Source organism: Longimycelium tulufanense (assembly GCF_014645795.1).
In the GTDB taxonomy this organism is placed as follows: domain Bacteria; phylum Actinomycetota; class Actinomycetes; order Mycobacteriales; family Pseudonocardiaceae; genus Longimycelium; species Longimycelium tulufanense.
Genome location: NZ_BMMK01000019.1, coordinates 1 through 56,359 on the forward strand (window position 1 = coordinate 1; position 56,359 = coordinate 56,359).

Annotated in this window: 66 protein-coding genes, 1 tRNA gene and 1 pseudogene (1 of these 68 cut by a window edge); 54 read left to right on the forward strand and 14 right to left on the reverse strand. The window is 67.2% G+C overall.

From position 1 onward, the window contains the following. The first annotated feature begins 396 nt into the window (after positions 1-396). Both IEY55_RS33035 and IEY55_RS19000 read left to right on the forward strand, forming a co-directional pair. Entirely contained in the window at positions 397-699 is a 303-nt protein-coding gene (locus IEY55_RS33035) for an HNH endonuclease (protein WP_189059734.1), read from the forward strand. Positions 700-963: 264 nt separating this feature from the next. After that, positions 964-1,383, forward strand: a complete 420-nt coding sequence (locus tag IEY55_RS19000) for a phage terminase small subunit (RefSeq protein ID WP_189059736.1) — start codon at positions 964-966, stop codon at positions 1,381-1,383. A 75-nt stretch (positions 1,384-1,458) separates the two neighbouring features. Here IEY55_RS19000 and IEY55_RS19005 read toward each other — a convergent pair whose 3' ends face one another. Continuing rightward, positions 1,459-2,040 (reverse strand): thioredoxin domain-containing protein, encoded by a 582-nt coding sequence (locus IEY55_RS19005; protein ID WP_189059738.1) that lies wholly within the window; start codon positions 2,038-2,040, stop codon positions 1,459-1,461. Between the two features lie 88 nt (positions 2,041-2,128). Next, positions 2,129-2,533, reverse strand: a complete 405-nt coding sequence (locus IEY55_RS19010; RefSeq protein WP_189059740.1) for a beta/gamma crystallin domain-containing protein — start codon at positions 2,531-2,533, stop codon at positions 2,129-2,131. Positions 2,534-2,748: 215 nt separating this feature from the next. Between IEY55_RS19010 and IEY55_RS19015 the strand changes: the two genes are divergently transcribed. From IEY55_RS19015 to IEY55_RS19110, 20 genes are all read left to right on the forward strand, one after another. Then, a complete protein-coding gene (locus IEY55_RS19015; RefSeq protein ID WP_189059742.1) occupies positions 2,749-3,708 on the forward strand; it encodes a GH25 family lysozyme in 960 nt (319 codons plus the stop codon). A 72-nt stretch (positions 3,709-3,780) separates the two neighbouring features. Then, positions 3,781-3,852 (forward strand) — tRNA-Trp (locus IEY55_RS19020). Between the two features lie 28 nt (positions 3,853-3,880). Then, positions 3,881-5,557, forward strand: a complete 1,677-nt coding sequence (locus IEY55_RS19025) for a terminase large subunit domain-containing protein (protein WP_189059745.1) — start codon at positions 3,881-3,883, stop codon at positions 5,555-5,557. Then, entirely contained in the window at positions 5,554-6,945 is a 1,392-nt protein-coding gene (locus IEY55_RS19030; protein WP_189059746.1) for a phage portal protein, read from the forward strand. The genes IEY55_RS19025 and IEY55_RS19030 overlap by 4 nt, the downstream gene beginning before the upstream one ends. Next, complete coding sequence (locus IEY55_RS19035) at positions 6,942-7,733, forward strand: VG15 protein (RefSeq protein ID WP_189059748.1); 792 nt, start codon at positions 6,942-6,944, stop codon at positions 7,731-7,733. The genes IEY55_RS19030 and IEY55_RS19035 overlap by 4 nt, the downstream gene beginning before the upstream one ends. A 41-nt stretch (positions 7,734-7,774) precedes the next feature. Then, positions 7,775-8,299, forward strand: a complete 525-nt coding sequence (locus tag IEY55_RS19040; protein WP_189059750.1) for a hypothetical protein — start codon at positions 7,775-7,777, stop codon at positions 8,297-8,299. Between the two features lie 16 nt (positions 8,300-8,315). After that, positions 8,316-9,320 carry a phage major capsid protein gene (locus tag IEY55_RS19045; RefSeq protein ID WP_189059752.1) on the forward strand — a complete coding sequence of 335 codons (1,005 nt, stop codon included), beginning with the start codon at positions 8,316-8,318 and terminating at the stop codon, positions 9,318-9,320. A 253-nt stretch (positions 9,321-9,573) separates the two neighbouring features. After that, entirely contained in the window at positions 9,574-9,978 is a 405-nt protein-coding gene (locus IEY55_RS19050) for a Gp19/Gp15/Gp42 family protein (RefSeq protein ID WP_189059754.1), read from the forward strand. Continuing rightward, the gene (locus IEY55_RS19055) at positions 9,975-10,328 is read left to right on the forward strand and encodes a hypothetical protein (protein ID WP_189059756.1); all 354 of its coding nucleotides are present in this window, start codon (positions 9,975-9,977) and stop codon (positions 10,326-10,328) included. The genes IEY55_RS19050 and IEY55_RS19055 overlap by 4 nt, the downstream gene beginning before the upstream one ends. Continuing rightward, the gene (locus IEY55_RS19060) at positions 10,325-10,621 is read left to right on the forward strand and encodes a DUF5403 family protein (protein ID WP_229686537.1); all 297 of its coding nucleotides are present in this window, start codon (positions 10,325-10,327) and stop codon (positions 10,619-10,621) included. The genes IEY55_RS19055 and IEY55_RS19060 overlap by 4 nt, the downstream gene beginning before the upstream one ends. 12 nt (positions 10,622-10,633) lie before the next feature. Continuing rightward, positions 10,634-11,047, forward strand: a complete 414-nt coding sequence (locus tag IEY55_RS19065) for a phage tail termination protein (protein ID WP_229686538.1) — start codon at positions 10,634-10,636, stop codon at positions 11,045-11,047. Between the two features lie 8 nt (positions 11,048-11,055). After that, positions 11,056-11,646, forward strand: a complete 591-nt coding sequence (locus IEY55_RS19070; RefSeq protein ID WP_189059758.1) for a phage tail tube protein — start codon at positions 11,056-11,058, stop codon at positions 11,644-11,646. A 72-nt stretch (positions 11,647-11,718) separates the two neighbouring features. After that, entirely contained in the window at positions 11,719-12,078 is a 360-nt protein-coding gene (locus IEY55_RS19075; protein WP_189059760.1) for a phage tail assembly protein, read from the forward strand. 68 nt (positions 12,079-12,146) lie between these two features. Beyond that, positions 12,147-12,467 carry a hypothetical protein gene (locus IEY55_RS19080; RefSeq protein WP_189059762.1) on the forward strand — a complete coding sequence of 107 codons (321 nt, stop codon included), beginning with the start codon at positions 12,147-12,149 and terminating at the stop codon, positions 12,465-12,467. Between the two features lie 172 nt (positions 12,468-12,639). Continuing rightward, a complete protein-coding gene (locus tag IEY55_RS19085; protein WP_189059764.1) occupies positions 12,640-15,411 on the forward strand; it encodes a phage tail protein in 2,772 nt (923 codons plus the stop codon). Further along, the gene (locus IEY55_RS19090; protein ID WP_189059766.1) at positions 15,408-16,292 is read left to right on the forward strand and encodes a hypothetical protein; all 885 of its coding nucleotides are present in this window, start codon (positions 15,408-15,410) and stop codon (positions 16,290-16,292) included. Before IEY55_RS19085 ends, IEY55_RS19090 begins: the two co-directional genes overlap by 4 nt. After that, positions 16,292-18,763, forward strand: coding sequence for a hypothetical protein (locus IEY55_RS19095; RefSeq protein ID WP_189059768.1), 2,472 nt, complete (start codon positions 16,292-16,294; stop codon positions 18,761-18,763). Before IEY55_RS19090 ends, IEY55_RS19095 begins: the two co-directional genes overlap by 1 nt. A gap of 2 nt (positions 18,764-18,765) precedes the next feature. Then, a complete protein-coding gene (locus IEY55_RS19100) occupies positions 18,766-19,446 on the forward strand; it encodes a hypothetical protein (protein ID WP_189059770.1) in 681 nt (226 codons plus the stop codon). Positions 19,447-19,463: 17 nt separating this feature from the next. Next, positions 19,464-19,742 carry a hypothetical protein gene (locus IEY55_RS19105; RefSeq protein WP_189059771.1) on the forward strand — a complete coding sequence of 93 codons (279 nt, stop codon included), beginning with the start codon at positions 19,464-19,466 and terminating at the stop codon, positions 19,740-19,742. A gap of 8 nt (positions 19,743-19,750) precedes the next feature. Further along, complete coding sequence (locus IEY55_RS19110) at positions 19,751-20,005, forward strand: hypothetical protein (protein WP_189059773.1); 255 nt, start codon at positions 19,751-19,753, stop codon at positions 20,003-20,005. Positions 20,006-20,067: 62 nt separating this feature from the next. Here IEY55_RS19110 and IEY55_RS19115 read toward each other — a convergent pair whose 3' ends face one another. From IEY55_RS19115 to IEY55_RS19140, 6 genes and pseudogenes are all read right to left on the reverse strand, one after another. Continuing rightward, entirely contained in the window at positions 20,068-20,685 is a 618-nt protein-coding gene (locus IEY55_RS19115) for a hypothetical protein (protein WP_189059775.1), read from the reverse strand. A 1,383-nt stretch (positions 20,686-22,068) separates the two neighbouring features. After that, positions 22,069-23,676 (reverse strand): recombinase family protein, encoded by a 1,608-nt coding sequence (locus IEY55_RS19120; protein ID WP_189059777.1) that lies wholly within the window; start codon positions 23,674-23,676, stop codon positions 22,069-22,071. Next, on the reverse strand, positions 23,673-23,849 hold the full coding sequence (locus IEY55_RS19125; RefSeq protein WP_229686539.1) for a DUF4244 domain-containing protein: 177 nt from the start codon (positions 23,847-23,849) through the stop codon (positions 23,673-23,675). The genes IEY55_RS19120 and IEY55_RS19125 overlap by 4 nt, the downstream gene beginning before the upstream one ends. A 77-nt stretch (positions 23,850-23,926) precedes the next feature. Further along, on the reverse strand, positions 23,927-24,649 hold the full coding sequence (locus IEY55_RS19130; protein WP_189059781.1) for a type II secretion system F family protein: 723 nt from the start codon (positions 24,647-24,649) through the stop codon (positions 23,927-23,929). Positions 24,650-24,872: 223 nt separating this feature from the next. Further along, a complete protein-coding gene (locus IEY55_RS19135) occupies positions 24,873-25,691 on the reverse strand; it encodes a type II secretion system F family protein (protein WP_189059783.1) in 819 nt (272 codons plus the stop codon). Beyond that, a pseudogene (locus tag IEY55_RS19140) lies at positions 25,691-26,272 on the reverse strand (TadA family conjugal transfer-associated ATPase); the annotation flags it as partial. The gene IEY55_RS19135 and the pseudogene IEY55_RS19140, both read right to left, overlap by 1 nt. A gap of 22 nt (positions 26,273-26,294) precedes the next feature. Between IEY55_RS19140 and IEY55_RS19145 the strand changes: the two are divergent. Continuing rightward, on the forward strand, positions 26,295-27,734 hold the full coding sequence (locus IEY55_RS19145) for a recombinase family protein (protein ID WP_189059785.1): 1,440 nt from the start codon (positions 26,295-26,297) through the stop codon (positions 27,732-27,734). 134 nt (positions 27,735-27,868) lie between these two features. Here the strand turns inward: IEY55_RS19145 and IEY55_RS19150 are convergent, their stop codons facing one another. The 3 genes from IEY55_RS19150 to IEY55_RS19160 form a co-directional block, all read right to left on the reverse strand. Continuing rightward, positions 27,869-28,015 (reverse strand): hypothetical protein, encoded by a 147-nt coding sequence (locus IEY55_RS19150; protein WP_189059787.1) that lies wholly within the window; start codon positions 28,013-28,015, stop codon positions 27,869-27,871. A gap of 62 nt (positions 28,016-28,077) precedes the next feature. Then, complete coding sequence (locus tag IEY55_RS19155; protein ID WP_189059789.1) at positions 28,078-28,572, reverse strand: ImmA/IrrE family metallo-endopeptidase; 495 nt, start codon at positions 28,570-28,572, stop codon at positions 28,078-28,080. Between the two features lie 33 nt (positions 28,573-28,605). Further along, on the reverse strand, positions 28,606-29,091 hold the full coding sequence (locus IEY55_RS19160; protein WP_189059790.1) for a helix-turn-helix domain-containing protein: 486 nt from the start codon (positions 29,089-29,091) through the stop codon (positions 28,606-28,608). A gap of 185 nt (positions 29,092-29,276) precedes the next feature. Between IEY55_RS19160 and IEY55_RS19165 the strand changes: the two genes are divergently transcribed. The 16 genes from IEY55_RS19165 to IEY55_RS19240 all read left to right on the forward strand — a co-directional run bounded on the left by IEY55_RS19165 (position 29,277) and on the right by IEY55_RS19240 (position 42,121). Continuing rightward, complete coding sequence (locus tag IEY55_RS19165; RefSeq protein WP_189059792.1) at positions 29,277-29,522, forward strand: helix-turn-helix domain-containing protein; 246 nt, start codon at positions 29,277-29,279, stop codon at positions 29,520-29,522. Beyond that, positions 29,519-30,418 (forward strand): YqaJ viral recombinase family nuclease, encoded by a 900-nt coding sequence (locus IEY55_RS19170; RefSeq protein WP_189059794.1) that lies wholly within the window; start codon positions 29,519-29,521, stop codon positions 30,416-30,418. Before IEY55_RS19165 ends, IEY55_RS19170 begins: the two co-directional genes overlap by 4 nt. After that, positions 30,415-31,230 carry a recombinase RecT gene (locus tag IEY55_RS19175; protein WP_189059796.1) on the forward strand — a complete coding sequence of 272 codons (816 nt, stop codon included), beginning with the start codon at positions 30,415-30,417 and terminating at the stop codon, positions 31,228-31,230. The genes IEY55_RS19170 and IEY55_RS19175 overlap by 4 nt, the downstream gene beginning before the upstream one ends. Beyond that, positions 31,227-31,568 carry a hypothetical protein gene (locus IEY55_RS19180; protein ID WP_189059798.1) on the forward strand — a complete coding sequence of 114 codons (342 nt, stop codon included), beginning with the start codon at positions 31,227-31,229 and terminating at the stop codon, positions 31,566-31,568. Before IEY55_RS19175 ends, IEY55_RS19180 begins: the two co-directional genes overlap by 4 nt. 177 nt (positions 31,569-31,745) lie before the next feature. After that, entirely contained in the window at positions 31,746-31,904 is a 159-nt protein-coding gene (locus IEY55_RS19185) for a hypothetical protein (RefSeq protein WP_189059800.1), read from the forward strand. Beyond that, positions 31,901-32,638, forward strand: coding sequence for a hypothetical protein (locus IEY55_RS19190; RefSeq protein ID WP_189059802.1), 738 nt, complete (start codon positions 31,901-31,903; stop codon positions 32,636-32,638). Before IEY55_RS19185 ends, IEY55_RS19190 begins: the two co-directional genes overlap by 4 nt. Beyond that, positions 32,635-33,957, forward strand: coding sequence for an AAA family ATPase (locus tag IEY55_RS19195; RefSeq protein WP_189059804.1), 1,323 nt, complete (start codon positions 32,635-32,637; stop codon positions 33,955-33,957). Before IEY55_RS19190 ends, IEY55_RS19195 begins: the two co-directional genes overlap by 4 nt. Continuing rightward, positions 33,954-34,388, forward strand: coding sequence for a RusA family crossover junction endodeoxyribonuclease (locus IEY55_RS19200; protein ID WP_229686540.1), 435 nt, complete (start codon positions 33,954-33,956; stop codon positions 34,386-34,388). The genes IEY55_RS19195 and IEY55_RS19200 overlap by 4 nt, the downstream gene beginning before the upstream one ends. Beyond that, a complete protein-coding gene (locus IEY55_RS19205; protein ID WP_189059806.1) occupies positions 34,388-34,900 on the forward strand; it encodes a WhiB family transcriptional regulator in 513 nt (170 codons plus the stop codon). The genes IEY55_RS19200 and IEY55_RS19205 overlap by 1 nt, the downstream gene beginning before the upstream one ends. Before the next feature lie 50 nt (positions 34,901-34,950). Continuing rightward, a complete protein-coding gene (locus IEY55_RS19210; RefSeq protein WP_189059808.1) occupies positions 34,951-35,802 on the forward strand; it encodes a hypothetical protein in 852 nt (283 codons plus the stop codon). A gap of 107 nt (positions 35,803-35,909) precedes the next feature. Then, on the forward strand, positions 35,910-36,668 hold the full coding sequence (locus IEY55_RS19215) for a DNA-methyltransferase (protein WP_229686541.1): 759 nt from the start codon (positions 35,910-35,912) through the stop codon (positions 36,666-36,668). Positions 36,669-36,689: 21 nt separating this feature from the next. Then, positions 36,690-37,184, forward strand: coding sequence for a helix-turn-helix domain-containing protein (locus IEY55_RS19220; protein WP_189059810.1), 495 nt, complete (start codon positions 36,690-36,692; stop codon positions 37,182-37,184). Further along, positions 37,177-38,433 carry a PBSX family phage terminase large subunit gene (locus IEY55_RS19225; RefSeq protein WP_189059812.1) on the forward strand — a complete coding sequence of 419 codons (1,257 nt, stop codon included), beginning with the start codon at positions 37,177-37,179 and terminating at the stop codon, positions 38,431-38,433. Before IEY55_RS19220 ends, IEY55_RS19225 begins: the two co-directional genes overlap by 8 nt. A 22-nt stretch (positions 38,434-38,455) precedes the next feature. Beyond that, on the forward strand, positions 38,456-39,976 hold the full coding sequence (locus IEY55_RS19230) for a phage portal protein (protein WP_229686542.1): 1,521 nt from the start codon (positions 38,456-38,458) through the stop codon (positions 39,974-39,976). 22 nt (positions 39,977-39,998) lie between these two features. Continuing rightward, positions 39,999-41,933 (forward strand): phage minor capsid protein, encoded by a 1,935-nt coding sequence (locus IEY55_RS19235; protein WP_189059814.1) that lies wholly within the window; start codon positions 39,999-40,001, stop codon positions 41,931-41,933. After that, positions 41,930-42,121, forward strand: coding sequence for a ribosome modulation factor (locus tag IEY55_RS19240; protein WP_189059816.1), 192 nt, complete (start codon positions 41,930-41,932; stop codon positions 42,119-42,121). Before IEY55_RS19235 ends, IEY55_RS19240 begins: the two co-directional genes overlap by 4 nt. On the opposite strand, the gene IEY55_RS19245 is transcribed toward IEY55_RS19240, so the two are convergent. Next, a complete protein-coding gene (locus IEY55_RS19245) occupies positions 42,109-42,351 on the reverse strand; it encodes a hypothetical protein (protein ID WP_189059818.1) in 243 nt (80 codons plus the stop codon). The genes IEY55_RS19240 and IEY55_RS19245 overlap by 13 nt on opposite strands. After that, on the reverse strand, positions 42,348-42,524 hold the full coding sequence (locus IEY55_RS19250; RefSeq protein WP_189059819.1) for a hypothetical protein: 177 nt from the start codon (positions 42,522-42,524) through the stop codon (positions 42,348-42,350). The genes IEY55_RS19245 and IEY55_RS19250 overlap by 4 nt, the downstream gene beginning before the upstream one ends. Before the next feature lie 120 nt (positions 42,525-42,644). Here IEY55_RS19250 and IEY55_RS19255 point away from each other — a divergent pair, with 120 nt between their 5' ends. From IEY55_RS19255 to IEY55_RS19275, 5 genes are read left to right on the forward strand one after another with little or no spacing between them, the layout of a single operon-like run. Beyond that, entirely contained in the window at positions 42,645-43,262 is a 618-nt protein-coding gene (locus IEY55_RS19255; RefSeq protein WP_189059820.1) for a hypothetical protein, read from the forward strand. 3 nt (positions 43,263-43,265) lie between these two features. After that, complete coding sequence (locus tag IEY55_RS19260; RefSeq protein ID WP_189059823.1) at positions 43,266-44,147, forward strand: major capsid protein; 882 nt, start codon at positions 43,266-43,268, stop codon at positions 44,145-44,147. Continuing rightward, entirely contained in the window at positions 44,144-44,395 is a 252-nt protein-coding gene (locus IEY55_RS19265; protein ID WP_189059825.1) for a hypothetical protein, read from the forward strand. Before IEY55_RS19260 ends, IEY55_RS19265 begins: the two co-directional genes overlap by 4 nt. A gap of 3 nt (positions 44,396-44,398) precedes the next feature. Next, positions 44,399-44,806, forward strand: a complete 408-nt coding sequence (locus IEY55_RS19270) for a hypothetical protein (protein ID WP_189059827.1) — start codon at positions 44,399-44,401, stop codon at positions 44,804-44,806. Between the two features lie 23 nt (positions 44,807-44,829). Beyond that, positions 44,830-45,153 carry a hypothetical protein gene (locus tag IEY55_RS19275; protein ID WP_189059828.1) on the forward strand — a complete coding sequence of 108 codons (324 nt, stop codon included), beginning with the start codon at positions 44,830-44,832 and terminating at the stop codon, positions 45,151-45,153. Positions 45,154-45,221: 68 nt separating this feature from the next. Here the strand turns inward: IEY55_RS19275 and IEY55_RS19280 are convergent, their stop codons facing one another. Then, positions 45,222-45,779, reverse strand: a complete 558-nt coding sequence (locus tag IEY55_RS19280) for a hypothetical protein (protein ID WP_189059830.1) — start codon at positions 45,777-45,779, stop codon at positions 45,222-45,224. A gap of 66 nt (positions 45,780-45,845) precedes the next feature. Here IEY55_RS19280 and IEY55_RS19285 point away from each other — a divergent pair, with 66 nt between their 5' ends. The 10 genes from IEY55_RS19285 to IEY55_RS19330 form a co-directional block, all read left to right on the forward strand. Next, positions 45,846-46,214 carry a hypothetical protein gene (locus tag IEY55_RS19285; RefSeq protein WP_189059832.1) on the forward strand — a complete coding sequence of 123 codons (369 nt, stop codon included), beginning with the start codon at positions 45,846-45,848 and terminating at the stop codon, positions 46,212-46,214. Next, complete coding sequence (locus IEY55_RS19290; protein ID WP_189059834.1) at positions 46,211-46,645, forward strand: minor capsid protein; 435 nt, start codon at positions 46,211-46,213, stop codon at positions 46,643-46,645. The genes IEY55_RS19285 and IEY55_RS19290 overlap by 4 nt, the downstream gene beginning before the upstream one ends. Positions 46,646-46,656: 11 nt before the next feature. Further along, positions 46,657-47,160 carry a phage tail tube protein gene (locus tag IEY55_RS19295; RefSeq protein WP_189059836.1) on the forward strand — a complete coding sequence of 168 codons (504 nt, stop codon included), beginning with the start codon at positions 46,657-46,659 and terminating at the stop codon, positions 47,158-47,160. Continuing rightward, positions 47,153-48,094 (forward strand): adenine nucleotide alpha hydrolase family protein, encoded by a 942-nt coding sequence (locus IEY55_RS19300; RefSeq protein WP_229686543.1) that lies wholly within the window; start codon positions 47,153-47,155, stop codon positions 48,092-48,094. Before IEY55_RS19295 ends, IEY55_RS19300 begins: the two co-directional genes overlap by 8 nt. Beyond that, complete coding sequence (locus IEY55_RS19305; RefSeq protein ID WP_189059838.1) at positions 48,094-48,585, forward strand: DUF7426 family protein; 492 nt, start codon at positions 48,094-48,096, stop codon at positions 48,583-48,585. The genes IEY55_RS19300 and IEY55_RS19305 overlap by 1 nt, the downstream gene beginning before the upstream one ends. Positions 48,586-48,785: 200 nt before the next feature. Then, a complete protein-coding gene (locus IEY55_RS19310) occupies positions 48,786-51,584 on the forward strand; it encodes a phage tail tape measure protein (RefSeq protein ID WP_189059840.1) in 2,799 nt (932 codons plus the stop codon). Then, positions 51,585-52,454: a hypothetical protein gene (locus IEY55_RS19315; protein ID WP_189059842.1), complete on the forward strand. Its 870-nt coding sequence runs from the start codon at positions 51,585-51,587 to the stop codon at positions 52,452-52,454. Continuing rightward, positions 52,451-55,723, forward strand: coding sequence for a hypothetical protein (locus IEY55_RS19320; RefSeq protein ID WP_189059843.1), 3,273 nt, complete (start codon positions 52,451-52,453; stop codon positions 55,721-55,723). Before IEY55_RS19315 ends, IEY55_RS19320 begins: the two co-directional genes overlap by 4 nt. Next, positions 55,720-56,325 carry a hypothetical protein gene (locus IEY55_RS19325; RefSeq protein ID WP_189059845.1) on the forward strand — a complete coding sequence of 202 codons (606 nt, stop codon included), beginning with the start codon at positions 55,720-55,722 and terminating at the stop codon, positions 56,323-56,325. The genes IEY55_RS19320 and IEY55_RS19325 overlap by 4 nt, the downstream gene beginning before the upstream one ends. A gap of 32 nt (positions 56,326-56,357) precedes the next feature. Further along, positions 56,358-56,359, forward strand: a 2-nt sliver of a protein-coding gene (locus IEY55_RS19330) for a hypothetical protein (RefSeq protein WP_189059847.1). Its footprint extends 319 nt past the window's final position; a 2-nt sliver of its 321-nt coding sequence is all that appears in the window; only part of the start codon is in view: it crosses the right edge, with 2 bases visible at positions 56,358-56,359; the stop codon falls past the right edge of the window.

The following is a 56,359-nucleotide window of genomic DNA, read 5'->3' on the forward strand; positions in this document are numbered from 1 at the left end:
GTCGGTGAAGCCGAACCCCTCGACCGGCTTCCACACCGAGGGGTCGAACAGCTCCGAGACCTGGAACTCTGACATTCCGGTAAGGGTACGTGAGTGACCTCGGCCACAAAGGACGTTCGGGTGGCGCAGCGGCCCGTGTGCGTCACCCATTTACTTATGAGGGAGATTGAGAGGGAGCGGAAGCGACCGATCAAGCGACCGAATCAGCTTTGCCTGGCAGCGCTTCCAGGCGCTGCCAGAGACCAGGACCTACAGGTTTGGGAGCCGCCCCGAAGCGGCTCCCTGAACAACCACTTGTTATGTCTGTAGAGCCAGCTCTGGGAGGCTGGCTCATGAACTAACTAATGAGGGAGACCGGCCTTCAAGAGCCGGTCTCTTGTTATTAGGGGTGTCACCGTGCCGTGGGAGGGATCCCGACGGGCCGGTGAGCTTCCGGAGGACTGGTTGTGGAGACGGCAGCAGATCCTCCGGAGGGACCGGTACCGCTGCCAGCTTCGATGGGACGGTTGCCTTGGTACGGCTACCGAGGTGGATCACGTCCGTCGAGGGAGCGACCACCGGCCGACGAACCTTCGGGCCGCGTGCCGAAGTTGCCATGCGAAGAAGAGTTCGCGCGAGGGCAACGCGACGCAGGCACGGCTCCGCCAGCTCCGGTTTCGGCCCCGGGAGCAGCACCCGGGCCGACATGCTCAGCCTTAGCTGAGTGGTGGGAGCGGAGGAGCTTCGTCGTCAAGCTCACCTCGAATGATCTTGATGACGACGTAGCCGTGGCAATCGAGGCACGTGAACCACTGAAGTTGGTTCACGTCGAGCACGTAGAGCAGGGCTTGCGCACCGCAGCGCATGCACCTGGCGTCATCGGTCCCTGGTTCCACGAGCCCGCTTGCTGGTTCACGCATGAACGGCGCGCTCATCATGTCCGCACCGTAGAGGCACGGTGCTGAGGTTGAGAGGAGGGGTCACGTGGGCACTCGTGGCCCCGTTCCCAAGCGAAGTGATCAGCGTGTGCGACGGAATAAGGAAGACGTTCCCGTCGATCGCGTGACCGCGATTGGACGTGTGGAACAGCCTCCGCTGGATCTTGACGACCCTCATCCCCTCGTTGTCGACTTTTACGACTCGCTTCGTGACAGCGCTCAGGCTCGCTATTACGAGCCGTCGGACTGGCAGTACGCGCGGCTGGTCCTGTGGACCGTCGATCGCTACCTGAAGTCCCGGAGGCCGAGCGCGCAACTGTACGCGGCCATCACCAGCAGCCTGACTGACCTTCTCGTGTCGGAGGGGGCGCGGCGTCGCGTGCGGCTGGAGGTGGAGCGAGAGCAGGCGACGGGCGGGCAACTGGCGGACGTGGCGGCGTTGTTCCGCGAGCGTCTGGCCCAGTAACCCGGGCTCGGCCTGGCTGGGTTGAGCGCGCTTCTGTGGCGCGGCTCCCCGGCCAGGCCGCTCTCAGCCGTTTGGTCAGGAGGACACGTCTGAAAGCATCTCTTGAAGGGTGTTGGAGGCTGGGCTGACATCGATCTGATGACCGTTAGCGACGACGGTGGGTACGAACACGGCCCCGTTGGGGTCAGCCCACTGTTCGCGGAGTTCCGCGAAGTTCGCCTCGATTGCGTCTCGGTAAGCGGTAGTGGCTACCTCGTGGGTGAAGTCGCCACCAGTAAGACTGACCTGGCTGGCGAGATGGGGCACGATCTCGGGGTTCATGGTCACGCGGGCCTGCCTGATCTCCGCGGGAGCGTGGTCGAGTAGCGCACGGCGAAACGTGACGAGCTGGCCCCGGAGGGCCGCCGAAACGAGCGCGGAAGCCGCCTGTAACGAGTACCCGGGTGGGTTGGATCGCGTGGCCATCATGTGAACCGGCTTGTAGTGCACGACCGCAGCGCCTGCGGCGCAGGCCCTGGTGAGGCGGTCGCGGTGTCGGCGGTCCCATGTTGCGCAGGCTGGGCAGAGGTAGTCCTCGTAGATGGTGATGCTCAAGGGTGCATCGGGGTTGCCGATACGGAGAGCATCGGTGAGGGCGGTGTCGGACAGACGAGGCACAGGCTCCCCCTCGATGGGTGCGGGCCAACGCTGGCCAAGCTCAGCATGCATGGCTTGGCCAGCGTAGCCGACGACGAAGCGAGGCGGGCTAGTAGATTTCGACGAACGCCACGCTTACCGGCGGGTGGAAGTGCTTCACCTGCCACTTTTCAAAGAAGACGCCGCCGCAATGGCCTTCGTTAACTACCCACAATGCTCCCTTATTGTTACCCGCGCTTAGGTAATTGATGTGGATACCCGCTAATCCCATGCTTCCAGCATTGGCGAAGCAAAACTCATGACCCTTTGGGGTGCGAAGCTTGAGAAAGTCGTTGCGGTTGCCACAGAGTGGGGTATCGATGGGTAGTAGCCCCGCCTCGGCGCGGGCGGCAGTAGACGGGTTATCCACACCAAGGGTGCAGGCTGCCTGCGCTGGCAGTCCCGCGAAAAGCAATGCCGCAACGGTCGCCACGCCGACAAAGAGGGCGCGTAAGTGTGCCTTTAGCAATGACACGCGAGGGTTCCCCTTCTCTCCATCGTGTCGGTGACTTTCCGACACATGCAGGAGCTTGCACGAGAGGTCCGCTTTTGTTGCACCTGCGCGCGGGCGAACTTTGATCACTCCAAATGTGCTAGCCCGGGTGGTGTAACACCGAAGAGGCTGTAGTAGCCACGGCGTTGCTCCACGGGTATGACAAGTTTTCTGGAGTATGAAACGGTGGGGAATTCTTGGATTACGGCATTGACATCTCATCTTGGCAGGGCACGAGCATCAACTGGGGTGCGGTGCGGGACCACAACATCAGCTTTACTTCGGTGAAGGTCACCGAGGGGACTGGCTATGTGAACCCGTGCGCCGATGCTCAGGTGGCCGGTGCTCGGTCGGTGGGGATCGCGGTGGGCGGCTATCACTACGCGCATCCGGGTTCCGTCACTGTCCAGGTCGACCACTTCGTTGCCCAGCTCGACGCTCGAAGGCTGCTGGGCTCGGGGTCGCTGTGGCCGATGCTGGACATGGAGGAGAGCGGTTTCGGTGACCCGAACCCCTTCATCTCCGAGTTCATTCGGCTGTTCCGTGAGCGCACCGGGCGGCCGTTGTTGGTGTACGCCAACCTGAGCTGGTTCACCGCGCGGCTTCGGCCTGACGAGTGGGTAGGCGACAACGCCCTGTGGCTCGCGCTGTACAACGGCGATCCGGCGAACACCGAGGGCTATGCGCATCCGCGGCTGGCGCTGCATCAGCACACGTCCCAGGGCAACGTCAACGGTTTCCCGGGTTTTGTGGACCGCAACGTCACTGTGGGCGGCTGGTCGGTGGGTCAGCTGGTGCTGGACGGCACGGCCCCCACCCCGGTGCCGGAGCCTCCTCCGGCCCCGCGGCCGGTCGGCTGGGTGGATTACCGGGTGCAGCCCGGCGACACGTTGTCCGGGATCGCGGCAGCGCGACGAGCGAGTTGGCAAGAACTTCAGCGGGTCAACGGTATCCCGAACGCTGATCTGATCTATGCTGGCCAGGTCATCCGCGTGCCCGCGGGCGGCCAGGGTGGTGAGCGCTACCAGATCCGCCCGGGGGACACGCTGTGGGCGTTGGCGCAGCGCTGGGGAACCACGGTGGACGTGATTGCCTCGCGTAATGGAATCGCAAATCCTGACTTCATTCGGGCTGGCGACTGGTTGACCCGGCCCTGATTCACACGTGAGACCCCGGTGTTCTGGGGTCCTTTGGCTGGGACCGCGCACAGAGTCTTGCGGGTCCCCTCAGCAGGCGTAGCTCAAGGCAGAGCGCCCCGACTCCAACTCGGGGAGGTGCAGGTTCGACTCCTGCCGCCTGCGCTGACGACATACGACATCGAGGAGCAGCGTGGATGAGTCCGGTCTGCTCCCCGTCCCGCCGCATGTCATCGGGCCGACGTGGCGCAAGCGGACTTCCGGTGAGTGGTATCTGCCGGAGTACACGCTCGCTGACGATGTCGTGAACTGGATGTTCGCGTATCTCACTCAGCCATCGGGGCCGAGGGCGGGTGAGCCGTTCATTCCGACGTTTGAGCAGTTTCGGTTTCTAACCTGGTGGTATGCGGTTGACGAGTCCGGACGGTTCCTGTATCGGAACGGCACTCTGCGCCGCCTGAAGGGCTGGGGCAAGGACCCGTTGCTGGCGGCGATGAGCCTTGCCGAGTTGTCCGGGCCGGTGGCCTTCTCCCACGTGGAGAAGGGCAAGGCGGTGGGGACGCCGCGGGCGTCGGCGTGGATTCAGGTTGCAGCAGTCTCGCAGGATCAGACGCGGAACACGTTCAGTCTCTTCCCGGCGATGGCCTCTAGGCGGCTCCGGGAGGAGTACGGCCTGGAGATCCACCGGACGCTGGTGTACTCCGAGGCTGGTGGCGTCATCGAGGCGGTGACGTCCTCCCCGTTGGCGTTGGAGGGAAAGCGGCCGACGTTCGTTGTTCTCAACGAAACGCAGTGGTGGCTGGAGTCCAACGCCGGCCATGAGATGGCCGGGGTCATCAGCGGAAACGTGGACAAAGCCGCGTACGGAGCCTGCCGTTCGCTGAGTATCTGTAACGCGCACCGGCCCGGCGAGGAGTCCGTGGCGGAGCGGGACTACGAGGCGTATCTGGCGATCCAGGCCGGCGAGGCCGTGGATAACGGGATGCTCTACGACAGCCTGGAGGCACCGGCGGACACGCCGGTCTCCGAGCTGGCGGCGCTGGCGGAGGACCCCGAGGCGTATGCGGAGGCGCTGAACCGGCTACGCCGAGGTGTCGAGATCGCCCGGGGTGACGCGGAATGGCTCGATGTCGACACCATCATCTCCTCCATCCTGGACATCCGGAATCCGGTCACCGAGTCCCGCAGGAAGTTCCTCAACCAGGTTAATGCGGTGGAGGACTCCTGGATCGCGCCCCGTGAATGGGATGCCTGTCGAGAGCTGTCGCTGCGCCCGTTGGAGAAGGGCGACAGGGTGACGTTGGGCTTCGACGGATCGAAGTCCAACGACTGGACGGCGCTGGTGGCCTGCCGGGTCGAGGACTCTGCCCTCTTTGTGCTGCGGGCGTGGAACCCGGAGCGGCACGGCGGCGAGGTGCCGCGAGAGGACGTGCACGCTGCGGTGGTGTCCGCGTTCGCCACCTATGACGTGGTGGCGATGCGGGCGGATGTCAAGGAGTTCGAGGCGTACGTGGATTTGTGGGGCGAGCGCTTTGGTCGCAAGCTCAAGCTGAAGTCGGATGCCAAGAACCCGGTGCGGTTCGATATGCGAGGCAGGAAGAAGGATTTCGCACTGGCGGTTGAGGCGTTCTATGACGCCGTGGTTGAGCGCACCGTGGTTCATGACGGTAACCCGATCCTGCGCCGCCACATCGTGAACGCCGTGCGCCGCCCCACGAACTACGAGGACCTGTACACGATCGGTAAGGCCACGAAGGACAGCAAGCGCAAGATCGACGCTGCGGTGTGCGCCGTGTTGGCGTTCGGAGCGCGCCAGGAGTTCGTGACCTCCAAGAAGAACCGAGGCCGAGGGGTGGTGATCCTGAAGTGACATCGGTCGGGGAGCACGTGGACCGGTTGTCCCACCTCATCACCTCGGCGAAGCCGAAGCTGACTACGAACGAGCAGTATTACGAGGCGGAGCATCGGCTGAAGGCCCTCGGCGTCGCGACACCGCCGGAGATGCGGCACCTGGTGGCCGCCATCGGGTGGCCACGCATGTACGTGGATTCAGTGGAGGAGCGCTTAGACGTCGAGGGGTTCCGGCTGGCGGGCCGCTCGGATGGGGATGAACGTCTGTGGTCCTGGTGGCAAGCGAACGGGCTCGATGAGGAGTCGGGTCTCGGGCACCTAGAAGCACTGATCCACGGACGGGCCTACGTCACGGTGGCGGCTCCGGACCCCGGTAGCGCCGAGGCCGACCAGGACGCCCCGGTAATCCGGGCCGAGTCGCCCCTGACCATGATCGCGGAGACCGATCCCCGGACACGGCAAATCACCAGGGCGCTCCGCCTGTATCGATCGCCGGACGCACCCTCCGACGACGCAGCAACGCTGTACCTGCCTGACGAGACCCTGTTTCTCCAGCGTGACTCCCCTGCAGGCCGGTGGTCCATCGTGAACAGGGTCGCGCATCAACTGGGCGTCGTGCCGGTGGTGCCGCTGGTCAACCGTGCACGGCTGGCGGATCGCGCAGGGCAGAGTGAGATCACCCCCGAGATCCGGTCGGTGACAGACACGGCGGCACGGATCGCGATGGACATGCAGGCCGCCGCCGAGCTGATGGCCGTGCCACAACGGCTCTTGTTCGGTGTCAGCCGGGACGAGTTCACGGCCGACCCGGACAACCCAGGTGCGGCCCTGGAGGCGTACTACGCGCGAATCATGGCGTTTGAGAACGAGGCGGGCAAGGCCCTCCAGTTCGCCGCCGCAGACCTCCGGAACTTCACAGAGGTCTTGGGCGAGTTAGCGAAGCAGGTCGCGTCCTACACCGGCTTGCCACCTCAGTACTTGTCGTTCTCGTCGGACAACCCCGCCTCGGCGGAGGCGATTCGCAGCAGCGAGGCCCGGCTGATCAAAAAGGCCGAACGCAAGGCCCGGTTGTTTGGGGGTTCCTGGGAGCAGGTGATGCGGCTGGGGATGCGCATCATGGGCGACTCGGTGCCCGAGGATGCGTATCGGCTGGAAACGGTATGGCGTGATCCCGCGACACCGACCTACGCGAGCAAGGCGGACGCCGCATCCAAGCTGTACGCCAACGGGATGGGAATCATCCCGTTGGAGCGTGCCCGCATCGACATGGGTTACACCTCCGAGGAGCGGCGGGAGATGCGCCGCTGGGACGCTCACACCCCCACGAGCCAGCTCGCCGCGCTCATGCAGCCCCGCTCACCTGGTGCGGGTGAGGACGGGGGCCAGGAAGGTGAGCACGCCGCGTGACTGTGGAGGAGTACAGCGAGGCCCAGCGTGCCATCACGGCCGCGGTGGTGGCGCTCGTGCTGCGTGTGCTGGAGCCGTTTCGGCTGCCGCTGCTGACGGTGCGGGACTGGGGCGCGATCCTCGCGGCGCTCTACCCGACGGTGGAGCGGGCACGCCGCGACACCGCCGAGCTGGCCCGCCGGTTCTACGACGCGCAGCGAGCGCAGCACACCGACGCCGAGGCGCGCCACGACATGCTGCTCCCGAGGTACCGACCGGAGTGGTTTGAGGAAGCCCTGCGCCCCGCACGGGACCGGCTGCGCCAGTCGAACTCCACAGACGGTGTTGTCGCGCAGCTCGCGATGCGGGTTGCCAAGGAGATCGAACAGGCGGGTCGGCGCACGGTCCTGCACGCGGTGGGCTGCGACCCACTCCGGCCGGGATGGGCACGAGTCGCCACCGGCCGGGAGACCTGTGCGTTCTGCCTGATGATGATCAGCCGCGGTCCGGTGTACTCGCGGGCCGAGTACGCGGGCCTGGATATCGAGGACTCCACGGCGATTCAGTTGTGGCGCCGCCAGGACCTCACCGCGATCGATGAGCTGATGAACCGCTGGCATCCCGGCTGCGACTGTAAGGCCGTCCCTGTGTTCTCGCGCCAGAACTGGTCGGGCCGGGACGCCTACCTCGCGGCCGAACGACTGTGGGCGCGAGTCACGAAGGGCTATTCCGGAAAGGACGCGCTGAACGCTCTGCGTCGAGCCCTGGACGCGGGCGAGATCGATCCCGCCGACTTCGCTGCCGCATAGACCACCAATCTGAACGTCTTCAGAGCGCCCCAGGTGGGCGCTTGTTTTGTGCCCAGGGGGCTGTTGTGTCTGAAAACGTTGCTACCACCGCGACCACCGAGTCGACTGAGACCGAAACGGACAATGAGCTGCCACAGTGGGCTCGGGACCAGATCACCGAGGCCAACAACGAGGCCGCCCGCTATCGCGTCCGGGCCAGGGAAGCGGCTGACAAGGCGCGGGCCGAGGTTCGACAGGAGTTCGAGCCCCAGGTTTCCGCGCTGGAGGACGAGAAGGCGGCACTGGCAGCCGATCTCGATGCCGCCCGGCTCGACCTGGTGAAGCTCAAGGCGGCACTGAACGCTGGGATTCCTGGCGAATCCGCAGCGGAGTTCGCCGAACTGCTCAAGGGCTCCACCGAAGAGGACATCACCGCGCACGCCGAGACGGTCAAGGCCATGTTTTCCGCGGCCGGCTCCGTTCGGCCTCCGCGCGCGGTGGACCCCTCACAGGGGCTTGGCCTCGATTCGACCACGAGCCCGCACGACGCGTTCGGCGCGTTTCTGCTGAGTAAACTCGATACGTAAAGGTTCGCAACTTCCAGTGGCTCTGATCAACGAGCTTGCCCCGAATTCGCCTAAGAATCATCAGGGGCGACTTGCGCACGTTCCGTCCGACCTGCTTCCCAAGGAGCTGGTCGGCCCGATTTTCGATAAGGCCCAGGAAACCAGTCTGGTGCTCCGGCTGGGGAGTCAGATCCCGGTCGCCTACGGCGAGACCGTGATCCCGACGACCACCAAGCGGCCCGAGGTCGGCCAGGTGGGCACCGGCACCTCCAACGCCGAGCGTGAGGGCGGCACCAAGCCCTTGAGCGGCGTCGGGTGGGGCACCCGGTCGTTCTCTCCGATCAAGCTGGCGACGATCGTCACCGTCAGCGAGGAGTTCGCCCGGCGCAACCCCATGGGTTTGTATAGCCAGATCCAGACCGACATGGCCTATGCCATCGGCCGGGGTATCGATCTTGCTGTGCTGCACGGCCGTCAGCCCCTGAACGGTCAGCCGCTTCAGGGCATTGACACGGCGAACGTCCTGGCGAATACCACCAATCACGTCAATTTCGCCGCGGACCCGAAGACGAGCATCTATGACGACCTTCTCACGGGCTATGAGCTGGTGGTGACCGATCGCCACGAGTTCGATGGGTGGGCGGTTGACCCGCGTTTCCGCGCCACGCTCGTGCGCGCGGGTGCCGTCCGGGATGTCAACGGCAATCTGGCCGACCCGCGGTCGATCAATTTGGCGGCTCAGACCGGGGACATTCTCGGGTTTCGGGCCGAGTACGGGCGTGCGGTGGGCGGTGATCTGGGTGAGGCCGCCGACAGCGGGATTCGGATGGTCGGCGGTGACTTCAGCCAGCTCCGCTATGGCTACGCCGACGAGGTGCGGATCAAGGTCAGCGACACCGCGACCCTGACCGATGGCAGCCAGTCGATTTCGATGTGGCAGACGAACCAGATCGCCATTCTGATCGAGGTCACGTTCGGTTGGGTCGTGGGTGATTTGGGTGCGTTCTGCAAGTTCACCAACACCGCGCCGTCCGAGGCGTGACGCTCGCGGGCAGGCCACCGTCTGCGGCGGCCTGCCCGCCCTCCGGCTGTCGCTTTATTCCGTTGATCCGAAAGGTTTGTTGATGGTGGTACGGATGCGGGCACCGTGCGGCACGGTGGTCGAGGTTGCCCCGGGGAAGGCGGAGAGGTTGACCGCGCTCGGATACCGCGTGGCACCCGAAGAAAAAGCTCCTGTTCCGACGCGTGGCCGTTCTCGCAAGACCGGCCCGGCCCGGGAGTGAGGTGGCGGTGTCATGGCCTACGCCTCACCTGCCGACGTGCAAGCGCGTCTTGGACGGCCTTTAGCGGACAGTGAGCGCCAGCTGGTCACCACACGCCTGGACGATGCCGAGCGGCTGATCCTGACCCGGATTCCTGATCTGGCCGCCAAGGTGACCGAGGGGGTGCTGGATTCGGAGCTTGTGGCCCAGGTTGAGGCCGATGCGGTGCTGCGGCTGGTCCGCAACCCCGAGGGCGTCCAGTCCGAATCGGACGGAAGCTACTCCTACACGCTGGCCGAGCGTGTGGCGTCGGGTCTGCTGGAGATCCTGCCGGATGAGTGGGCACTGCTGGGTGTGCGGGCGGGCGCGTTCACGATCCGCCCCCACGTGGATGTGCCGTTCACGCGGTGGCCGCCCGATTTGTGGTGGCCCGCGTGAGCCTGCTCGATCGCGGGCAGGAGACGGTGACCGTCTACCAGGAGATCGTCGTGACCGACGAGGACGGCAACATCCGCACCATGCCCGGCACCGAGGGCGTGACCACGGTGGCATCGGTGCAGCTGCGCGCCCAGAGCGGCACCAGCGCGAGACGCAACGAACAAGACAATGAGGGCTTCGAGACCGAATCGGTCTACCGGCTGCGTTTGCCGCGAAGCTTCCCGTTCGTCCTCGGCGCGCAGGCCCGGGTGAAGTGGCGTGGCGTCTTCTGGTCGGTGATCGGCGACGCCCAAGTGTTCACCGGCTCCCCCCGCACTGCCCACGTGGAGTACACGATCCGGCGCACATGAAGATCGACCTCGACAGCCAGAAGAAGATGAACCATGTCCTCAAGGACCTGGAGGGCGTGCAGCTTGCCGTCTCCGGCAAGGCGCAGACGTTCGGGGGACGCGCAAAGATGCGGCTCGCCCCGCACCGTGACCGCGGCGACGCGAAGGTTGTGGTTCGCCGAGGACACGTGGACTCCTACGTCATCCTGGATGATGAGGCCGCGATGTCCATCGAGTTCGGCCACTTCCACAACGTCACCGGCGAGTGGGTGGAGGGCCTGTACATCATCACCGGAGCCACGGGCTTGATCTAAGGAGTGTGGTTGGTGGTTGTGCGGCGCATGCCGCGCATCCACGAGGTCATCATCCCCGTACTGCGGGAGAAGCTTCCCGAAGTCATGGTCACGTCCTGGGTGCCCGATGTGGATTACCGCCAGTGGCCGATCCTCAACGTGCGCCGCCTGGGAGGCTTGGCGCGCGATGTTGAGTGGTTGGACCGGCCGGTCATTGAGCTGACGGCGTACTCGCGTGATGGTCTCGTGGCGTGTGAACGGCTGTTCTTGGATGCGCGGCAAGTCCTGTGGGGCATGGTTGAGAACCAGACGCTGACGGAGGCGGGTTACCTGCACTCGATGCGGGAAACGATGGGGCCGACGCAGTTTGATTCACCATTTGATGACTCCTGGCGGGTACAGGGCCTGATTCAGCTCGGGCTCCGGCCTGCCAGGATGGGGGAGTAAACGTATCCATGGCACTGAATGATCAGGCGGTGCTGACCCCGGCACGGGGGTTTGTGTATCTGGCTCCGGTGGGCACGGCCGCCCCCTCGCCCGCCGATGTGGCGAAGTTCAGCCCGGACACGGCGCTTGCCGGGTGGGAGTCTGTAGGCCACACCGCACGGGACGAGCTGCCGACCTGGGGGTATGACGGTGGTGAGGTCGAGACCCGAGGGTCGTGGCAGTCGGCCAGCCTGCGTGAGGTGGTGACCGCGGCCGCCACGGACTACGTCCAGTTTCGGCTGCACCAGTTCGACAAGGGTTCGCTGGGCCTGTACTACAGCGTGTCCGATCCGGGCGACACGCCGGGCGTGTTCGCGGTGAAGCAGTCGCCGACCAAGCCGCTGGAGCGGGCACTGCTGATCGTCATTATGGACGGTGACGTGTCGATCGCGTTCTACGCGCCCCGGGCGAGTGTTCGACGGGATGAGTCCATCGAGCTATCGATTGACGAGTTCGCCGCGTTGCCGGTGCGGGCCACGTTCCTGACCCAGCCGGGGGTGTCCCTGTTCGAGTGGATCAGTGAGGCGACTGGGGTAAATCCGGCGCCACCGGCTACCTGATCCCGGCGGGCGGTAGGTGATGTGCCGCTGCGCCCCCTGATGTGGTTCGAGTGTCGTGACTGAAGGGCTGTCGTGTCCAACAACGTGTTCACACTGGACGATTTGCGGGCGGAGATTGAGCGGCAGTACGCGCCGTTGTCGTTCTCAGCTGACGGCGAGGAGTTCGTTCTGCGGTCGCTGCTGCGGATCGGCAAGAAAGACCGGGAGGCGATCTTAGGCAAGCTGAAGACGCTGGAGGATACCGACGAAAGCACCTTCAGCGAAGCCGAACTGGTCGAGATCTTGAAGTTCGTTCTGGGGGCCGTAGTTGCCGATGGCAAGGGGCCTCGGCTGTTGACGATCCTGGGGGACGACCTGTTGCTGCTCCGGGGCCTGATGGAGCGGTGGACTGAAGCCACACAGCCGGGGGAAGCGCTGCCCTCGCCCGCCTAACGGACCGGTGTGGCGAGGAGCTTCTTGCCGATTTCCACGCCCACTACGGGCTGGATCTCGTTGCGGTCTTGGCTGAGGGCTCGGGGTATTCCCCTCGCCGGATCTTGGCGTTGATTCGCCAGCTTCCGCCGGAGTCCCGCACGGTCGCGGCCCTGCGTGGTGGTGCCCAGTTCACTGGTTGGGGGGTGGACCGCTACCTGCTGGCCTCCGCCGTGGACGCGATCCGTGAGACCACCTACGCGGTCGTCGCCGCCAACTCGCAGCGCAAACCGAAACCCCCGAAGCCCGTTCCGCGACCGGACACGAATCCGGGCCGCAGCACGAAGAACCGATTCGTCGCGATGGCGGGTGCACAGATCGCGGCTGTGAAACAAGCACGAGGAGAGTGACGTGTCGGGGCCGAATGCCCGCGTCGTCGGCCGCGTTGCGATCAAGGTCATTCCGGACACCTCCCGGTTCCGGCGCGAGCTGCACCAGCAGCTCCGGCAACTGGGCAACCAGGCCACCGTGTCCGGCACGGTCGAGCTGGACACTCGCCAGGCGACGACCGCGCTGCGGCGGTTGCGCCGCAACCTGGTCTCGCTGCGCCGCCTGTTCTCGGTCAACCCCCGGACCTTGTTCGTCGATCAGTTGGTCAGCGGGCTGCGGCGCTCCGCCCAGCGGGCACGGCAACTGGTGGCCCAGGTCCGCACCTCAGCCACGGAATCCCGCCGCTTCGTCCGGTCGACCATCCGGGTTCGGGCGCATTGGGAACGGCTGCGCTGCGCGGCCGAGGGCGTGTCCACGGTGCTCGCGCGCATCCACGCGCGGGGCCTGGTGACCGCCAACCGGGCGGCGATTGAGACCACACGCCAGGTTCAGCGGTTGCGTACCGCGGTTCTCGGCCTTCCCGCCGTGTTCGCTCGGCTGCGGGCTCAGGGTCTGCTCGGGACGGCCCGGCACGGTGTGGACGGTCTGGCCCGCGGGCTGCGCCGCACGGCGGGTGCGGCCCGCGCGCTGGGGGGCCAGCTTCGGGACTCCGATTCTGCGGTCCGTCGGCTTCTGCGCTCCACCGTGAGCTTGCGGGGGCACTGGGAGCGGATGCGGGCGGCGGCCAGCGGCCTGTCGTCGGCGTTGACCCCCGTTCGTGGGGGCGGTCTGTTCCGGGTCGCCCAGCGGGGCCTGACCGACGTGGCCAAGGGCGCCCTTGGCGCCACCCGGGGCGTGGAGCGGTTTGCCCATGCCGCGGTCGCGGCCCCCTTGGGGATTTTCAGGAAGACCCTGGGCCTGACCACCAAGGCGTTCGGCGGGTTCGTCAAGGGCGCCTTCAATGCGGTGCGCGGGCTCGCGCGGCTCAGCCACGGCGCACTGATCGCGATCGCGGTCCTGGCGTTGATGAGCCCGGTGGTGGCCCTGGTCGCCGGGCTGCTCGCGGGGATCCCCGCGCTGGCGACGGCCGGTGGGGCGGCCCTCGCAGCGATCGTCCTGGGCCTGGACGGCATCAAGCAGGCGGCGGGCGTTCTCAAACCGTCGGTTGACGGTCTCAAGAAGTCGCTGTCGGAGACATTCGAGTCCGGGCTCACTCCTGTTTTTCGACAGCTCAACACGGTCATGCCGACCGTGACCACGGGGCTGAACCACGTCGCTAAGGGCCTGATTCCGCTGGCCCAGGCATTCACCGACGTGGTGACCTCGGCCAGTGGCATGGAACAGCTCGGCCTGCTGCTGGAGAACACGGGCAAGTTCGTCAGTGATCTCTCCCCGATGGTGCGGGACTTTACCGCCGCCTTTCTCACCTTGGCCGCCGAGGGATCAAAACAATTCGGTCTGCTCGCTGGAGTTCTGAACGGGTTCGCCGCGCAGTGGCGCGAGATGGTGGACCGGATCGTCGCCAACGGGGCCTTCGCGAAGGCGATCGAGGGCCTGTCCCAGCTCACCAGCGGATTCCTGTCCTCCTTTACCAAGCTCTTCGAGGCCGGCATGGTCGCGATGGGCCAGCTCGGCGCAACGATGGGGAATTTCCTCAACGACTTCGCCGACGGCGCTGTCGCCCTGATGCCCATTCTGACGGCACTGTCGAAACTGCTCTTCGAGGTCGTGGGTGCCGCGCTCCGGGTGCTCATCCCCTCGCTGGAGGCATTACAGCCCTCGCTCACGGAACTAGGGCGCGTCCTTGGCCAGGTCCTCGTCGGTGCGCTGACATCGCTGGAGCCGATTCTGACCGCCCTGGCGAAGATCCTCGGCGAGCTGATCCTCGCGGCACTGCGCGCCCTGGAGCCGATCCTCGGCCCGCTGGTCGACTTCTTCACCCAACTCGGCGTGATTCTCGCCGACTTCTTGCTCCAGGCGTTCGCGGAGCTACGGCCCTTGCTGGAGCAGATCGCCCAGTTTTTCGTCCAGCTCTTTGAGGCGGTCCAGCCCCTTCTGCCGCAGCTGCTCGATCTGGCGAAGCTGATTTTCGACCAGGCGATTCGGGCGCTGCAACAGGTGATGCCGCCCGTGCTCGAATTGGCCGAGAAGGCGTTTCCTGCACTCATTGGCATCGTCGAGCAACTCGCCCCGCACCTGGGTGAGATCATCCGTTTGGCGGCGGGGCTGATTCCACCTCTAGTAAATCTCGGACTAAAGATCCTGGAGATCTGCATTCCCGTGATGCAGGGCTTCCTTGACGTGGTCAAGGCAGTGTGGCCGGACATCCAGCAGATCATCATGGGCGCCCTAGAGGTCATCAAGGGAATTCTCGTGCTGGCGATGGCGATCGTGACCGGAGATTGGGAAAAAGCCTGGTCGGGAATGAAGCGGATCTTCTCCGGAGCCTGGGAGATGATCAAGGGCGCGGCGAAAGCCGGGCTCCACGGGCTCGTCACGTTTGTTTCGGAAATCCCAGGGAAGCTCCTGGCCGCCCTTGGCGACCTAGGCGGTCTTCTCCTCGATGCGGGAAAGGCCCTCATCGGCGGGCTGATCGAGGGCGTCAAATCAATGATCAACAAGGCGAAGAACGCCGCGAAAAGCGTCGTCCAGGCCATCCGGAACTTCTTCCCCTTCTCGCCCGCGCGCACCGGACCATTTTCCGGGCGCGGCTACACCTCCTATTCCGGTCGTGCGCTGGTGGAGGACTGGGCCGCAGGGATCGAGTCGCGCACACCAAAAGCGATTCAGGCCGTGGAGGACATGATGGCCGCCACCAACACCGCCGCCACCGCGGAATGGCAGGGGCACATCACTGCCGAGAACTTCGGTTTTCTCGGGGATCGGATCGCGGAGGCACTGGCGGGCTGGACCGTGCAGATCGACGGCGACGGACTGGCGCGAATGGTCAACAAGCACAACGCATTGCGGGCGAGGCGGCGATGACCGAGGAAGCCACCTGGTATCTGGGGCCGCGAGGTGCCCTGCGGGCACTGCCCGCCCCCGAGCCCGGCGTCGTCGCCACCCTCACCCGGCACGGCGGGGTGCATCAGGCGATCAGCGGTGCCCGCGTCATGGACGTGACCGGGCACCGCCACGAGTACACGTTGACGTGGAACTACCTGGAAGAACACGAATGGCAGTGGCTCCAGGCACTGCACACCCGACTCGTGCCGGGGCCGCACTTCCTGGTGAACCCGTTGCGGACAAACCGGCTGTCGGTGCAGTCCTCCACCGGTAAGGGGGTGCTCACCGCCCCCGGGGCCGCCGGGGGGACACGGTCGACCGCGCCGGGGTTCATGGCCTCCAACCCGCACTGGATGCCGGTCCGAGACTGGCCCGAGGGGGCGGGGCCGCTGGGCTCGCACTGCATCCACCACCCCGGCCACACCCGGGGTGGCGCCCACGTCGTGCGGTTCGACTACTACACCGGGGGAACACCAGTCTTTGCTGGGGAAGCGCTCAGCGCGTCGATCTATCTCAAGGCCGAGGACCGGCGCCCGCTGTCCTTGGTGGTCGACTGGTACGACTCCGCCGGACAACAGACCGGCGCCTCCGAGGTGCGGACGATCCGGCTCACCAGCGCGTGGACGCGGTGGCTGCACAAGGCCACTGTCCCCGAAGGCACGGCCACCGCGGTCTTCGCGCTCATCGTCCCCGCCGATCCGACCGCCTTCTTCTTCGCCGCACCACAACTCCAATCCGGCCCCCTGGCCACCTCGTGGGAGATCGGCGGTGGGACCGCCCGCGTCGTGGTCGACCAATTGCAGACCTCCTCACCCCGCTACCCGCTCACCGACTGTTCCCTGACCCTGCTGGAGGCATAGTGCAAACACAGGGCGGCGACGCTGCCGAGAAGGCCATCACCGCACCCGAGCGCCGGTTTGTGGTCTCCCTCGTGGTGGACTGGGACGGCACTGGCCGCTTCGACCACCCGCTGTCCGACCTGAGCGCGTGTGTGTCCGCGGTCAGGACCGACCGGGCGCTGCGGGGCAGCGCCCCCGAGGAAATCCTGATCATCGAGGGGTCCAGTGCGGCCGAGCTGACCCTGACCTTGTCCGGAACGGTCGACGGCACATCGCTGGCGCACCTGTTTTCGCCGTTCAACGAGCAATCGCCATTCTACCAGCAGGATATCGCCGGCCGGGAGATCACCTACGCACTCGGCGTGGAAACCGCGGTCGGCACCGTGTGGTACCCGCAGTTCGTGGGCGTCGTCCAGGAGATCACCCCGGACCGAGTGGCGGAGACGGTCGAACTTCGCGCGCTGGACCGGGTGGAGCTGCTACGCCGGCCGGTGCGGCTGCCTCCCGCCGCGATCTCTGAGGAACACGTTGCCTATGGGGAGCGAGACTCCCAACTCGCCCGATCCCACTGGGTCATCGATACCGCGCTCCGCCAGTGCGGGGTCTCACCCACCCCCTACCGGCCACCGCTCAAAGAGGACACGCCCACGCTGCTGGACCGGGGAGATGACTGGTTCGAAGGGTGCCAGTTCTACGTCACCGGCAACGGAAGCTGGTGGCCGACAATCGGCTACATCGACAACCCCAACGCCAGTAGCTTCCCCAACCCGGGCGTACCGATGTTCGCCGACACCGCCCCACGCCACCCTGATGTCGACCCGAACGGGCCGCGCCCGCAAGCTCTTCACGGCCTGGGCACACCGGTCTCCCACGAATACGGCCAGCGGCACCACCAGGGCATCATCCGCTACTGGTGCAACGACGCCACCTGGCTGTACTCGACCGGGATGCACTACGCCGGGTTCACCCTGAACACCACCGGCCCCAACCCGGACCGGTTCCAGTCGGTTGACCGGCACAACGCGATGCAGATCCAGGCCGGACACTACTGGGTTCTCACGATCGAAATCGACAAGGGCAAGGTCCGCGGTCGCGCCTCCTACACCCGCACGAGCTGGCAGGACCGCATCACCACCGAGTGGGTACCGATCCCCGCCGGGCAGGACCACGTCCAGATCTTCGTGCAGTGGGACAACTCCACCGGCACCGGCAGCCGAATGTATGTCCAGGCCGGCAGCAACTCCAACGGAGAGCTGAAGCAGTACACCGCACCGGTCTTCGAGGACTACTACGTCGACCCCCTCTCCGGTCGGATCACCCTCGGCCAGGCGCTCAGCATGAGCGACATCTTCTACAGCAACCGCAACTATGTGGCCAAGGGAATCGACATCGAGGAGGGACGGCGCCCGGCACGATACGCAGCCGTCCTTGATCACGGGCTCAATCGCCTGAGCTTCGCCCCAGCACGCAACGGCGAAGCCTGGGACACCATCACCGACGTCGCCGCGGCCGAGTACGGATCCGTGTTCTGGGACGAAAACGGCATCTTCCGGTTCTGGACCCTGGACACCGTGCTCGCCAAGCAACAGCAGGTCGTGCGCACCCTCACCATCGACGACATCACCGGACTGAAATTCACCACCACCCTGGAGACGGTCCGCAACACCTTCTCCATAAAGGTCAAGAAGAAAAAGGCAACGTGGAGCGGGGCCATGTACAGCTCCCGCGACCCCTGGGAGTTCTACGTCCCCGGCGGCAGCCGCATCGCCAAGCGCTTCCGGGTCGCCACCGACGATGCCCTCAGCCCCCTCTCCTATGGATTCAGGAAACGCTCCAGCACAGGCGACGGCGGGTGGCCACACTGGACCGACGACGTCACCCACGGCTACGTACCCCAGTACTTCATCGACGGCCAGTGGAAAGAAGACAACACCCGCCACGACCTCGCCGAGGGTGTCACCGACAACATCAACGTCTTCTGGGATGGCTACGGCAACCTCCAGATCCTGGTGCACAACCCCTGGAAGGAGGACATGCGCTTTGCCACCGACAGTGGACAACCGGCGTTCCGCATCTCCGGCACCCGCATCCTGGACGAGACACCCAAGACCGTCATCGTCCGCGACCCGGAGTCGGTGAGGCGCTACGGCCCGCGGCTGCTACGACTGTCCGGGGACTGGTACCAGGACGACTACGGGGCACGAGCCATCTTCGATGTCCTCACCAAACGCACCACCCGCCAAGCCCCCATCACCGACGCCGTCACCATCCCCGGCGACCCCCGCCTGCAACTCGGCGACACCCTGACGATCCGCGACCGGGGAGGCTTCGGCGAAGAATTCCACATCCAGATCTACGGAATCCGCCGCGAGTACAGCGCCGACACCGGCCTGACCGACACCCTGATGGTCGAGGTCACCAGCACCGCCCATCCCGGAACCTGGGACGCCCCCTCCTACGGCCGCTGGGACCGCTCACTCATCTGGAGCTAGCCGTGCCCATCCAACCGATGGACGACGCCGTACCCGGCGAGATCGCCAAGGCAGCCGAGTACAACAAGGCCGTCAGCAACATCCGCGATCTCGACACCCGACTATCCAACCTTGAGGGGCGGGAAAGCCCCCTCGGCGACACCGCCATCACCGCCCCCTTCGACGAAGCGATGTTCGGCGACCGACTCAGCTACTGCCCACGCCGGGAAGCCCTCTGGACCACCGAACTGAACAACGGCGGCCTCGCCATCGTCGCCGCGTTCGCCTCACCCCGCAAGGTCGACGTCTCCCAACTCCGCTTCTGGGTTGAGGGACCCGCCTCCGGCGTCTCCCTCTTCCAGGTCGCCGCATACCGCGGAGACCCGAAAAACCTGACCCGATTCTCCACACACCAGGAGCCCAAACTCCCCACCACCCAAGGGCTGAAGACACTCCACTTCCCACGCCAGACCATCAACGTCGGCGAAATCCTGGCCTGCTACTGGCGACTCGTCGCCAACGGATCAGCCCACATGGCCAGCCTCCCCCGGCACTTCGCCAACCAAGGCCGAGTGAGCGCGGGATTCTTCGGAATCTGGGCTCGACACCGGCCAGGAACCCAGTTCACCTCACCCCCCGACCACCTCAACCTGGAAACCGACCTCGCACTAGCCGCCGAACGCTTCTGGTTCGCCCTCGCATAAGCCCCAAGGAGAGCCCCATGGGCGAGGAGCCGCCCGGCTACACCATCGGCATCCCCGAGGTCTACGCCGAGATCCGCGGACTGAGCACCCAGCTCACCGCCTACATCAACCGCCAAGACCTCGCGATGAACTCCGTGCAGCACAACCTCCGCGAGGCCCAACGCGACATCGAGGAGCTACGGGCACGGCTGGACGCCGAACAAGCCCGCCGCACCACGACGAACCGTCAGGTCGCCCTCGCCATCCTGACCTCGTTCGCGCTCCCGATCCTCGTCTGGTTCCTAACGACAAAGTGAGAGACCCAATGTCTAACCGACTGACAGCCTGGCTCCGCACCGTCGTCCCCGCAGCCTGGTCCGCCCTCATCACCTGGCTCGTGGCCCTCGGAGCCCCCGAGTGGTTGACCACGCCCCTTGGCGCAGCGTCCGAACCCGTAATCGTGCCCATCGTGCTCGGCGCGGTCTACGCCGGCCTCCGCTGGCTAGAGCCACACCTGCCCGCCTGGCTGGTCACCATCCTGGCCGGCTCCCACCGAACCCCTAGCTACGACAACCACTAGCAACTGCCCCCTGCCGGTTCACCGCTGGCAGGGGGCTTTCGTCGTTTCCAGCTATCACGTGACTAATTGTCCCAGAACGGCGTCGCTTGTTGAGCGGCATTGACAATCCTGGCACCGTCGATAGAGCGTCGAGTAACTGGGATTCCAACAGTTGGCCACTCCACCACGAGGTCGAATGGCTCAGCAGGGGGCAAAGGTTGCATCCAGAGATGCTCATTGATTTGAAAGAGAGTGTCACCGGCAGAGGCTACATGGCCACGCATGGGTACGAGCAGAAGATTTGGAGACTTGCTGCGGTCTTCCTCTTCCACAGAAGATAGATTTTGGGTAAGACTTGTTACTTTCCGGCCATCTCGAAGCTGGACACCGATCCGCAGGAGCTCGGCGGGCAGTTCCTCTGATGGGTAGTCGCCAAGCAGGGCTGAGCCGATCTTATTCGACTGGCTAGACCACTGCTGGTCAGACATATCACCGCGGCGGGCCACCGCATTGATTTCTAGAACGCACCCCTGCAGGAAAGATCGAATTTCAACTAACACAATCTTTCCGCGGTCGCTCTTGGCGATAACTTCCTGCAAGCCAACAATCCCAAAGAAGGTGCCTTTGGGTGGTTGAGGCCGCTTCGATGGATTACTTCCCCCTGGCGGAACACTGGGCCGTTGAGGTGGCTCGAAGAACATGACTGCCAGTGTAGGCCACTTTAGTACACGACGCACCCAAGGTCGGGAGCCTGCTGGCTCCAGACCGAAAACCGGGCAGTGTGGCTTCTCTCCCACCCTCTTGGAGTAGTGGAATAGGCTTAATCTCCCATCGTTACAGCGGCACAAGATGGTGATAACCGCCGAACAGGCGTCAGCTAGGCGGGTGACGTGTGGTCCATCGGCAGGCTTTCCTGAAAGGTTCTTGCAAGGAACTCGGTAGCGCACTTGTGTGCCTTGCTTTTCTCTTTAAAGTTTTCTTCGAGCCGACGCGGGAGCCTTACGAGGTTTTCCTCGCGGCACCGCAGGCGAGAAGTTTCCTGTTTGCGTCTATTGGAAGGAACACATGAAGCTGATGAGCCGCCTAGCGGCGGTCTGTGCCGCGTTGGCAATGTCCCTTGGTATTGCGGGTACGGAAGCCTATGCTGCCCCGAAGCCTGCTCCAATTCCTGTTGACGCTCGAGCTTGCCGGGACGAGGTGCCCAAGCAAATCAGGCTTGTCTTGGGCCCTGGGGCGGTAATCTGCTACGGCGGGACTGTCGGCAGCATGTACGTCGACCACATCTACGCTAAGGGCCTCGCAGCAGGGGACTACACCGGGATCGCCTGGTGCGGCGAAGAGGGCCACCAATTCTACCCTGGTGGTTTTGTCCGCCTTGAGTGCGTTGTTAACGCAATGGAAATCCTCCCCGGCGACTGGAACTAGTCCAATTTAGGCCAGCCCGTCTTCTACTGGTGTGGGTACCAGATACGAGAACTGGCGATCTTCTTACCTTTTTCCTTGTTCTACGATGAATTGGGTGACTAATGTTAGTTAGGCGACTAACGACTATTTTTGTGAGTATTACTGCCCTGCTTACTGTCTTCGCAGGAACTAGCTACGCAACCGAGCGCGCAACTTGCAGTCCTTGGGGCGACTTCCTTCGAATCTACCAGGGCATGCCCCAGTGGCATGAATGCTATGCTGATGCCGGCGATTTAGAGGTTCACATCCCAAACGCGACTTTCATGACGTCCGGAGATAATGCTGGTTTCATTAGATACGTGTACCGTGGTAGAACTGTCCGGCTGAACTTTGGGAAGCATGAAGAGCACCGTCTTGCGAACCCTAACGAGGCTAGAGTAATTTTCATTCACATAAACTAGATCGATACAGTGTACGCTCCACTACGAGGGCAGCCGCTCGCCCCCTGCCGGCTCGGCAGGGACCCCGAGCTACACCCCCGCCCAACTGATCCATAACACAGCCCCCTACCCAGCTGCGACGGCTGGGTAGGGGGCTTCTCTGCGTTCTAGCGGGTCCGGTCCTGGACGGCTTCCCGAATGACTCCGGTGTGTGTCAACACTCCAGGAACCAGCTGCATTTCACTTCCCACTGATGGCAGAGATAATTTCCGCGTAAGACATGTCTGACGAGATCAGACCAGCTCTTTCTGGATTGACTTCCCGCACCATTTCCATGATGTCGCCGAACTTCAGATCCCACTCCGGGTAGCCCTTGTCCTTGCGGACCCTCAGCCGAACAGACATGCGACGAAGATAAGCATTCTTCTCGTCTGGCGTAAGACCTTCCCAATGATCAGAAAACTTCTTTCCAGTCGGCTCGTACCGGTGTCCCGCAGCGCGGAACGGAAGACCTCTCAAACCCTCCTGGCGACGAGCCAATTCGTCAATCCGCTGGTCCAGCCGCTCTCGCTGGGGAGTTCCTTTTCGGTACGCTGGCGTGCCAATCAATCCGGTAAGGTCCATTAACTCGCTGTCAATCTCTGCAAGCTCGTTTGCGTGATCCGTCCCAGGGTCCCAGACTTTTTCCATGTGCTCGCCATCTCCCAGCAGCTCCAGGAGACTTTCAGCGACCAACACATCCGCCTCGTCGATAGCAACGCTGCGATTACCGCAGGTCTCTCGGTACTGGGCCGACGAGCAGCGGTAGTAATCAAAATTCCTACCTCGCTGCCGATACATCGGTCGGTCGCAGACACCGCAGAATATGACTTGGAGCAGGAGAGAGGTTGGATTCTTCCGCCTCTTCGGCGGAAGACTGCGTTCCCTGAGTTCCTTTTGCAGACGATCGAAGGTTTGCCTATCAATGAGCGGTTCGGTCCGAACAATTGGCCGTCCGGCATCGTCCCGAACTACCTGTTCGGCCCCGTAGACCTTCTTTGCATTCTTTCTGATCGGTCTTCCATTAGCGTCTAGCAGTGGCTCACGCACAACTGCGTGACCAAGCATCGCAGGCGATTGAAGGGCGCGCTTGATCGCATTGATTTGCCATTCGGTGCCCTCCGACTCCTTCCCCTGAAGGCTACGGAAATGGTCACGCGGAGAGGGAACGCCGCGCTCCACCAGGTTGACGCGGATAGACCGCAGACTCTCCCCTTTCAGGAACCGGCCAACGATCTCCCGGATGATCGGAGCCATAACCGGGTCCTGTACATAACGCCACTCGCCGACATGTGGACAAGGCGTAGACCCCCCTTCTTGCTTGCAGGGCCAGCAGATATCTTTCACCTTCTCCGGCATGTAACCAAGCGGTGGAACACCGCCCCGCCACTTGCCCTTCCTATAGTTGTGTGTAAATGCACTCTGATTCCGCTCTCGGATGGCTTCTAGCTCGCCCTCGGCCACACCAGCAATCACGTTCGCCACCATCCGACCGACCCACGTAGAGAGGTCGAAGTTCTCGGTGACCGAGACAAGGGCCTTGCCGTTCTCCGAGCACCAGCCCATCACCTTGTTCAGGTAAATAGACCCAGTAGCAATCCGGTCCAGCTTCCAGCAGGCCACGATGTCCCACGCCTCGACCTTCTCGGGCTCGTTGAACCAGGGGCCAAGCTTCGGGGCGTTGAGCGGATCGATTGAGCGCGACACGTCCAGGTCTACAGCCCAGCCGACCACCTCATGACCGTTCGCGTCGGCCCACTGTTCGATAACCGCACGTTGCCGCTCCGGCGACGTCGTAGCGTCCGTCACCCGCGACAACCGCACGCGCCCAAGTACTCTTGCCATGTCCATCCTTCGTGCTTGACCAGCAGGAACAGCCTAGCGAGCTGGTAGTAAACACGAACTTGCGCGTATTCGGCTGTGCTCATGCCGTCGTCGTTGCGGGCGGCGGCAATGAGCCGGTCCCTGATGCGCTGCAACATGGTGTCCTCCTTGATTGGTGTGGTGTTGTGGTTTTGGTGTTTCTCCGTCAGCTGGCGGAGAAGCCCGAGTTGTGTTTTCACCATGCCTCTGTGAGTTGCGTGGCCAGGCCGATCACGACCGGCACGATTCCGAGGCAGAGGAAAGCTGGAAGGAAGCAGAGGCCGAGCGGCCCGGTGACCAGCACTCCGGCGCGTTGGGCACATGCCTCGGCGTTGTGTCTGGCCTCGGTTCGGAGTTCCGTGGCGAGCGTGCTCGCGGCGTCCGCGAGGGCGGACCCGGAGCGAGCGGTGCGGCGGGCGGCGCGGGCGAGCTGGGTGGTTGAGGGGTGCTCGAGGGCACTTGCCCAGGCGGAGACCGGGTCTGAGCCGAGCGCGAGCAGTTCGGCCACACGCCGCAGGACTCCCGCGGTTGGTGGGGGTAGTTGAGGGGTGACGGCTCGGACTGCGGCGGGTACGGGTAGGCCCGCTTGCAGGCAGGCGGCCAGGACGTCCCAGCTTGCGGCGAGCTGCATGGGGTCTTCGGTTTCGGCGCCGGTGGCCCGTCGCGCAAGCTTGGGCCACAGGAGCGCGGTGCCGGCAGCGCTGACGAGCCCGACCACGAAGCCCGTCGGACTGGACAGCACGGCTGCGATAAGCAGGCCGACGGTGGCCGAGACGAGTGGGCGAAGCCAGGTCGTCCCGCGGGGATGCTGCGGCTGAGGCCGAGCGGTCAGTGACGCAAGCCGGGCGCGAACGGCAGCAGGTCCGGGTGCGACGAGCAGCGCAGCGGCAAGTAGTGAAAGGGAAAGCGACGTGGTCATCGCACAACCACCTCCTGGGCAGGGAAGTGGGTCCGGGCGCGGCCATTGCTCCCGGCAGGGCGTGCGAACCGACGGACGAGAACGTGGCGGAGGCGGGTGTGGGTGGGTGTGATTCCTTCCCGGCGCCAGGCAGGCAGCTGCGCCTCCGAGGCCGGGTCATTCGGAAGGTGGAACAGGTCGGGTGTGCGCAGGGCAGCGGGACCTGGCGCGGACAGGGGCGGAGTCATGACATGCCCGCCTTTCCGGTGAGGTGGGCGGTCCAGATGAGTCCGGCGCAGGCGAGGCAGGCTCCGATGGCGAGGAGGATCTGGCCCGGTGCGGTCTCGCTGAGGATGTGCCAGGGCCCGGCGCCGATGGCTTCGCCGAGGAGGAGTCCGAGAAGCGGGAGGGCGGCCAGCACAGCCGCGGTGGCGCGAGGTCCGGCCATGCTGGCATGTACCTGCTGGGCGAAGCGGACGCGGTGCTCGAGATCGGCGCAGGCTGCGTCGAGGAGGTCGGCCAGTGGTACGCCGCATCGCTCGGCGAGTGCCCAGGCGCTGGTGACCCGGTCGATTGCGTCCGAGAGGGCGGGGCTGCCGGTGGCGGCGGCGCGCAGGGCGTGGGTGACCTCGCCACCAAGGCGTGCCGTGGCGGCGAGGGTGGTCAGGATGCGGGCGGGCAGGGGCTCGGCGTCGGCTGCAGCGCCTTCGGCAGCGGTCGCGGGATGGGCGCCGGTTCGTAGATCGGCCACCATGAGGCGGAGCGCTCGGGCGAATCCGGCGGTGGCGAGGAGCCGGGAACGTTCATTCCTTCGGGTGCGCCAGCGGGTCCAGGCGGTCGCCGTGGAAACCGTTCCGGCAACTGCACCACCGATGCCGGCGAGGAGCAGACCTGCCAGTGCGCCCGCGGCGACGACCAACGGCGTCGACGGGGACGGTCGCCAGAGCCGCCGAGCGGCAGACCGTGTCCTTGCCCCTGGCAGGGATGGCAGGGCGCGGAGTCGCTGGCGGGCGGGGGCGAATGGCCAGGTGAGGAGCGCGGCGGCGAGCAGGAGAGGGCTCATCAGCATGGTGGGCGCACTCCTCGCTGTGCGAAGAGGATCCGGAACCGTTCGCGGCCCGGCCCCCATCCGGTGCCGCGTTCCCAGGCGGGGACGACCCGCACCCACTCGCCGTTCCGTTCCAAAACGCCCACCGCGGAGAGCGCGCGCCGCCCGGTTGGTTCCCGGCGCATGTGGAGGACAAGTTGGAGGGCGGCCGCCAGCTGGCTGTGCAGGGCGTCCCGGGACAGGCCGCCGAGGGCGGCCAGGGCTTCCAGCCGGGCCGGGACCTCGGCCGGGGAGTTGGCGTGCAGGGTGCCGGCTCCGCCGTCGTGCCCGGTGTTCAGGGCCGCGAGCAGTTCGCAGACCTCGCCTCCGCGGACCTCGCCGACGACCAGGCGATCCGGCCGCATACGCAGGGCTTGGCGGACGAGGTCCCGGAGGGTGACTTCGCCAGCGCCCTCGACGTTGGGTGGTCGGGCGACGAGACGGACCACGTGCGGGTGCACTGGGCGAAGTTCGCCAGCGTCTTCCACCGAAACGATCCGTTCGGTCGGTGGGACGCAGCCGAGGAGCGCGGCGAGCAGGGTTGTCTTTCCGGAACCATGGTTGTGACACCTTTCGATCATGACCAGGAAGGCGATCATTTACGTCCGGATCAGCCAGGACAGGGAAGGCGCCGGGCTTGGCGTGGAGCGCCAGGAGGCGGACTGCCGGGAGTTGGCCAATCGGCTGGGGTGGACCGTCGTTGACGTGTGTAAAGACAACGATGTGTCGGCGTACTCCGGCAAGCCGAGGAAGGGGTACCGGCGACTGCTGGCGGACCTGGAAGCGGGGAAGGCCACGGGCGTACTGACGTGGCACACGGACCGACTGCACCGCTCTCCGGCTGAGTTGGAGACCTACATTGACGTGTGCGAGGGACGCGGCATCGTGACCCACACGGTGAAGGCTGGGTACTTGGACCTGTCGACGCCCTCCGGTCGGATGGTGGCCCGGCAGCTTGGCGCCGTCGCTCGGTTCGAGTCCGAGCACAAGGGCGAACGCATCCGGAGAGCGCGGCGGCAAGCGGCCCAGGCAGGTCGGTGGCAGGGCGGAGCACGGCCGTTCGGGTTCGAGGCTGACGGCGAAACGGTCAGGGCGGACGAAGCTGCTGAGATCGCCAAGGCCACCGACGCAATCCTTGCCGGGGCGACCCTGCGTAGCGTGGTGCGGGACCTGAACGAGCGGGGCTTCCGGACAACGTTCGGTAAGGACGAGTGGACGACGATCGCGTTCAAGGACGTGTTGTTGCGTCCCCGCAACGCTGGTCTGATGGTGTACCGGGGCGAGATCGTCGGGAAAGCGGCGTGGCCGGCAATCGTCCCGGAAGAGAAGTGGCGTGCGTTGGTGTCCAAGCTGAAGGACCCTGCCCGACGCAGCAACCTGGGAAGCAGCCGAGTGAAGTGGTTTGGGTCGGGACTGTACGTGTGTGGTGTCTGCAACCTGCCTCGGTTGCGTGTGTCGACTTGTGGGGCCCAAAAAAAGCCGGCGTACCGCTGCACTACTCGGGAGCGTGGCCGCCAAAGCGGCCACGTGACGCGGGTAGCGAGCAACGTCGATAACGTGGTGGAACGGCTGATCGTGGCCCGGTTACAACGCCGGGACGCCGTGGACCTCGTGAACGCCAGCAAGGCCGATACCGTAGATGCGACGGCGTTGCACGCCGAGGCGATGGCTCTTTCTCAACGGTTGGAAGAGCTGTCTGCATTGTTCGCGGAGGGTGCGATCACGGCGATCCAGCTCAAGACCGGCACGGACAAGCTCCGCGCCCGTCTACAGGAGATCGACGCCGAACTCGCCAGCGCGGGCGAGGCGGACCCGCTGGTGGGTATTATCGGCGCCCCCAACGTCGCCGAAATCTGGTTCGGCACAAAGCCGGACCGTAGCGACGGGCTATCTCTCGGCCGTCGTCGCGCGATCCTGGACACCCTGTTAACCGTGACAGTGCTCCCCACCGGTGTGGGCCGCAGACCTGGCGGCTCCTACTTCGACCCGAACTCGCTGGACATCTTTTGGAAACGGTAACGTAGCAAGGTGTCGCCGCTGCCCCTTCGAACCCAAGACTCGACCCATCCACGTGAAGAGGGGTGGGTCGAGTCTGCCGTTTCTGGAGGGTTCCAACGGTGACTTTGATCTTGGTGGATCGTGCAGGCAGCGAATCACCGCGGTGACACAGGTAGATCACCATCGTTTTTGTGATCGACGATGGTGCGTTTTCCCTTTGCACGCTGCAGGAATCCCAGATTGCTGAGTACGTCCATCGGGTAGTGGACGATGCGCCGCCGCTGACGGCTGAGCAGCGTCATCGTCTTGCCGTCCTGCTTTCACCTGGCGGAGGGAGCCGCACCACATGACCCTACGGGCATGGTTATCCCGCCCGCTGGCGCGGCAGATGGCGCGCGGCGTAGCGCCGGATGTCGTTGAGGGAGGCACGCACCCGGCCGCGGGCGCGTTCGCGAATGTCGCGATATTCGGCGGGTGTCATGTCGAGTAGCCAGGTGTAGAGGGTGCGGGTGTCGACGACAAGCGCCTCGGCGACTTCGATGGGATGGTCGGACCATCGCGCCGCCTCGGCAAGTTCCGGCACCGTGATGAGCCGGCGTGCCGCGATCGTGTGTACGCGGTGTTCGATGCGGTTGTCGAGCCAGCCGATACCGCAGTAGCCGAGGATGTCGTCGCGGTTTTCGTGGTGCACGATTTCGTGCGCCAGGGTGCAGCGTTGCTCGGCCTGGGTGAGGTCAGGGTGCAGCCGGATGACTCCGCCGCGGTAGTCGCCGAGACCCTCGACCTTCCGAGACCAGACGATCTCGGCGCCGAGAGCCTCGGCGTGTTCACACGGGTCGTAGCCCGTCCCCCAGTCCACCGTTTCCCCCGTCCAGCGCGGGGGCGGGTTTACCTATGCGCCGTCGTCCGGTCCCTCCGGGTCGGGCAGTTCAGCCTCACTCACCCACACGCGTTCCTGTTGATCTCGCAATTTCTCCCCGATCGGATTGTCGGCAACCCGCGCAAGAGAGGTAACAGATTTGGGCGTGACATGACTCACCGCGCCTGATGTAACACGCTGCGTTGTCTCGGTGTAGCGGCGCTCTAGTTCGCGTAGTAGCTCCCGAAATGTGAAGTCCGCGAGGCTGCCGCGCCGCGTGGTGCGTTGCCGCGCTTCCTCGGAGGTGAGCAGACCCGCCTCGACCAGAACGACCAACAGCGGCACCTGCAGCGCGTGCGCGACGGCGCGCGCATTGTCCAGCGTGGGCCGTGTTCCCTTGTCTTTCCAGTCAGCGATGCGGCTTTGGGAGACCGTCGCGGCACGCGCGAGGTCCGCCCGGGTCCACCCCCGTTCGTCGAGCTGAGCCTGCAACCACGTCCACCATCCATTGCGATCCATAGGCGCGATGGTACTTCCGTATACGGAAGCACCGAAACAGCACTTACGGAACGTCTACGTCGCGAATACGTGCTGGTCACCGTACTTGCGCGCGCGAAAGCGTTGCATGGTGATCACCGATCTTCGTAAACTCAATTCCACTAACGGGACGATGGTTCCGTTTGCGGTAGTAGTAGGGGGTTGGGATGGCCGCACGTGTTCGGGTCCGGGTTGACGCGTTCGCCGAGGTCGCCGCCGCGCAGGGTCTGCGCTCGCGGTACGCGCTGGCGAAGCGGCTGAGGGTGTCGCAGTCGACGATCGGGCGGGTTCTCGACGGCGAGTCGCAGCCTGGTGGGTCGTTCATCGCTGCCACGCTGGCCGGGCTCCGGGTCCCGTTCGATGCGGTGTTCGAGGTCGAGGACACGGGCAACGCGGGTGGGGTGGCCGCGTGAGTGCCGCGGTTCGGCTCGGCACGTTCGAGCCCGGCTCGCCGGAGTGGCATCGGGTGCGTTCCTCGGCGCTGGGGGGCTCCGAGATCGCCGCCGTGGTCGGGCTCTCCCCGTGGGAGTCGCGTTTCTCCCTGTGGTGCCGGAAAAAGGGTCTCGTTCCGCCAGTAGTCGATACCGCTCCCCTGCGCTGGGGCCGGTTGCTGGAAACGCCGATCGCCGCCCACTTCGCCGAACGGCATCCCGAGTATCGGGTGCGCCGCACCGGCACATGGGCAAACCGGCGCCGCCGGTGGCAGATCGCCTCGCCCGACCGGTGGCTCACCGCCGTAGTCGAGTCGGAACTGTTGGAGATCAAGACAGCCCGCGATAGCGCGGAGTGGGGTGAACCGGGTACCGACGAGATCCCGGTGTACTACCGGGCACAGGTGCTCTGGCAGCTCGACACCCTCGGGATGCGCCGCGGGCATGTGGCGGTGTTGGTCGGCGGCTCGGACTATCGCGAGTACGTCGTCGACTACGACGCCGCCGAGGTCGAGGTGCTGCGCCAGGCGGGCCGCGACTTCCTCGACTCGGTGGCGCGCGACGAGCGGCCGGACCTCGACGAGCACGGCGCCACCTATCGGGCGGTGCGTGAGTTGCACCCGGAGATCGACGACATCTCGGTCGAGATCGACCCGGAACTCGCCGAGCGCTACCGGGCCGCCCTCGCCGCCCACAAGGCGGCCGAGACCGCCAAGCAACAGGCCACCGCCGAGGTACTCGACGCCCTCGGGTCCGGCCGGCGCGCCGTCGTCGGCGGCGAGCCGATCGCCGTCCGGGTGCCCGGCCGCGGGAACAACCCGCCGTCGCTTCGCCCCTCCCCTGTCCGTTCGACGCAGAAGGTGAGCACTGCAGCATGACCGCCGAGACCATCACCCACGCACTCGCCCAGCGCGACAGCTCCCCGACGGCACTGGTGCGCCAGTACCGCACCGACTTCGCGACCGTGTTGCCCAGCCACGTCAAGGCCGACACGTGGCTGCGGATCGCCCAGGGCGCCCTGCGCCGCAACAAGCAGTTGGAGCAGGCCGCCAAGAACAACCCGGCATCCCTGCTCGCCGCCCTGTTGGAAGCCGCGCGCAAGGGCTTGGAACCCGGGACCGAGCAGTTCTATCTCGTGCCCCGCAAGGTCAAGGGACGCCCCGAGGTACTCGGCATCACCGGGTATCAGGGCGAGGTCGAACTCATGTACCGCGCCGGCGCCGTCGCCTCGGTCAAGGTCGAAGTGGTGCGCGAGCGCGACCACTTCGAGTACAACCCCGGCGAGCACGACCGCCCGGTACACAAGATCGACTGGCGTGCGCCCCGCGGCAACCTGGTGCTCGTCTACTCCTACGCCGTCATGCGCGACGGGGCGACCAGCAAGGTTGTCGTGCTCACCGCCGACGACATTGCCCTGATCAAGTCCAAGGCCGACGGCGCCGACTCCCCCTATTCGCCCTGGCAGTGGAACCCGGCGTCGATGTGGTTGAAGTCAGCCGCGCACCAGCTCACCAAGTGGGTCCCGACCTCAGCCGAATACGTGCGCCCACCGGAGCCCCCTGCCGAGCCGCTGCCGGTCGGCAACGAGCCCTTGCCCGACAATCCGTCCGGTGAGGACGTCCTCGACGCCGAAATCGTCGAGGACTGGCCCAGTGCATCGGCCGAGCCACCGAGCGGAGCGACACCGTGACCGCCGATCAGCTCGCCCTCGGGTTCGCCGACCGCCGCACCGGGCAGGAAAGCAACCTCGCGGCGGCGACCGCGACACACCGTGCCTACCGGGAGCACGCCGAGCGGGCGCTCGCGGCCCTGGTCGCCGACGGACGCCCGTTCACCGCCGACGACATCCGCCGGGCGATTCCCGAGGACGTCGAACCCCATTCGCCGAACGTGCTGCCCTCGGTACTCGGAATCTGGGCCGCACGCCGGGTGATCGTGCCGTGTGGCGAGTACCGCAGTCCTCGACGCGCCCGCCGCGCGAGCCGTAATCGCGTGTGGGTTGCCGGCCGCGCCACGTCGGCCGCATAGGCCAGCCATCCATATCTGACGAGGTCCGTTGCTGAACGTGCGGCGGGCGTGGTGACGCACGCCTGCGCCCGCCGCACCGTCTGGGGGTTTTCCGTGTTCCTTCGCTCGACCGGTCCCGAGCCTGTGCCGGCCCGGACCTGTGGTCGCCGGCGCGACAGGCTTGCCGGCCCGATCACTGTGCCCTCCCGTCTGGAGTTGTGGCGTCGCCTGCAGTTGGCCCGGTCCGTGTTGGCGCACCGGCCCTACACCCCGGAGACCGCCGAGGTGGTGCGTCGGGTGTTGGACGGCGAGCCGATCGAGGCGTTGCCGCCGTTCGGGCGTGGTGGTGCCGCGTGACGTACTTCCCATTGCCGGACGAGTTCTACGCCGACCCCCGGTTCTTCAGCGCGTCCGCGGACGCCGTTGCGCTGTGGGCGCGTGCCGCGTCGTGGTCCGCGCACCATCTCACCGATGGTCACGTGCCGTCCTCGGCGCTGCCGTTGCTCCGCCAGCTCGACGAGCAGTTCGCGGCCGAGTTGGTCGCGCTCGGGGTCTGGAAACGGGCTCGTGGCGGCTTCCGGTTCGTCGACTGGCCGAGGCTGGCCAGCCGTGCCTACGTGGAAGCCAAACGGGAAGCCGACCGGGCGCGTCAGCAGAAACGCCGCACGTCACGGGCCATGCCGTCACGCCGTGACTCCCGTGCGAGTCGTACGCGAGTCTCCGGCGAGTCGCGGCGTGAGTCACGGCCCCCAATCCAGTCCAGTCCACTCCAGTCCCCACAAGAGAAAACAACACCTGACGGTGTTGGCGGCGCCTCGCCGCCGACCGAGATCAATGCCGGCGCGGTGGTCGCCGCGTGGGTCGAGGCGTTCCAGGCCAACGACGCCGCCCCCACCGCGGGAATGCGGGCACAGGTCGGGCGGACCGCCCGCGAGCTGCTCTCCGCGGGCAACGCCCCTGACAAGGTGCTGGAGGCCGCCCGTGTGGCCGGGGCGAAGGGGTTCACCACGATCGACCGCGAACTCGGTGCCCTGTCCGGACGGCGCGCCCGCGACACGGGCGACGAGCGAGGCCGGTGGTTCGAGCAATGAGCCTGAATGCCTACGACGTCGTCGCCGAGCAGGCGTTGCTCGGCGCGGTGCTGGTCAACGCCGAGACGGCTGGGCCGGCGCTACTGACGGTGCCCGCCTCGGCGTGGTGGAAGCCCGGTCACCGCGTCATTGCCGCTGTGCTCTGCGACCGGTTGCGCCGCGGGGAACCCCTCGACCCGGTCACCGTGCTCCCGGCCCTGTTGGCGCGCGCCGGCAACGGTTTGCACGGCGGGGGCTTGGGCGAGGCGCAGCAGATCGGCCCCTACCTGCACACCCTGTGCGAGCGCGCCTACTTCCCCACCCACGCCGGAACCTATGCCGACCGCATCCGCGAGTTGGCTGCCCGCCGCGAGCTGGCTGCCGCCGCGCAACGGCTGGCCCAGCAGCTCGACGACGGATGGAACCGGGGCGACGAGGTCGACGTCGCCACCGCCGTCACCGAGATCCGTGCCGCCTGCGAGCACGCCGAGGCGTCCGCCCTGTCCGTCAACACGCCGCCGCCGGCGACGTTGGCCGAGTTGTTGGCCGAACCCGATGTCTACGACTGGCTTGTGCCGGGCCTGCTGGAACGGATGGAACGGTTCGTGCTCACCGGCGCCGAGGGCACCGGGAAAAGCGTGCTGGTCGCCCAGTTCACCACCAGCCTCGCCGCCGGGCTGCACCCGTTCACCGGCACACCCTTGGAGTCCGGGCCGCTGCGGGTGTTCGTCGTCGACTGCGAAAACCCCCGGCCCGCCTCCCGGCGGCGTTACCGCTGGCTGGTGGGAATCATTAACCAGCTCCGATCCGACCACGGGCTGTCGGCGCTGGCCTGGCCCGAACAGATGCACGTCGAACTCCGCCCGGCTGGTCTGGACCTGCTCAACCCGACCGATGTCGCCTGGTTGGAACACGCCGTCGCCGCCTGCGCCCCCGATGTGCTCGCCATTGGCCCGCTGTACCGGCTGCACCGCACCAACCCCAACGACGAACAAGCCGCCCGCGACCTAGTCGCCACCCTCGATGGCATCCGGGAACGCCACGGCGTCGCCCTGATCACCGAAGCCCACGCCGGCCACGCCGAGGACACCCGCGGACAACGCCGCATGCGCCCCTCCGGCTCCTCGCTCTGGCTGCGCTGGCCCGAATTCGGATTCGGCATCCGCCGCTCCCGCGACGACCAATCGGGCAGCGAGCATCCCCAGCTCGTCGACGTCGTCGCCTGGCGCGGCAGCCGCGAGGAACGCCACTGGCCCCGCCAACTCCATCACGGCCACAGCGGACTCCTCCCGTGGCGGCCCGCCAACCCCGACTACTGGGACCACCCGGAGCACCGATGACCAACCAGACAGCGACCACCCGCGGCGACCGGTCGGCCGCGCCGCCGCGCGCACACGGCTACGCCCCGCGGACCTATCGGCTCGCGCTGCCCTACCCCCGCCCGCCGCTCACCGCCAACCAGCGGCATCACTGGGCACGCCGCGCCCACCTGATCGCCGAGATCCGGCACACCACGGCCACGCTGGCACGCGCCACCGGTATCCCGCCGCTGGGCCGCTGCGCGGTGCGTCTGATCTGGACCGTGACCGACCGGCGCCGCCGCGACGCCGACAACCTCGTCCCCACCCTCAAAGCCTGCGCCGACGGACTCGTCGACGCCCGTGTCGTCGCCGACGACACCCCCGATCTCATGGTCAAACACATGCCCGAGATCACCCACGGCCACCGAGCAGGACTCGCGCTCGTCGTCGAACCACTCGGAGGTACGTGATGACGCTGCGCCTCCCCACCTGGCGCCACCGGGCAGCCTGCCGCGGCCGGACCGACCTCGATTTCATCGACCCCACACCCGAGCAGGCCGTCGAATGCCGCACCCTGTGCGCCACGTGCCCAGTCCGCGAGCAGTGCCTCGCCGACGCGCTCACCACCGGCGAAGCGTGGGGAATTTGGGGAGGACTCGACGCCGACGAACGGGCAGCGCTCGCCGAGCAGCACGGGCACCCGGCGCCGATCGTCCGGCCCGCGCACGGCACGAACACCCGATACGCCAAACACGGATGCCGCTGCGACCTGTGCCGCCAAGCACACACCGCCTACGAACGCGAACGCCGCGAACGCCGCCGCACCGGCGACCCGTGGGCGCGACCGATCACCCTCGCCGTGCCCGTGCGCACCGGCCGCAGGTGGGCCGGCGCCGGACAACTCCTGCTACCCCTGCCCGGCCTACCCGCCCCAGCCGGGGCCGCAGACGAGTACGCCGAGCTGCTCGCACCGGCCGCGTAATCACCGAACGGCGGCATCGGAAGTGACACGCACACCCGACGCTGCGGTACGTGATCCCCTGCAGCGTCCCCTCATGCGGCAACCCGGCCACCGGTGCCGTGTGCCGGTTGTGCCTCGGCCGGCTCGCCGGCGACCTAGCCGAGGTTGCCGACCTGGTCGTCGAGCTTGAGGCCACGATCGCCCGCCAGGTGAGAACCGGGCAGCGGGTCGGCTCCCGCCCTGCCGACGTCGGGCTGCCGTACAACTCCGGCGCGGCCGAGGTCGCACGCGACCTACGCAACGTGTTGTCGACGTGGGTGCGGGACCTGTGGGAGACCTACGGACCGCGCCGCCCAATGCCCACCGACGGGACGAAGCCGGACGGCACGCGGGGCGCCGAGCTTGAGCCGCTGGACCTCGACAACACTCTGCGCGCCATGGCGGCATGGCTGCGCCGCCACCCGTCCTGGGTCGAGCAGCATCCGGCCGGCGGCGACCTAGTGGACGAGATCACCGACGCGATCGAGCGTGCCCGGCGAGCGGTCGACCTTCCGCCGGCGCGTGTCTACTGCGGGCCGTGCCCGGAGTGCGGCACCGACCTCTACGCCCGCCCAAACCGGGCAACGGTGCGCTGCCGAGAGTGCGACATGCGACACGACGTCGAGGCCCTGCGCTCGGTGCTGCTCGACGCGGCCCGCAGCACCCTCGCCACCGCCGCAGAGATCGCCCGCGCGCTGCCGAGACTGCTCGGCCGCGAACTCAGTCCGAACACGGTTCGTACCTGGGCACGTAACGGTCGGCTCGCGAAACGGGGCACGGACTCACAGGGCCGACCGCGGTACCGGGTCGGTGAGGTGATCGACCTCGCGCTCGCCACCCCGGTCCGGCGTCGTGTCACCCGCGACCGGGCGACGTCTGCTTAGAATGACGATCAGCAGCGGGTGACGTGTACCCGCATCCCGAACCCGACAGCCCCGAGACTTTCGCCCCCTGGTCTCGGGGCTGTCGCATGTCTTTGAGGGAAACGCACTTGCCGACCGTCGACATGCGCCACGGTGAAGCCCTCTCCGTCCTGTCCACGCTCGACGCCGCCAGCGTCGACGCGGTGATCACCGATCCGCCGTACTCGTCGGGCGGCATGGTCCGCGGCGATCGTACCGCCGGAGTACACGCCAAGTACGTGCGGCGCGACAGCCGCAGCGGCAACCGACTCGCCGCGTTCGGTGGCGACAACCGCGACCAGCGTTCGTTCGCCTACTGGTCGGCGCTGTGGCTCAGCGAGGCGTTGCGCGTGACCACACCGGGCGGCGTGCTGGCCGTGTTCACCGACTGGCGCCAGTTGCCGACGACCACGGACGCGATCCAGGCCGGCGGATGGGTCTGGCGAGGCATCGTGCCCTGGCACAAGCCCAACGGCCGCCGGTGCCAAGGCCGGTTCGCCAACAACTGTGAGTACATCGTGTGGGGCACCTGCGGACCCCGGCCGCTGAACATCGTCCCCCACGCACCGGACGGGTTCTTCCAGATCAACACCCCACGCCAGCGGGAACACATCACCCAAAAGCCCCTTGAACTCATGCGGCACCTCGTCACGATCACACCCGCCGGCGGGCTCATCCTCGACCCGTTCGCCGGCACCGGCACCACCGGGGTCGCCGCAGTGTTGGAAGGCCGCTCGTTCCTCGGCGTCGAGGCATCCGACCACTTCCACACGATCGCCACACGTCGCCTGGCTGAGGCCACAGAGCTGATCGACCAGCGGGGCGAACAGCCCACGCTCACCCCGTAGGGCAAAGCGAGGTGAACGACCGTGCCGCGCATCCCGATTACCGATGCTGACCGTGAGCGGGTGCGCGTGCTGCACGCCGAGGGCAAGTCGCGGAACGAGATCGCCCGGCAGATCGGCCGGTCGGTGTCGACGGTGACCGGGATCGCCCGCGCGCTGGGGTTGTCGTTTGACCGCAGCAAGACGGCCGCGGCGACCGCGGCCCGGCAGATCGACAACCGCGCCCGGCGCGCCGAGCTGGTCGCGCGACTGTACGGCCGTGCTGAGCAGGTGCTCGCCCGGCTGGACGCACCGACGTACACGTTCACCGCGACCACGGTGCACGGCATCGAAACCACACGGCTCGACCATGTGCCGGCGCCGGATGAGAAGGCGCTCGCCTCGGCGGTGTCGAGTCACCTGTCGGCCGCGGCGCGGCTGGAGCAGATCGACGCCGACAAGGGCAGCGAGAACGCCAAGAGCATGTTGGGCGGGCTGGCCGTGGCGCTGGGCATCCGCACCACGAACAGCGATGCGTGACCTTCCCCTCTCGACGAAGCAGGTCGACTCCCTGCGGGAATCCTCGACACGGGTGTCGATCTGGTCGGGGGCGATCCGCTCGGGCAAGACCATCGCCTCACTGTTGCGCTGGTTAATCTTCGTTGCGGACGCGCCCCGCGGCGGGCAGCTTGTCGTCGTCGGCCGCACCCGCGACAGCGTTGCGCGCAACGTGTTCGCCCCGTTGCAAGACCCGAGCTTGTTCGGTGCGGTCGCTGACCAGGTGCACTACACCGCCGGTGCCCCGACCGCCCGGATTCTCGACCGCACCGTCTACGTGCTGGGTGCCAGCGACAGCAAGGCCGAGAAGGTGCTGCGTGGCCTCACGGTCGCCGGTGCCTACGTCGATGAGGTGACCGTCGTCGACGAACAGTTCTTCGTGCAGTTGCTCGGCCGGATGAGCGTGCCGGGCGTGCAGTTGTTCGGGACGACGAACCCTGATTCTCCCTCGCACTGGTTGAAGCGCCGTTACCTCGACCGGCTCGACATACTGCCGGACTGGCGTGCGTTCTTCTTCGAGCTGGACGACAACCCGGCACTCACACTGTCCTATAAGGACTCGATCCGGCGTGAGTACACCGGACTGTGGTTCCGCCGGTTCGTGCTGGGCGAGTGGGTCGCCGCCGAGGGTGCGGTGTTCGACATGTGGGACCCGGCCGAGCACGTCGTCGCCTGGTCGGCGCTGCCGGACATGGCACGGCTGCTGGCGGTCGGGATCGACTACGGCACCACGAACCCGACGGCCGCGCTGCTGCTCGGCGAAGGGGTCGACCACCGGCTGTATTTGGTCGACGAGTGGCGCCACGACCCCGCACACGCACAGGTGCGGCTGACCGATACCCAGCTCTCCGCGGCGTTGCGCGCGTGGCTCGACAGTCCGCATCTCCCGCGGCCGAGCGGCTTGCGTCCGCAGTGGATCGTGGCTGACCCCTCGGCAGCGTCACTGCGGGTGCAGCTCCACAACGACGGGGTGACCACGCAGGCGGCCGACAACGACGTCGCTTATGGCATCCGTGTCGTCTCGTCGCTGCTGTCGGAAAGGCGGTTGCTGGTCGCCGACCGGTGTCGCGGGTTCATCTCCGAAGCGCCGGGCTATTCGTGGGATGACTCCGCGACGGCCGCCGGGGAGGATCGGCCGATCAAGGCTGCCGATCACTCCCTCGACGGCGCACGCTATGCGGTCGTGACCACCGAAAACCTGTGGCGTCCCACGCTGGCGCGCGCCGCCTGACCCGCGAAGGGAGGGGCGCGCCGTGGGTGAACAGTGGCCCCCGAAGCCGTTCGATATTGCGGCCCGGCGTATGCGGGAGTGGAACGCCTGGTATGTGGGTCGGCCCGAGGATCTCGCTGCCCTGTATGGGTCGGGGCCGGTCGTGCACACCCGTCCGTCGCAGTATCGGGGCGGGCTGGTCGGTGCGGTGTCCCGGTTCTTTTGGGGACGTCCGGTCACGCCGCGGGGCCAGCAGCGGACCCGGCTGCACGTGCCGCTCGCCTCGGACATCGCGACTGCCTCGGCCGACCTGCTGTTCGCCGAACCTCCGCGGATCACCGTCGAGAACACCTCGGTGCAGACCCGGCTCGACCAGATCGTGAACACCCCGGCCGTGCACAGTGCACTACTGGAAGCGGCCGAGGTCGCCGCCGCGCTCGGCGGGGTTTACCTGCGGGTGGTCTGGGATGCCGACGTGGCGCGGCACGTGATGCTCGACGCCGTCGACGCCGATGCCGCGGTGCCGGAATGGCGGTGGAAGCAGCTTGCCGCGGTGACGTTCTGGCACATCGTCGAGCACTCCGACGGCGCGACCGTGCTGCGCCACCTCGAACGCCACGAGCCAGGCCGCATCATCCACTCGTTGCACCAGGGCACCGACGACGAACTCGGCCGGCCGATCCCGCTCACCGAGCACCCGGCGACCGCGTGGGCGGCCGAGCTGGTCGACGCCGAGGGCGCGATCGAGACCGGCACCCGCCGGCTCACCGCCGGTTATGTCCCCAACATCAGGCCGTCACGCGAGTGGCGGTCGATACCGGCACTGAAACCGTTGGGGCGCTCGGATTTCGACGGGGTCGAGCCGCTGCTCGACGCGCTCGACGAGACGTATTCCTCGTGGATGCGCGACGTGCGGCTCGCCAAGGCGCGGCTCCTGGTGCCAGCGGGCTACCTGCAACCGCTCGGCCCCGGACAGGGCGCGGTGTTTGACGACGATCAAGAAGTCTTCACCGAGTTGAACATGCTCACCGGCCGCGGTGACGGCTCGCCGCCGATCACCCCGAGTCAATTCGCGATCCGGGTGCGCGAGCACCGCGAGACCGTCGAGCAGATCACCCTCGACGTGCTGCGCGCCGCCGGCTACTCGCCGAGCAGTTTCGGGGAGGTCAACGGCGCGACCGGGGTCACCGCGACCGAGGTCACCGACCGGCGCGAGATGTCGGAGACCACCCGCGACAAGAAGTCGCGGTACTGGCAGGCGACCCTCGGCCCGCTCGCTGGCGCGCTGCTCGATGTCGACCGGCACGTCTTCGGCGGCACGGGCATCGGGCTCGACGAGACCCCGGTCGTGGACTTCGGCGACCAAGCCCAGCCCGACCCCGAGGCACTGGCCCGTACCGCGCAGACCCTGCTTGCGGCCGAGGCTGCCTCGACCGACGTGCGGGTGCGCCTGGTGCACCCGGAGTGGGACGACGACCAGGTCGCCGCCGAGGTCGCGCGCATCCTCGCCGAAACCGGCCGGTCCGTGCCCGATCCGGCCACGTTCCGCGGGTTCGACCAGTAACCCCACACTCAGGGGGTGGGCGATGGCATGGGCGCCACCCGCCGAGGCTGAGCCGGGCGAGGTCGTCGAGCAGCTCGGCCGGGATGTGCTGGCCACCTTCACCGAGGCCGAGGAACGGCTGCTTGGCGATATCGCCCGGCGTGCCCGCAACGGCGCCGAAGTCCCTCAGTGGGCGAGTGAGAAGGCCGCCGCGGTGCGTGAGGTGCGGCTCGCCGTCGAGCGGGTGCTGACCCAGCTCCGTGGCGAGGCGGGTCCGGCGGCGGCCGAGGCGGTGCTCGCCGCACACCAGGCCGGCGCGTCCGCCGCACTCACCCAGCTTCACCGGCTCGGGGCGCTCGACGAGCACCAGGTCGCCGCGCTGCGCGAGGTCATCCCCGGTATGGATGCCGCGACGCTGCTCGCTGCGGATCTCACCAGCCGGCTCGACGCGCTGCACCTGCGCATCCTGCGGTGGGGCCAGGACGCCTACCAAACGGCGGTTGCTGCCGCGGCGCCGGCGCAGTTGCTCGGCACCGCGACGACCCGCTCGGCGCAGCGCGCGGCGTGGGATCGGCTGCTCGCCGACGGGGTCACCGGGTTCATCGACCGTGCCGGCCGTTGCTGGAACTTGGCGACGTATGTGGAGATGGCCACCCGGACGGCGACGGCGCGCGCGTGGAACGACGGCCATCTCGCCCGGCTCGACGACCTCGGCGTAGATCTGGTGACCGTCTCGCGCACCGCGGACGGCTGCGCCCCGTGTGCCGCCTGGGAGGGCCGTATTCTGGCCCGCACCGGCGGCGTCGGTCGCCGCGCCGTTACGAACGAGTTGACCGGTGAGGCGATGACGGTCGAGGTTGTCGGCACCGTCGACGAGGCCCGCGCCAGCGGGCTGTTTCACCCCAACTGCCGGCACACCCTGTTGCCCTATCTCCCGGGCGTGACCCGGGTCGAGCCGACCGAGCACGACGCCCAGGCCGAGAACGACCGCGAGCACCTGCGCTCCCTGGAACGCCAGGTACGCAAGGAGAAACGCCAGGTAGCCGGCGCCCTCACCCCCGAGCAGGCACAGCGCTCCCGTGCCAAGGTTCGGGCGCTGCAGGCCGAGATTCGCCAACACATCGACGACACCGGTCTCGTGCGCAAGCGCTACCGGGAGCAGGTCAACCTCGGACACGGCACCACGCAGACGGCCCGCCGGCGCCATCAGGCACAGGCCGAGACGCTCGGCGAAGGCCAGGCCGAGCGGGCACGCCTCGACGCCGTCGCCGCCGAGCAAGCCCGCCGCCGCGAACAACAACGCCTTGCTGCGGAGCAGGCCGCGCAGAAACGGCGCGCCGCCGAGTTAGCGAAGCTCACCGACGACCAGCTCGACGAGGCGATCGCCCAGGCATCCGCCGGCGAGGACTTCGACCGGCTCGCCGCCCTGGTCGACGAGGCCGACCGCCGCCAGGCGGCTCGACAGGCGGCCGAGGCCCGGCGCCAGCAGGCGCGCCAGCGTCGCGAACAGGCCCGGCAGGAACGGCAGGCCGCGCAGGTGGCCGAGTACGAGCGGCTCGTCAACGAGGGGATGGACGCCGAACAGGCATGGGCGCAGGCCACCGGCACCACCGTGGAGGCCATGCGCCGCCACGACGCCGTCGCTCGACTCCGCGCCGACGGCTACACCGGCCGCGGGTTCGACGACCTAGCGCGGGCTGCGTATCGGGACTACGTCGCCGAGCAGTATTGGCACGCCGAGGACGCCACCAACGGCTACCTGCTCAACCAGGCCGGCGAAGCCGCCGGCATCGATCCCCGCGAGCTGTTCACCGGACCGGCCAGCCGCGCCCGCAAATGGGCCTCCGATGAACTCAAGGCATGGTGGGATGGCAACGGTAGGATGACCTTCGACGAATACGCGGCGTGGCTGCTCGACGACGCCGGCCGCGCCCGCGATGCCGGGTTCCGCACGGGCGGAGAGGACTGGTTGCAGTGACCTTTGCTGACCGCCTCCGCAACGCGTACGACGAGGGACGACGCGCCGCACAGAACCGGCAACCGGGCACCAACCCTTACCGCCCAACGGGAACGACGCCACGCGAGACCGAGCGTGCTCTCGCGGTCGCGTGGCGCTCCGGCTACCAGAGCGTGACAAAGCAGTTTCCCATTGACTACTCGGGTTGAGCCTTGCGCGGGCGCCCGGTCCGTCCGGGCAGTTTCTCGCGCCATGCCTCGATCTCCGGTAGCCGCTCGTCCGACCAGCCGGGCACGGCGCCAACCATGACATCGGGTGCGGGAAACGGGTGTGGGCTGTCCGACGGGTAGCGCTCCCGCCACTTGGTAACCACCTGGCGGGACACCGGACGGCGCAGCGCCCGGCCCACACCGGCCATGTCGAGGTACTGCGTCGTCACGCGCCGAGCACCCCCTGCCCGGTGAGGTCCTCGACCTGAACCAAGGCCAGCGGCGCCGGCATCACCGGCTCCCCACTCGCCGCGGGCGCGGCGGCCTCGACGAGCACGTCGTCGAGGCAGAGCTGCCCCTGTGCCTCGGCCCGCAGCACGTCAGCGCTGAACAGTGCGTACACCTCACACCCCCATAAGTTGTCAACAGTGGCGATGACTTTAGCGTGCCCCCGAGAAGTCGTCCACATTGACGACAACTTTCGTTCACGGGTTCACCCGAATCACCTACCTGGGAGCTCTCCATGCCTGATCAGGACCCCAGCACACCGACTGACGCCACGCCCGACGCCCCGGCGGACGTTGCTCCGGACCAGAACAGTGCACCGTCAGCACCCCACGACACCGGTACCGCTGCCGAGCAGACCCCGCCGAGCAGTTCCCCGGATGTTGAGGCGCTGCGGGTGGAGGTGGCCGACTGGCGCGGCAGGGCGGAGAAGGCGCAGCAGGACATCGTCGACAAGATCGCGAAGGCGCTCGGCATCGGCGGCGCGGACGAGACACCCACGGTTGAGCAGGTCACCGAGCAGCTCACCGCGGCCCAGCGCGAGGCACGCGAGCGTGCGGTCGACCTGGCGGTGTACCGGGCCGCGCCCGCCGCGGGCGCCGACCCCGATGCGCTGCTCGACTCTGCGAGTTTCCGGAAGCGGGTCGCTGACCTCGACCCCGCGGCCGAAAGGTTCGCCGACCAGGTCGGCGCCGCCATCACCGAGGCAGTGAAGGCCAACCCGCGCCTGTCCGCCACGCCGGCCGCGCCGCCCCGCAGCGGCGGACAGATCACCGGCGGCTCGGCCAGCAGTGACGACGACCTCGGCGCGCTGTCGGTCGAGGACTACATCAAGCGCACCCGGAAGAGGGGCTAACCCATGGCAAACCAACTGCTCACGCTCAACGTGATCGCGCGTGAGGCCATTGCCACCCTGTACGAGCAGACGGTCATGGCCGGTCTCGTCCACCGCGACTACGAAGGCGACTTCACCGGCAACAGCGGCGACACGATCACCGTGCGCAAGCCGGCCGTGTTCCAGGTCAACGAGTTTGACCGCACCAAGGGAATCCAGATCCAGGACGTCAAGGAAAGCTCGGTCCCGGTCACGATCGACCGGATTCCCGACGTCAGTTTCGCGGTGACCTCCGAGGACTGGTCACTGCGCATCTCCGACTTCCGAGAGCAGTTCCTGCAGCCGGCGATGGAGGCCATCTCCCAGTACACCGACCGGCTCGTGCTGAGCCTGCGCTCGGACATCACCCAGGCCGTCGCCTACGACCCGACCGCGCAGCATGTGTCCGATGTGCTGATCGACGCCGGCAAGACGCTCAGCGACGCCAACGTGCCTACGTCGATGCGCCGGGCCGTCGCCGACACCACGTTGACCGCCCTGTTCCAGAAGGACCCGCTGTTCGTGCAGGCGGACAAGGTCGGCGACGACGGCACCGCCCTGCGCGAGGCCAGCATCGGCCGCAAGCGCGGGTTCGACAACTACATGACCCAGAACATCACCGACGGTGTGTCGGTGGCGTTCCGCCGCGAGGCATTCGCCCTGGTCACCCGAACGTTGCCGCTCCCGAAGGGGATCGGCGCCGGGCAGGGCGCCATCGTCAACTACAAGGGCTTGGGCCTGCGGGTGATCTACGGCTACGACATGAGCAAGAAGCAGGACATCATCAGCATTGATTGCTTGATGGGTGTCAAGACGCTCGACCCCAAGCGGGCCGTGCTGATCAAGCAGAAGACGGCGGAGTCGTGACCTCCTACCGCAACCGTCGCACCGGCCAGGTACACGAACCCGAGCCGGGATCGTGGATGGCGCACCGGCTCGCCGGGCTCCCCGACGTCTGGGAACCCGTCGAGCCGGCCCCCGCCCGGCCGGCGCGGACGGCCCGCAAAGCCGACTGGGTCGACTACGCCGTCGCCCGCGGCTACACCCGCGCCGACGCCGAGAGTCTGTCGCGCGAGGACCTCGCCCGGCTGTTCGACGCCGACGACGAGGGGTAGCCCATGCACATCTACGCCACGCCGGCCGACCTCGTTGAGTACGCCGGTCCGGGCATCGTCGACGAGGACACCCCGCGCAAGCTCGCACGCGCATCCGAGCGCGTCGACTCCCTGCTGCTCACCGCGGTCTACGACACCACCCCCGACGGGATGCCCGTCGACCCGGCGGTGCGTGACGCGCTCACGCGCGCAACCTGCGCGCTGGTGCAGTGGTGGGGCGACACCGGAGACGAGACCGGCGCCGGCGGACGGTTCGTCGAGTCCCAGATCGGCACCCTTCGACTCAAGCGCGCCGAGTCCGACACCGAGCCCGACCTCGCCCCGGCCACCGTGCACATCCTCACCACCGCCGGACTGCTCTCACACGCCCCCCTCGCCCCCGACCGGTCGGGAGCGCTCGGCACACCCTGACCCCGTGAGGGGAGGCGAACCGAATGCAGATCCCCACGGCACTGCTCCCCCACACCATCACCGTGCGCCCCTACCTCGGCACCGGCCCCTACGGCGACGTGTTCGGCGACCCGGTGACCATCCGCCGCGCCTACGTCGAAGACCGACGCCAACTCGTGCGCTCCCCCACCGGCGAGGAAGTCATCAGCGAAACCACCGTGCGCACCCAACCCGGCGTGCACATCCCGATCGGCTCGAAAGTCACCGTCTGGCACGGAACCCCGCACGAGCGGACCGCGCGCGTCATCACCGCCAACCGGTTCAACCACCCGTCAGCACCGGCGCACCTCGAAATCGCCCTGACCTGACCACGGATCGCCGTGTGCCAGCCGGAATCACGCCACCGGCCAACCGAAAGACCCCGGTCACGACGACGTCACCTGTCGCGGCGAGTGAGAGCCAGGTTGATGGGTTGGCCGTGCAACGGGTCGCCCCACCCCCTGTTCTGTCCCACAGCGACCAGCGTGGTGGTGGGCGCCCAGTCGTGCCACCACATCAGATGGTCCGCCCACGGTTCGGCCCGCGGCACCGTCGACAGCCAGCTCAGATAGTCAAGGTCACCGTCGCGCGAGATCCACGAGCGCAGATGGACCTGCGAAATCTCCGGCAGGTTCAACAATGTGCAGGCAAGATCGTGGAACGGGTGGAAAAGCAGGAGATCGTCTGAGTCGATAGACCCGTCCGGGTAGCGGTACACCGATCGCGCCTCGTGGTACCAGCGGTCGGGTTTGTGCGGCATCAATACCTGTTCCGGGCTCAACTGGCGCATCAGATAGTCCCAGGCATAGCCGTTGCCCTCGCGCAGCAGCACCGCATCATCGGCGGAGAGATCCAACGGTGAACCATCGCCCTCCGGCAGCCGACGCCAACGGCCCGTCGGGTCATCGGTAATCCACAAAATCACGCACAACCCCCTGTCATGTTCTTCGTCCACACCGTACAAGCCACAACGGACACGCCCGACCCCATTTTCTCCCGACACAGCACGAAAGGCGACGCCATGGCGTTCGAGATCCGCGGCAACGGCGGCATTCGCATCGAATGGCACGGCGAGAACGTCTCGGCCACGGCCCGCCGGGGCACAGTGCGGGGGCTGGCGCTGGGGGCCGAGCATGTGCGTGGCGTGTCGGTTGATCTGGCTCCGCTGGATACGGGCGCGCTGCGCAACTCGGCCACCGCCAGCCATGATCCGGGGGCGCTTACCGCCGCGGTGTCCTATGACACGCCGTATGCGGCCCGGCAGCACGAGGAACTCGGATACCGGCACCGGGTCGGCGGGCCGAAGTACCTCGAACACGCGTTCGCCGCCGAGCGCGACACGGTCGCCCGGCTGATTCAGGCCCAGATCCACCGGGCGCTGGGCTCGTGAGCTGGACGCGCACCCTCGCGCACGGGCTCGCTGAGCACCTGGCTGCCGCGGGGGTCGGGGCCTACCGGCCGACCGGCGTCTACGCAGACCACGAGACCGGCATCGTGCTCGGCGCCATCCCCATCCACCCGCCGCGGGTGATCGCGTTGACCCCGTACCCGCTGGTGGACGACGTCGACCAGGCCGACAGTGTGCTCGGCCTGCAGGTTCGGGTGCGCAGCGGCAGCGGTGACCCCCGCGAGGCACTCGACCTCACCGACGTCGTGTTCGAGGTGCTGCACGGCGCGACCCATCTCAATCTCGCCGGCACGGTGGTTCATCTCGTCCAGCGCGCCGCGTCGATCCCGATGGGGCGGGATGAGTCCGGCCGCTACGAGCACGCCGACACCTACCGGCTCACCGTTCATCGACCGACACCGCATCGCAGCTAGGAGGCTGCCGTATGGCGCTACGTTCCCTGCTGGCCAAGGATTGGGTGTTGGAAGTCGACACCCGTGCACCCGACGCGAGCGATCCACAGTGGACGCGCGTGAACGGGTTGACCTCGTTCAGCGAGAAGACCGACGACAACACCGAGGATGACGCCGCGTTCGAGGACGACGGATGGGGCAGTTCCGTTGTCACTCAACGCACCTGGTCGATCGAGGCCGAAGGTAAGCGCAAGCGCACCGACGACGTCACGTTCACCCCGGACCCGGGGCAGGAGGCCATTCGCAAGGCCGGGCGCGTGGTCGGGTTCGCCGCGAACATCCGGGTGCGCTGGTACCGGCGCGACGGAGCACCGGACGCCTATGAGGGGACCGCGACCGTATCCGGGTTCACCAAGGGTGGTGCGACCACCGACCTGGAACCGTTCTCGTTCACCCTGAACGGACAGGGTGCCCCGGTTGAGATTCCGAACCCGGTCACGGCGACGAACGACTCGGCGGGTGGTTCCCGTGCCTGAGCCCCGTGTGCTCAGTCTGGGCGCTGGTGTCCAGTCGACGACGCTTCTGCTGTTGTCCGCCGAGGGCCGCATCCCCCGGTATGACGTCGCTATCTTCGCGGACACCGGGTGGGAGCCGAGTGCGGTGTATGCGCACCTGGATCGGATCGAGCGAGAGATCGCCCGCCCGGCCGGTATCCCCATCCAGCGGGTGCGTGTCGGCAATATCCGCGACGACGCGCTCGACCCCGCTCACCGGTTCGCTTCCATGCCCCTGTTTGTCCGCAAACGCGACGGCACCCGAGGCATGGCACGAAGGCAGTGCTCAGCCGAGTACAAGATCCGGCCAATTCGCGAAGCCTTACGCACATTGCTCGGCGCCAAGCCCAAGGCCAACGGGCGCCCCGGACCCCCACCCCGCGGGCGCACCGCCGTGCAGTCCATCGGGATCAGCCGCGACGAAGTCATCCGGGCCAAGGATTCTGGAGTCTCCTACAGCCGCCACGAGTTCCCCCTGCTCGACCTCGACGGCGCCGCGGACGGCCGTCCCGGGTGGACTCGTGCCGACTGCGTCCGTTACCTGCGCAGAAACGGATTCGGGCAGACACCACGGTCGGCATGCGTGGGGTGTCCGTTTCGCCGCAACGACAGTTGGCGAGCACTGCGCGACACCGACCCGCACACGTGGGCGGACGCGGTCGAGTTCGACCGCGCCATCCGGCACGGCTCCGCACGCGCCAACGCGGCCGGGCACCCGCTCGACGGCAAGTTCTACCTGCATCCCTCTTGTGTGCCACTGGACGAGGCCCCCATCGACCGCGTCACCCGTGGGGAGTGGGCCGACCGGCAAACCAATCTGTTCGACGCGATCGCCGACACCGAGGCCGGTCTCACCGACGAGATCGGCTGTTCCCCGTTCACCTGTCGCGCCGACCTCTTCGAGGAGCTGCCCTAATGGCCTTCCGTGATCTCTCCGAGCTACTCGACCCCGGGCTACCGTTACCCATCAACGGCAAGACCTACGTCGTGCCTCCCCCGGACGCGCAGACCGGTCTGCGGCTGCAGCGGCTCGCCGAGCACGCCGCCAAGGTGGCCCAGGCCGCCGAATCCGGCGAACCGCTCGACGCGGTCGCGCTGGACGATGACGACGAGATCGACCTCTACCGCGACGCGCTCGGCAGCGCCTACGACGAGATGCTCGCCGACCAGGTGCCCTGGCCAGCACTCAAGATCGCAGGCATCACCGCGTGGCTGGACGCGGCGGTGTCCCGCGACGCCGCGGAGACGTATTGGCACGCGGCGGGCAACCCGGAACGTGCGGCCGGGAGTCGGGCGACACGGGCGGCGGCCCGATCGACCCGGCGACCGGCCTCCGCGAGTGGTACGACCCCGCGCCGCAGGAAGGCGGGCACACCTGGGCCGAGATCCTCGGCCACTGGCCGCTGATCGAAGCCGACCTCCACGAGGTCTACGGGGTTGACGTCGAGTCCGGCATCCTCTCGGCCCGCTCCTGGCGGTGGCTGCGGACCCGAATCCTGGGGTTGTTGACCACTGAGTCGCGACTCGCCCGCACACTCGCACGCCCGGAACACACCGCCCAGCACGGGTAGCGGCGAACAACTGAAGAGCCATCGGTGGGGGGTGCCATGGCCCTCACCATCGGCGAACTCGTCGGGTATCTGCGCCTGGATACGAGCAATTTCGACCGCAAGCTCACCGCCGCTGGGCGCTCCTTGTCGGGTGCTGGTCGCGCCATGGCCGATGTCGGTGCGACCGCCACGACGAAGGTGTCCCTACCGCTGGCCACCCTCGGGGGCACCGCCCTAAAAATGGGCGGGGACTTCGAAGCCAGCATGAACCGGGTCCGTGCCGTCAGCGGCGCGACGGGTGAGGATTTCGACCAGCTCCGCAGCCTGGCGAAAAAACTCGGTTCCACCACCCAGTACAGCGCGAGTGAAGCCGCCGACGCCATGGGTTTTCTCGCCATGGCGGGTTTCAAGACGAACGACATCATGACCGCGCTGCCGGGAACGCTCGATCTTGCCGCCGCCGGCAACCTCGACCTGGCCCAAGCCGCCGACATTGCCAGCAACATTCTCTCGGGCTACGGGCTGAAGACCGAGGAAATCGGCCGGCTCAATGATGTGTTGGCGAAGACCTTCACCTCAGCCAACGTCGACATGAGGATGCTCGGCGAGAGCTTCAAATACGTCGGACCGGTCGCCGCAAGCGCGGGCGTGAAGTTCGAGGAAACCGCCGCCGCAATCGGCCTGCTCGGTAACGCCGGTATCCAGGGCAGCGAGGCCGGTACGGCGCTGCGCGGCTCCATTGCCCGCCTGCTCTCCCCTACCAAGGAAGTGAGCGAGAAACTCGCTGAACTCGGGGTGAGCGTGGTCGACTCTGGCGGCAAGCTGTTGCCCTTGGTCGACATTATCCGGCAGCTCGAAAAGTCGGGGGCCTCGACCGCGGACATGATGACCATCTTTGGTCTTGAGGCCGGGCCGGCAATGCAGGCACTGGTGTCGCAAGGCGCGGACGCACTTGGCAACCTGACCAGCGAGTTGGAACGCTCCGGCGGCACGGCAAGCAAAATCGCCTCGATCCAAATGGAGGGACTCAACGGTTCCATTAAGGGACTGCAGTCCGCATTTGAAGGCTTGATGATCGCCGTAGGCGAGTCCGGGCTGCTGGGCTGGGCAACGCGCTTCGTCTCCACGTTGACGGGCATTGTCCAAGCATTGAGCCACACCGACAGCGCCACCCTGCGCACCATCACCGTGATCGGCGGACTCGCGGCCGCGCTCGGCCCGGCCGCCTGGGTGGTCGGCAAGCTCACCGCCGCGACCGGCGACACCATCACCAACCTGAAGAAGCTGGGCAGGGCACTCCGTGCGGTCGGAATGGCGGTCGCCACCAATCCCCTCGGGTTGATCGTCACTGCGCTGGCGCTCCTTGTAGTCGGTGCGGTTGCCGCCTACAAGAAGTTCGAATGGTTCCGCAACGGCGTCGATACCGTGTTCCGGGCCGTCCGATCCGCTATTGAGTGGGTCGTCGACGCGTGGCGGTTGTTCGTCGACTCGTTCACCGGCGAGGGGGCCGACGTTGATATCCCGTTCATGAATGCCGTCATCAATGCGGGCGCACTCGCCCGCAAGGCATTCGACTCCGTCCTCGACACCGTTCGTCTCTTCATCGGCGCATTCACCGGCGAGGGCGCCCCGGTCGATCTGCCCTGGATGAATGCGGTCATCGACGCCGCGGCCACCGCGCGTGCCGCGGTGGATGCCGTCCTCGGATGGCTGCGTGAACGCTGGACCGCCTTTGTTGACTGGTTCTCCCCGCTGTGGGAGAAGGTCACCGGTTTTGTCGGCCGCGCCTGGAACGACATCACCTCGACGGTCGGTGCCGGGCTGGATTTCCTCCGTGGGCTCTGGGAATCGTGGGGTCCCACGATTCTGGTCCTCGTTCGCGGCTACTGGGACAGCCTCGTTGCGGTCTTCTCCGGCGCGTGGGATGTCCTGGTCGGCGTCGTCTCCGGTGGCTGGGAGATCGTGACCGCCCTGTTCACCGGTGCGTGGGAGGCCCTCTCCGGCATCGTGTCCGGCGGACTACAGATCATCATGGGCCTGTGGGACACCTTCGCCGGCCTGTTCACCGGCGACTGGTCCCGCATGTGGGACGGCATCACAAGCATCTTCGGCGGAATCTGGGACGCCATCACCGGAATCCTGTCCGGCGCCTGGACCATCCTCACCGGCATCATCTCCGGCGGCTGGACGGTCATCAAGGGTCTCTTTACCGGTGCCTGGACGACCCTGTCCGGGATCGTCCGCAGTGGCTGGAACGTCATCACCGGACTGTTCGGCGACGCCTGGAACTCCCTGATCGGTGGCGTCTCCGGGGGAATCGACAGCATCGTCGGCTACTTCACCCGCCTACCGCGTCTCATCGTGGAGGCGGTCGGGGACCTGGGCTCACTGCTGATCGATGCCGGCAAGAACATCATCCACGGGCTGATCCGCGGCATCACGTCGATGATCGGCCGCGTCGGTGACGCAATGGGCTCCATCGCCTCCACCATTCGCTCGTTTCTGCCGTCCAGCCCGGCCAAGGCCGGGCCACTGCGCGCCCATCCCCCGGACCAGGCCGGCGCCACCATCGCCCAGATGGTCGCCGACGGAATGCGCCGCCGCCACCAGGCGATCCAGCGGGCCGCAGCCACGATCGCCCGCGCCGCCACCGTGACCGTGCCCGATCCCCTCCTGTCCACCCCGAATGCCCGGCACGGGGCACCGCCGAACACCGCCCGCTCCGGCCCCTCCGGAGCGGCCGGAGCGGGCGCCCCGGTCCAGGTGCAGGTCACGAACTACTACCCGCAGGCCGAGCCAACCTCGACCACGGTCAACCGGTCGCTGCAGTACGCCGGCGCGTTGGGGGTGGTCTAGGTGGCGACGTACACAGTGGATGGTGTTTCCCTCGATCATCCGGCCGGGTGCTGGAAACTCCTGTCGGCGACGCAGGTTCGGCCGTTTCCGGGTGTGCGGGCGGCATCGGTGTCGGTGCCCGGTCGACCGGGTGAGCTGCCGATCACCGGCGAGGATGTCGAGGCGACCACGGTCGGGCTCACCCTCGGTGTGACGGGGCTCGATCCCAGCGGTCGCGACCGGGGTGCGGCCGGGCTCGACGCCAACCTGGCCGCGCTCTATGGGCTGTTCGGCGTGCGGCACCGGTTGCTCGACGTCCGGTACACCCCGGCGCCCGAAATGGCTGAGCTGCAGGCCGAGGCGACGGTTGTCGCCGCTGCGGAACCCACGGTGTGGATGGGTGCGGCGCGTGCCCGCCTGCCGGTGGTCCTGCGCATTCCCGGGGTGTACTGGCGTGAGGTGGCGCCGTCAACCTGGTCGACGCGCACCCTCGGCGCGCCGGTGCGCGTCACGGCGTTCGACGGGTCGACCGCGCCCGTGCTCGACGCGATCCTGCGCATCACCGGGCCGGTCACCGATCTTCGGATCACCGACATGGCGACCGGGGGATGGGTGTCCTACCCCGGGACGCTCGCCGCGACTCGGGCGCTGCGCCTCCACTGCGGACGCATGGACGCCCACGAGGCTGCCTCGATCGCGTGGGACGGCACCGGCGCGAACGCCACCGGCCGGATCGTCACCGGCGGACCCGGCTCGGGCTTCCGGTTCCTGGCGCTCACCCCCGCGGCGGTGACATCGGCGCACGACCGTGGGGTGCGGGTGCTCGTCGAGGGCACCGGCACCAGCGAGGCGACCCTGATCGAGCTACGGGCAAGGAGAGCGTTTCTATGAGTGTCGATGTCCGGCTCGTCGCCTACGCACCCAACGGGGATCGGCTGGGCCTGCTGCCAAGGCCGCTGTCGGTGGAGGTCGCCGTGCCGCTCGACGACGTGCCCTCGCTGCGGGTCTCCTATGCCGCGGGCGCGTCCGGTGCCGACCTGCTGGCCGAGCCGGTCGAGGTCGCCGTCGAAACCTCCGACCCGACCACCGGTCGGTGGGTCGAGGTCGACGGCGGTCGGTTCCTGCGGATCAAACGCTCGGGCACCGTGACCGACGCGACCGGCACGCGGTCGTTCGAGCTGCCCGGCTATGCGTGGATGCTCCGCAAAGCCCGGCTGTTCCCCTCGCCCCATGACAACGGCGAGGGCAAGCGCCCGTTCCTCAGCGCAACCCCCGGCACGATCCTCGCCACACTGATCGGTGAAGCGAAGGCACGTGGCGCGCTGCCGGGGCTCGCGCTGGACTTCACCGCCACAGTGGACAGCGCCGGCGCCACCTGGTCGAAGATCCTCACGATCTCCTACGAGCCGGGCATCGACGTGCTTGCCGTGCTCGACAACCTCGCCGAGCAGGGTGTCGTCGACTGGACCATGTCCGGCCGCACCCTGCGCATCTACAACGCCGACACGGTGCTCGGCCGCGATCTCGCCGCTGGTGACGCCCCGGTCGATCTGCGGCTCGGCCGGGACATCACCGACGCCCCCGACACCGGCACCCTCGAAGAGGTCGCCAGCGCCGTCTACGTCAAGGGCGACGGCGGCACGCACCTAGAGATCACGAACCCGAACGCCCCGACCCCGTGGGGACGGTGGGAAACCTTCGTCACGCACGGCGGAGTGCGCGACGAGGGCACCATGCGCGTGCTCGCCAGCGCCGAGCTGGAACGCACCGGACGCGAACGCGTCCAGATCACCCGTGCGCTCACCTTCACCGCGGCACGATGGTTGCCGTTCCGCGACTACCGACCCGGCGACTACGTCCGCGCCCCCGACGACACCGGGAGCTTGGTTCCGTTGCGGGTCCGGCAGATCACCCTCACCCGCGACCACACGGGCGCGCTCGGCGGCAACCTCGTCCTGAACGACCGGTTCATCGAGCGCGAGCTGCGGCTCGCCCGCCGCACCCGCGGCATCGTGGGCGGTGCGACCGCGGACGGCGGTTCGGGTGCCCGCCCCGCTCCCGAGGGACCCGACCGACGAGCCCCCGCCGCACCGCAGGGCCTGATCGTCGACACCACCGCCTATCTCGATTCCGACGGCGCCGCCCGCGGACAAATCACCGCCACATGGGGATTGGTCGACCAGGCCACCGACGGCACGGCGATCGAGGTCGCCCGATACGAGGTATACCAGCGGCCCAACATCATCGGGCTGCCGTGGTCGAAGTTGACCGAGACCACCCACCCGGACGCCAGTGCAACCAGCTCGCCCTATGACGTCGGGACCGAGTGGGCGGTCAAGGTCCGCGCCCTCTCCCGGGCCGGTGTCTACGGCACATGGTCCGAGCCCTACGCGGTCACCATCGCCGCGGACACCGACGCCCCGCCGCGCCCGTCGGCGCCGGTCCTGTCCACCCGGCTGGGCGTGATCCGTGTGGAGTGGGACGGCCAGGGCAGCCAGGGCGAGGCCATGCCCGGCGATTTCGACCGGGTCGACGTGTGGATGGAGACCGGCGCGACGTTCTGGCGCGAGACCTGGGACTACCAGGGGCAACCCGACCCCCAGCTCTGGACGGTCCTTGGCACCGACTACACCACCCCGTGGGGGGTGACCTGCCGGGGTGGCCAGCTTGTGGTCACGGGTGGTGGGGACATCCTGGCCGCACGGGACACCGGCACCGCCGACTACACCGTGACTGCCCGGAACCTCCACACTCCCACCCAGACTCACAGTCACGTCGGCGTCTTCGCCCGCTACTCCCCCGGTCCGAATCCCACCTATCCCTACATGGACCGGAAGATCTCGGTACGGATGGGCCAGGACTCCGATTACGTCATGTATCGAGTCCAGTACGGGCCTGGGGAGGATGACCGCCGGTATCAGTTCGTCGACCTCCCCCCAGGCAGCGAACCCAACCGGCTGGACAGCCTGTCCCTGACGGTGCACGGGAAAACCGTCACCCTTGCCGCCAATGGCAACGTCTTCCACACCGACACCCTGACCGATGCCGAACACGCCGCCCTGACCGGCACCCAGGCCGGCGTCATGCTCAGCACCGAGCATTCCTCGGTGGGCATGGTGGAGGTCACCGCAGCCGACGCACCAGCGTCGACCCGCATCAACCAGATGGAAGGCCCCGGCGCCATCGTGGTCACCGGCCAGCCCTACCACGCGCCGCGCACCTTCCGGTTCCAGGCCGTCGACCGCTCCGGCAACGCCTCACCGATGTCGGACCCGGCCACCATCACTACCCAACCCCTGGTGGCCCCGGACCTGGTCGGCACACCGATCACCGGGGACAAGATCCAAGCCAACTCGATCACCGCCGACAACCTGGCCGTGGGGTCGGTGACCGCCTCGGCCCTGGCGGCCGACGCCGTCACCGCGGACACGATCGCCGCCGACGCGATCACCGCCAAGCACACCCTCACCGGCGCCACCGTGCGCACCGGCCGAGGATTCCCCCGTGTCCAGATCGACCGCGACGGCCTACACGCCTGGAATGCCAACGGCACCCGCACGGCCAACCTCTCCGCCGAGACCGGCGCGGCGGACCTCACGGGCACGCTCACCACCGGCACCAGCGGCATCCGGTGCGTGGTCACCTCTCGGGCGTGGGCCGGCTACCCGGGCGTGCACTTCACCGGCCTGGCCGGGAGCCCGGACTTTGAGCCCACCATCCACGGACGCGAGGACGGCAAGCTCTGGTTGCTCTCCGCCGAAGACACGGCCAACAGTTCCGGCCGCGCTGAGCTGATCTTGAAAAAGGGTGGCGGCTGGTTCCTCGGCGCCCAGTTCGGCAACCCTGACCTTCCCGTGTCGATCAACGCCCCCGGGGACGGGCGCATCCAGATCAACGGCATCTTGGAAACCGGGATGGGCGGAACCAAGCTCTTCGGGATCGGTAAGACGCACGTCGCGCCAGGCTACTTCTCGGTCCGCATTGACTACTGGGCCTTCGTCAAGTTCTGGCCACTGCCGATCGCCACCATCGTGACCGGCGCACCCCAGGACGGCATCACCTACGGCGTGTCCCGTTGGGACGGCAACGGCTTCCAATTCAACTGGAGCAAGGGCGCCGAGATCGACATCATGTGGTGGGTTGTGAGGTGTACCCCGTGACCAACGAGCCCCGACCGGTCGAGTACCGCATCACCGCCGTGCAGGTCTCCGAGGAACCCGGACTCGGCCCCTGCTACCGAGTCACCCAAGAAACCCCCGACGGGCTGGTCCTCTACGTCCTGCCGCGCGCCGCGATCGCCTCCGACATGGAGCTCTACGGCATCGACGACCCGCTTACCGTCCTGGACTGGCGCCTGCACGGCTCCCAGGACCCGGCCGCGCCACTGACACCGGACCCGGACCGCGAACCGGCCAGCATCAGCGCGGCCCTGGAGGCACGCACCCTAGACGCCGGCCGCGAGTACGCCGCGTTCGCCCTGCACGCCGGCCACGTCCCCGATGAGCACCGCGCCCGCGTCCGCCGCGACGTCGACGCCGTGACCGACCACGTCACCGCAGCCAAGACGACCGCAGCACAGCTCCGCGCCGCCGAGATCGACCAGGTGAAGACCCGGTTTCGGGTGGCCGAGGACGACGGGCTGGCCGCGTTGCGGGACCTGGTCGCCGACCACGCCGCGGAGATCGACGCCGCACGCGCCGAGTACCGGCGCGACCTAATCACGTCGATCCTGCAGCACCCCCAACCCTCACCACCGCCGTAAGAGGCCACGAACACCCGCGGGGGAGGACGACTGT

Excerpts from the sequence above, each read along its gene's own strand:
- IEY55_RS19050 (WP_189059754.1), top strand. The coding sequence starts at position 9,574 with ATGGCCTACGCCTCACCTGCCGACGTGCAAGCGCGTCTTGGACGGCCT.
- IEY55_RS19060 (WP_229686537.1), top strand. The coding sequence starts at position 10,325 with ATGAAGATCGACCTCGACAGCCAGAAGAAGATGAACCATGTCCTCAAG.
- IEY55_RS19070 (WP_189059758.1), top strand. The coding sequence starts at position 11,056 with ATGGCACTGAATGATCAGGCGGTGCTGACCCCGGCACGGGGGTTTGTG.
- IEY55_RS19090 (WP_189059766.1), top strand. The coding sequence starts at position 15,408 with ATGACCGAGGAAGCCACCTGGTATCTGGGGCCGCGAGGTGCCCTGCGG.
- IEY55_RS19105 (WP_189059771.1), top strand. The coding sequence starts at position 19,464 with ATGGGCGAGGAGCCGCCCGGCTACACCATCGGCATCCCCGAGGTCTAC.
- IEY55_RS19110 (WP_189059773.1), top strand. The coding sequence starts at position 19,751 with ATGTCTAACCGACTGACAGCCTGGCTCCGCACCGTCGTCCCCGCAGCC.
- IEY55_RS19115 (WP_189059775.1), bottom strand. The coding sequence starts at position 20,685 with ATGTTCTTCGAGCCACCTCAACGGCCCAGTGTTCCGCCAGGGGGAAGT.
- IEY55_RS19125 (WP_229686539.1), bottom strand. The coding sequence starts at position 23,849 with ATGTTGCAGCGCATCAGGGACCGGCTCATTGCCGCCGCCCGCAACGAC.
- IEY55_RS19130 (WP_189059781.1), bottom strand. The coding sequence starts at position 24,649 with ATGACCACGTCGCTTTCCCTTTCACTACTTGCCGCTGCGCTGCTCGTC.
- IEY55_RS19135 (WP_189059783.1), bottom strand. The coding sequence starts at position 25,691 with ATGAGCCCTCTCCTGCTCGCCGCCGCGCTCCTCACCTGGCCATTCGCC.
- IEY55_RS19145 (WP_189059785.1), top strand. The coding sequence starts at position 26,295 with ATGACCAGGAAGGCGATCATTTACGTCCGGATCAGCCAGGACAGGGAA.
- IEY55_RS19150 (WP_189059787.1), bottom strand. The coding sequence starts at position 28,015 with ATGACGCTGCTCAGCCGTCAGCGGCGGCGCATCGTCCACTACCCGATG.
- IEY55_RS19160 (WP_189059790.1), bottom strand. The coding sequence starts at position 29,091 with ATGGATCGCAATGGATGGTGGACGTGGTTGCAGGCTCAGCTCGACGAA.
- IEY55_RS19165 (WP_189059792.1), top strand. The coding sequence starts at position 29,277 with ATGGCCGCACGTGTTCGGGTCCGGGTTGACGCGTTCGCCGAGGTCGCC.
- IEY55_RS19175 (WP_189059796.1), top strand. The coding sequence starts at position 30,415 with ATGACCGCCGAGACCATCACCCACGCACTCGCCCAGCGCGACAGCTCC.
- IEY55_RS19195 (WP_189059804.1), top strand. The coding sequence starts at position 32,635 with ATGAGCCTGAATGCCTACGACGTCGTCGCCGAGCAGGCGTTGCTCGGC.
- IEY55_RS19200 (WP_229686540.1), top strand. The coding sequence starts at position 33,954 with ATGACCAACCAGACAGCGACCACCCGCGGCGACCGGTCGGCCGCGCCG.
- IEY55_RS19205 (WP_189059806.1), top strand. The coding sequence starts at position 34,388 with ATGACGCTGCGCCTCCCCACCTGGCGCCACCGGGCAGCCTGCCGCGGC.
- IEY55_RS19225 (WP_189059812.1), top strand. The coding sequence starts at position 37,177 with ATGCGTGACCTTCCCCTCTCGACGAAGCAGGTCGACTCCCTGCGGGAA.
- IEY55_RS19235 (WP_189059814.1), top strand. The coding sequence starts at position 39,999 with ATGGCATGGGCGCCACCCGCCGAGGCTGAGCCGGGCGAGGTCGTCGAG.
- IEY55_RS19255 (WP_189059820.1), top strand. The coding sequence starts at position 42,645 with ATGCCTGATCAGGACCCCAGCACACCGACTGACGCCACGCCCGACGCC.
- IEY55_RS19260 (WP_189059823.1), top strand. The coding sequence starts at position 43,266 with ATGGCAAACCAACTGCTCACGCTCAACGTGATCGCGCGTGAGGCCATT.
- IEY55_RS19270 (WP_189059827.1), top strand. The coding sequence starts at position 44,399 with ATGCACATCTACGCCACGCCGGCCGACCTCGTTGAGTACGCCGGTCCG.
- IEY55_RS19275 (WP_189059828.1), top strand. The coding sequence starts at position 44,830 with ATGCAGATCCCCACGGCACTGCTCCCCCACACCATCACCGTGCGCCCC.
- IEY55_RS19285 (WP_189059832.1), top strand. The coding sequence starts at position 45,846 with ATGGCGTTCGAGATCCGCGGCAACGGCGGCATTCGCATCGAATGGCAC.
- IEY55_RS19295 (WP_189059836.1), top strand. The coding sequence starts at position 46,657 with ATGGCGCTACGTTCCCTGCTGGCCAAGGATTGGGTGTTGGAAGTCGAC.
- IEY55_RS19305 (WP_189059838.1), top strand. The coding sequence starts at position 48,094 with ATGGCCTTCCGTGATCTCTCCGAGCTACTCGACCCCGGGCTACCGTTA.
- IEY55_RS19310 (WP_189059840.1), top strand. The coding sequence starts at position 48,786 with ATGGCCCTCACCATCGGCGAACTCGTCGGGTATCTGCGCCTGGATACG.
- IEY55_RS19320 (WP_189059843.1), top strand. The coding sequence starts at position 52,451 with ATGAGTGTCGATGTCCGGCTCGTCGCCTACGCACCCAACGGGGATCGG.